The following is a 57,671-nucleotide window of genomic DNA, read 5'->3' as shown; positions in this document are numbered from 1 at the left end:
CGCGTAGAGAAGCTGCTCGGTGAGATGCTCGAGAGCGACAAGGTTTCTGAGGAATACAAGGAAGCTGCCCGCGAGTGGATTGCCGGCAAGGACGATGCTGAGGCTTCTAAGGCTGCTGCCGCTAAGCTGAAGCCACTAATTGCCGAGAATGCTGCCAAGGGTTGTCCTGTATGTCAGGAGCTCCAGACCCTCGACCACTATCTTGTAAAGCGCAGCCAGTGGATTATCGGTGGTGACGGTGCTTCTTACGACATCGGTTACGGTGGTCTCGACCACGTTATCGCAAGCGGTGAAGACGTAAATATCCTCGTTCTCGACACTGAGGTTTACTCTAACACTGGTGGTCAGGCTTCAAAGGCTACTCCTCTTGGCGCCATCGCTCAGTTCGCTGCTCAGGGTAAGCGCATCAAGAAGAAGGACATCGGTATGATTGCCACTACCTACGGTTATGTTTATGTAGCTCAGATTGCTATGGGTGCCGACCAGGCTCAGTGCTTGAAGGCTATCCGTGAGGCTGAGGCATATCCTGGACCATCACTCATCATCGCTTATGCTCCATGTATCAACCACGGTCTGAAGGCCAAGGGCGGCATGGGTAAGAGCCAGGCTGAGGAAGGTCGCGCCGTTGAGTGCGGTTACTGGCACTTGTGGCGTTACAACCCACAGCTCGCCGCTGAGGGCAAGAACCCATTCTCTCTCGACTCTAAGGAGCCAGACTGGAGCAAGTTCCACGACTTCCTCATGGGTGAGGTTCGTTACCTGTCAGTGAAGAAGGCTTATCCTAACGAGGCTGAGGAGCTGTTCGCTGAGGCTCAGAAGATGGCTCAGCAGCGCTACAAGACCTACGTTCGTCAGACAAAGATGGACTGGAGCGAGGAAGCATAATTCCGTAGCTATCGTTTCATAATATAAAATTCTGCGCGTTCCCCAAAAAAGGAACGCGCAGTTTTATTTTCCTCCTTCCTCTTCCCTTCATATTCCTCCTCACCACTTCCACTTCGCCTGTAATTCAACATCGCAGGCTGAGGATGCGTCAATCTGCTGAAGACTGCTGCCAATGGAAGAACGGTCGAAATAGTCAGTGACTCCTACTTTTCCAGTTAAAGTTAGTGAATCTGTAGGTTTCCATTTTGCCATAAAAGAATATCGCAGACCTTGACCATAATAAGCAGAATTGGAATAACAGTATAGAGGAGCACGTTCGTAAGAATACAAACGACTGTTGTAGTCATCGGTATAAAATAATTTCATAGTAGCACTGATAGACAGATGCGGCATGTTGTAACCAATAACCTGTGTAAGCATTATACCTTTCGAAAGATGGTCGTAGCTATATGTGCATGCGTCGGTCTGAAGGCCTGCCGTCCAGATGCTATTGTCCCATTGCACGCTAAGTCTCGCTCTGTGTGACTTTGTCCATACCAAAGGTGTAGACGACGATTTGTCATAGTTGTCTTTCTGCCTTAACCTATACCGATACCTCGCATTGAATATCCAGTTTCCCTTTTTCATTTTTGAAGAAACGCAAGCGTCGAGCGAGTGAGACGATTGTGACACTTGGTATCGCGGCCATGGAAAATAAGCATAGTCAATGTAGCAGTTCACATCTATATCGTATGCAGGTTTCCATTCGGTACCGAGATAGTAACCGCTTTCATTTTGGACCTTTCCACCGTCGTTTACAGCATTTGAATAGAACGAGTGATAGCGAGCGGAGTAATACCTCTGAAGGAAAGTCATCGACAACCATCTTGAGAGATTGAAGCTGATGGAATTCAATGTCGCAATATGCCCTTCGCGGTTTATTGCCGTTTCGCCGTTCACCATCAATGGGTAGCGTCTGTATCCGTAGTCAACGCTTGCATTGAAGAAATCATGACCTTCGGGGTAAATATCCCTGTAGACACTAGATTTGTTAGGAGCAAGAAGTCTGTCTATGTGTGTTGCCACAAAAGAAACACCGGCATGGTAGTCGTTTTTGTCTGCCGACAAGTTTGCTCCGGCAAGTGTCATGGAGGTATTGTTTTTTCGCAGGATCTCGTCTTTTGTGCGGTGGTAACTGGTTGAGAGCAGTGTCGATACCGTTCCGTTTTTGTTAAGCGTGGCATCAATTTTCCGATATGATGCAAAAGAAGTGAATTTCAGCCATTTGGCAATGTTTAAGGTGGTGGCTGCTCCTTGTAGCCAATTGTCGGATGAACGTGATGAATGTACTCTAATAGTAGGACCCTTTGGTGATGCAAACGACATAAGTGTAGACTGCTTGCCGAGAAAAAATCCCTGGTTGATGACAAGTCCCATGCCTAAAGACACCTTATATCTTCCTATGGCAATGGTTTCAAATATTCCTGTGTCTTTAATCATGAGGAATGGGGAGTAGTAGTCGTAGCCAGCCTTGTTGACATTGGCGAAGAAAGGTTCGCCGGCATCTTGTGACGCCACAATGCCAAGACGCAGTTTATTGCCGTAGCTGAAGTTGTATCTAAGCCAGTGTTTTACTGGATAACCGTAATAGGCTTCGTTGTCACCCCTCCTGGTATATGTTGGTATGGACATATATCCCATAATATCATGTTTTCCATATTTTCGTAATTTGCTAAGTGTGATTTTGCTGTCGGTTGTCTTGTCGCCTATTACAATGAAGCATGAAAGAAGTTTGCGGCGATGGTAGTCGAGAGACTCTATCGACAAGAGTTCGTTTTTTGATTTCAGAGGTCCGTATCTGTCAATGTATTCAACGATGTCCATCACTTGCTGGCTATTGAGAAACGGAATCGTTTGTAGTATCTCTCGTTTTGTGTCGTTAATGTTTATGGGATGTTCAGCTAACTCTTCCAATTGGTCATGCATTTCGTCCCATAGAATATCTTCGTCAGAGAAGTCAGCCAATGCCTCAAGCCATTTCTCCCAATTCTCGTTGTCGTTTTCCTGTCCATTAGCAGTGTAAGTGGCGAACAATAGAAGTAACGTGGTAATAACAAAGAAAGGCAGTAATGAAGTTTTCATATAATCAAAACACCCCGTAACCAACATGAGGTTACGGGGATTAGCTTTTTTTCGGCCAGTTTCTCAGAATGGAAGTCCGTCGGTGCTTGATTCTTCTGCAGGTTCTTGTGTGGGAGGGAACGGAGCAGTAGCTGCGGAATCTGCCACAGGAGCGGCCCCCATTGGTGCTGCGTTAGCTACAGGAGCCACGCCAACACCAGGTGCAGGTTGGATGTTACGGTTTATAGCCCAAGCGCGTATGTCATTGAACCATCGTCCCTGATACTCGTGGCTATCAATGTCAAATGAAACAGTCATTTCTTCTCCAAGCTGAATATTCATTTGATTGATTTTGTCTTCACCAAATATTTTGAAACAACACTTCTTTGGATAAGTCTCGTGGGTTTCTATCACGTACTCTTGAGATTTCCATGGGTTACCTGTGCGTTGAGACACACCACTTTGTGCCGGTAATACGGCAATGATTTTTCCTGTTATTTCCATATTAATTATTATATAATATTAGTTGTAATGTCGTTTTAACCACGCAAAATTACAAAATAGTTTTAATTTATGCAACTTTTTGGATAATATTTTTGCTATAAAGTCTTTTTTTTGTATTTTTGTAGTCGCTAAACGAAAAAAATTAATATAAAATACAATATAATTATGAGGTTTACACTTTCAAGCACAGCTCTTAGCTGCAAATTATTTGCTTTGGCTAAGGTTATAAGCAATAAAAATTCGTTGCCAATACTTGCAGATTTTATGTTCCGTACAGAAGGAAACACCTTGTTTATTACTGCATCTGACAGCGAGAACAGCATGACAACCACTATAGAATTGTCGGATAGCGATGTCGACGACTCTTTCGCAATAGAGAATCATAGCCTTCTTGAGGCTGTGAAAAGTTTTCCAGAGCAACCGCTTACTTTCGAGGCTGACAAAAATGATAAGATAGTGAAAATCATTTATCAGAATGGACAATTCTCGTTGCCTATAGAGAGTGCGGATGTTTATCCCGTTGCAGCAAAGATTGCTGACATTGCCGTGAGCATTCAATTGTCATCAGCACTACTGTCGGAAAACATTAGTCGCTGCTTGTGCGCTACTGCACAGGACGAACTCCGCCCAGTGATGAACGGAGTGTTTTTTGACATCACTCCAGAGTATCTCACCATCGTGTCTACCGACGGTCATAAACTCGTGAGAAACAGAATTTATGATATAAAGAACGATGTGGCTGCCTCACTCATCCTGGCAAAGAAACCAGCCACCATCCTGAAGAATATGCTTGCCAAGGATGACACTCTCGTTACCATCACTTTCGACAATCGCAATGCAGAGGTGACTTTCGGCGATACACGACTCTTGTGCCGACTCATTGACGGAAGGTATCCAAACTACAATTCAGTTATTCCGCAGAACAACCAGAATGTGCTTCATGTTGACCGCGAGACATTGCTGGGTGCCCTGAAACGCGTATTGCCTTTCGCCAGCGACTCAAGCAATCTTGTCAGATTCCGCATAGATGGTCATGTGCTACAGCTTGATGCAGAGGACTTTGACTTCTCGAAGACTGCAACCGAAAGACTGGCATGTGAATACAATGGAGCGCCAATGAGCATTGGCTTTAAGGGCAATGCCTTCATTGAAATACTCAACAGCTACGACTGTCAGGAGGTTGATATACAACTGGCTGACCCAAGTAGAGCCGGAATCGTTGTCCCATCGCAACAGAATGATAATCAGGATGTGCTCATGCTTCTTATGCCGATGCTACTTAACGAGTAGGATATATATATAATTTTATTTTTCATAAACATAATGAAACTCAATATTCAGAAACCATTAGTCATATTCGACCTCGAAACTACCGGACTTGACTTAATAAAAGACCGTGTAATACAACTTTCATATATAAAGGTGATGCCCGATGGTAAAGAAAAGAGGGAAAATCTTACAATAAACCCGCTTATTCCCATACCCTCATTCGTCACAGAACTAACAGGAATATCAAATGCCGATGTGGCCAACTGTCCATCGTTCAAGGAAATAGCTCCACGCCTTGCTGAGGAGTTAAAAGGTTGCGATTTGGCTGGATACAACTCCAACAACTTTGACATCCCTATGCTTTGTGAGGAATTTCTAAGGGCTGGCATCGATTTCGATTTCAGCAAGTGCAGACTTATAGACGCCATGGCAATCTTCCGCAAACAAGAGCGACGCAATCTCGCAGCTGCATACAAGTTCTATTGTGGTAGAAAAATGGAGGAAGACTTCGAGGCTCACAGGGCTGACCAAGATACCGAAGCCACTTATCGCGTGCTCATGGGACAACTTGACAAATACAGTGAGGAAAATGAACCTGAACCGGAAAGAAGACTCGTTAATGATATGCAGTTCCTTGCTGACTTCTCAAAGCAAAACGACAATGTAGACTTTGCGGGACGTATCATTTGGGCTGAGAAAAAAGATGCCAACGGCAATGTGGTGAAAAACTCAAATGGTGAGCCCGTAAAGGTGGAAACCTTCAACTTCGGAAAGTATAAGGGACAGGAAGTGGGTGTTGTGCTGCGACATGACCCTGGATATTTTAGCTGGATGCTTTCAAACGACTTCACCAACAATACCAAGCAAGTGCTTACAAGAATAAGACTTCGCGAAAGTAAACTGTTATAACAATATGCTTAAAGGTAAAAAGATAGTTCTTGGCATAACAGGATCCATAGCTGCATATAAAGCATGCTATATAATACGTGGACTGCAGAAGAAAGGCGCTGAGGTTCAAGTGGTAATCACACCTGCCGGAAAGGAGTTTATCACTCCTATCACACTCTCGGCACTTACACACAAGCCAGTTATCAGCGAATTCTTCTCGCAGCGCGACGGTACTTGGAATAGCCATGTAGACATCGGATTGTGGGCCGACGCTATGCTTATTGCACCTTGCACGGCTTCCACTCTCGGAAAAATGGCAAATGGGGTAGCCGACAATATGCTTGTCACCACATACCTTTCGATGAAAGCTCCTGTATTCATAGCTCCAGCCATGGACCTCGACATGTATGCACATCCGTCAACAAAACGAAACATCGACATACTTACTGGCTATGGCTGCCGTTTTATCGAGCCTGCCAGCGGATTCCTCGCCAGCGGACTCGAAGGCAAAGGCAGAATGCAGGAACCGGAAGTGATAGTAGATGCCATCGACCATTTCTTCAATGCTCCTTCTCAAGACTTGAGCGGAAGGAAAATACTCATCACGGCCGGACCTACTTACGAGAAGATTGACCCGGTGAGGTTCATTGGTAATTATTCAAGTGGAAAAATGGGATTCGCCATTGCTGAAGAATGTGCAAGACGTGGTGCTCAGGTTCAATTGGTGGCTGGTCCGGTCAGCATGACTGTTAACCATCATAACATCAACCGTGTCGACGTGGAAAGCTGTCAGCAGATGTACGAGGCTTGTATGGATATATTCCCAAATGTCGACGTAGCGATACTTTGTGCCGCAGTGGCTGACTTCAGACCGGAGACCGTGGCTGACACTAAGATAAAACGAAAAGGCGATGACCTTATGCTTCATCTTGCGCCAAACAAGGACATTGCTGCAGCCTTAGGTAATATTAAAAACAATAGGCAGGTGATGGTGGGATTCGCACTTGAGACAGACAACGAGGAAAATAATGCCGTGGAAAAACTGAAAAAGAAAAACCTCGACTTCATAGTGCTTAACTCGTTGAAGAACAAGGGCACCTGTTTCAAAAGTGACGAGAACCAGATAAAGATCATTTCTCAAGACGGAATGACTGAATTCGAACGGAAACCGAAGACCGAAGTGGCTGCAGATATAGTCAATTATCTCGCTCAAATCATGAAACCCATAACCCTGTCCTGAAAGAATCTGTATTATTAATGAAACTGGTTCATATCATATTGCCATTACTTTCAGCGCTGATTTTCCCTATACAGAAGATCAGCTCTCAAGAATTGTTGGCCAAGGTCGTAGTCAATAGCAGCAAAGTGGGAACAACAGATAAAAGCGTGTTCGAAAACCTGCAACAGACTCTCGAACAGTTTGTAAACGACAGGCAATGGACATCATTGCAGTTTCAGAATAACGAACGTATTGTTTGCAATTTCAATATTACAGTAGACAAATACGACAAGACAAACAACACTTTTGAGTGTACAGCAATGATTCAGGCCAACCGTCCTGTATACAACAGCCAGTATACTACAACACTTTATAATAATAAGGATGCCAACTTCAATTTTGAGTTTGCACAGTTTGACCAACTGAACTTTAACGACGAGACTGTCGACAACCAGTTGACAGCCCTCATTGCCTATTATGCCTACCTCATCATAGGCCTCGATCTCGACAGCTTTTCGCCTATGGGAGGAACCGACGTTCTCCAGCTATGCTATAATCTGGTGAATAATGCCCAAAACCTAAACTTCTCAGGATGGAAGGCATTTGACGACAGCCGTAACCGTTTTGCTATCATCAACGACTATATGGAAGAAGCCATGAAACCATTCCGCCAGCTTCAGTACGACTATTATCGCAAGGGACTCGACGAAATGGCAAACAATGCAGAGCGAGGCCGCACCAACGTGACCGAAGCCCTTGACAATGGTTTGAAGAAAGCGCACGAGAGCCGTCCGCTCAGTCTGCTACCACAGATATGGACAGACTATAAGAAAGACGAACTCGTAGGCATATATAAAGGAAAGGGCACACAGAAGGAGAAAGAACAAATATATGAACTTCTCATGGGCATCAACGCCTCGCAAGGCGATAGTTGGGAGAAAGTGAGACAATGACGTAATTTTTTTTGAAATATGCTGAAACAATTATACATTCGCAATTTTACTCTAATAGAACGACTGGATATGACGTTCAATGGAGGCTTTTCCGTCATCACTGGAGAGACAGGTGCAGGAAAGAGCATTATACTTGGCGCAATAGGCCTGTTAAAAGGTCAACGTGCTGATTCAAAGCTTATTAAACGAGGTTCGGAGAAGTGCGTCATTGAGGCTCATTTCAATCTTTCACGATATGGCATGGAGAATTTCTTCAACGACAATGATGTGGAGTATGATGCAGACGACTGTATTGTGAGACGAGAAATCACTGCCGCCGGAAAAAGCCGTGCATTTGTCAACGATACTCCCGTTCCCCTGTCAGTGTTGAAAGAGTTGGGCGAACAGCTCATTGATGTACATAGTCAGCATCAAAACCTCTTACTTGGGAAACAAGACTTCCAAATGGAAATCGTAGACATAATTGCCGATGACAAGGACTTGCTCGACAACTATCGAAAGGCTTATGGTGACTACCGTGAAAAACAATGTCAGCTTGACGACTTACAGGAAAGGCTAACATCAAACAAAGCCAATGCAGACTTCCTGCTCTTCCAATATGAAGAACTCGACAGGGCAAATCTTGTGGAAGGAGAACAGGAGACTCTGGAGGCGCAGGCCAACCAAATGAGTCATTACGAGGACATAAAGACCGCCCTCTATCAGGCAGACAAAGCCATGTCGGCTGAAGGCACTGGAGTGACGGAAAATCTGCGTACTGCCATCAATGCATTGCATTCCATTGAAGGCGTATTGCCTATGGCTGGCGAACTTGCAAGCCGCATGGATGCCGACTTTATCGACCTTAAGGATATTGCCGACGAACTCGAAGGACAACTCGACAAAGTTGATTTTGACCCTAAGGAACTCGATAGTATCAACGACAGACTGGACAGAATCTACAGTTTGCAGAAGAAATACCACTGCGACACTGTCTCTCAACTTATTGAGATACGAGACAACCTGAAGAAGCAGCTGGATGGAATAGAAAATGGCGACTACGACCTTCAACAGGTCAAAAATGAGGTTGACAAGTCAATGAAACTTGCCATACAAAAAGCCGATAGCATCACCAAGGTGAGGAAAACGGCAGCAAAGAAAATAGAAGAGGAAATAAAACAACGACTGGTAGCATTAGGCATGCCAAACATCCAGTTTACTATCAACCTCGAATCCTCAGAATTGTCGGCCGACGGAGCTGACAAGGTGGCTTATATGTTCAGTGCCAACCGAAACATGCCTATGCAACCAGTGGCACAGGTAGCTTCAGGAGGAGAGATAGCACGACTCATGCTTTCGCTAAAAGCTATGGTGAGCGGAGCCGTAAAGCTCCCTACCATCATTTTCGACGAGATAGACACTGGAGTGAGTGGGAAAATAGCAGAGAAGATGGCCGACATAATGTGTGAGATGGGAAATAACGAACGTCAGGTCATCAGCATCACTCACCTGCCGCAGATTGCCGCCAAGGGAGCAACACATTATAAAGTATATAAAGAGGATAGGGGAGATACTACAGTAAGCACCATGAAACTGCTCTGCGGAGAAGATCGTGTGAATGAAATTGCCCAAATGCTCAGTGGAAGCGACATTACCGAAGCTGCCATAAGCAACGCAAGGGAACTTCTGAAAATGAAGAGTGAAGAATGAAGAGTGAAGAATGAAGAGTGAAGAATGAAGAGTGAAGAATGAAAAAAGAATAAATCAACGAAATGAAAAGAATAATATATTTGATTATTGCCGTCTTCGTATGCGGCATTGCAATGGCTCAGCCTGAGAGTTGGGCAAAAAAGGCGCTTAAGTCGCTCTTTACCGTAAAGACCTTCGACGCCAATGGCGCCTTGATTGGAAGTGGAAACGGATTTTTTATCAGCGACAATGGATTGGCGGTCTGCAATTTCACTCCTTTCAACGGAGCGGCAAAGGCCATAGCCATCGACGCTTCTGGAAAAGAATATGAGGTTGACTATGTCGTAGGTGCCAATCGGGATTTCGACGTGATGAAGCTTCATGTAAACATAAAGAAAAGCATTCCGTTGACTATTGCAGACGGTGTGAATGCTGACACAAAACTATGGATGTTGCCATACGCACAGAAAAATCCCAATACTTCAGAAGGAACAGTGGAAAAGGTAGAGAAAGTGATGGCCGACTACAACTACTACACCATGGCAATGGAGGCACCGGAAAGTGCTGTCGGAAGTCCGGTGCTTGATGCCGCCGGATCTGTGGTGGCTATGTTACAGGCTGGTGCTTCGGGGGGAAAGCAATATGCTGTGGATGCAAAGATGGCTGCCGACATGAAAGCCTCGGGCTTGAGTGTAAACGATCCAGCCCTAAGGCTTACTACCATTAAGAAAGCATTGCCAGATGATGTACAAGAGGCTCTTGTTGCTCTATATCTCTGCTCTTCATCTGTCGACTCTCTGTCAATGAACACGCTTGTTGACGATTTCGTAGCAAAATTTCCTAACTCGGTAGACGGATACGTCTATCGCGCCAATCGTGCACTCAGTGGACTCGACTTCTCTTCAGCCGACCGCGATATGCAGGCAGCAGTGGCTAACGGCGACAAAAAAGACGAGGCTCACTATAGCTATGCCAAAATGATACTGGACAAAATGGTATACATGCCAGACAAACCATTCGAACCCTGGAACTATGACAAGGCTTGTTCAGAAATCAATCATGCCATAGACATACAGCCACTTCCTGTTTACCGCCAGCTCAAGGCGCAAATAGTGTTTGCACAGGAAAAATATGCCGAATCAGCAGACATATATCAAGCCTTGGTGGATGATGGAGAGAAAACCGCCGCAAACTATTTTGGACTTGCCCGCTGCAAGGAACTTCTGAAAGACACTACCGCATGTCTGGCAATGCTCGACAGTGCGGTGGCCACCTTCAGTCGCCCATATTTAAAGGAGGCTGCACCTTATATCCTTTCAAGGGCTCAGATGCTCATGAACTGTGGGAAATATCGTATGGCAGTCAATGACCTCAACGACTACGAACAGCTGATGGTCACTCAGGTGAACGAAAACTTCTATTATTTGCGTTCTCAGGCCGAGACAAAGGGAAGGCTGTTCAAACAGGCACTTGACGACCTTGCCAAGGCTTTACAACTCAATCCCTCCAACACTCTCTTGCTTGCTGAAAAATGCTCGCTAGAACTTAGAGTGGGACTTAACGACCAGGCTATAGCCACAGCCAACGAACTGATAACCCTTGACCCCACGTTGAGCGACGGTGTGCTGTTTCTTGGCATAGCACAATGTGCAAAGGGACTGAAAGAAGAGGGTTTAAAGAATTTGAACAAGGCGAAAGACATGGGCGATACCCAAGCCCAGACCTTTATAGACAAGTATTCAAAATAGCTTATGCCATTCGTCACATTTCATTGCTTTCTGTCCCATTTATTTTGAATATTGGTAACTTTCTGCTACCTTTGCAGCTGCAAAATAAAACGAATAGAGTATGAAAACAGAAGAACGACAGTTTGGTCAAAGTCTTGTAATGCAGACAAAAACATTATTGATAACCATTGTCCTCTCATTTTGTTCATTTGTATCTAATGGACAGACCATTTCTCCGAAAGCTCCGACACCAGAGCTGGAGTTTGTCATGCAGCTAAATGTCACCCTCGGCGAAGCCTATACCGTGGGTGAGACACAGGCAGGCAAGCGTCATGTGATTCCTATCACAGGCGGAACGTTTGAAGGACCGCTTCTTCGCGGAACTATCATTAATGGTGGTGCCGACTACCAACTTGTCAGTGCCGACGGCAAGAGGACAACGCTTGAGGCCATTTATTCAATAAAGACCTACGATGGGGTGAATATCCACGTGCGCAACCAAGGAATAGTATATTCCGGAAAGGATGCTTCTGGCAACGACACTTTCTATTTCAAGGCAGCACCAAGGTTTGAGGCTCCTGTTGACAGCAAGTATGCATGGCTCAATAATGCGATATATGTCTGTGCACCGTCATTCGGAGCGCCTGGCACAATCATACTTGATGTCTGGAGAGTAAAATAATAGCTTAAGATGCTATGAATTTAGTATTTACCATGTGAATAATCTAAAGATAAAGATATGGCAATAGCAATAGTGATTACCATCTTGGTCGCATTCTGTGCGTTGTTGTTTGGTGCATAATAGACTTATCAGATTCTGAATAAATCATTTTTTATATCCTTACTTTAATGTAATAGTTTATATGGAAATCATAAACCTAAACAACCATTATTCGGTTGTCAACAACTATATGGCTGAACTTCGCGACTGCGACTATCAGCGCAACCCCTTGTTGTTTCGCAACAATGTCAGACGTATAGGTCAGATGATGGCATACGAGATAAGCAAGAGACTCGACTACAAGGAAAATGAAGTGACAACACCGCTGGGCAATGCTAAATGCCAACTATGCTCCGACCGTTTGGTCTTGGCCACTGTACTGAGGGCAGGGCTACCAATGCACGAAGGTATGTTGAGTGTGTTTGACAAGGCAGAGTGTGCTTTTGCCAGTGCATATCGTGTTTACGAAGACGAAGCTCACACCAAGGTAGGCATACATGTGGAATACCTTGCAGCGCCACAACTCGACAACAAAGTGCTCATCATTGCTGACCCGATGCTTGCCACAGGAGGCTCTATGGATTTGGCTTACCAGGCCTTGCTCTCCCACGGCACTCCCAAACACATACATCTGGCCTCTGTCATTGCCGCACAAGAAGGCATCGACCATATATCCGAAACCTTCCCTAACGACAAGACCACGGTATGGTGTGGTGCCATCGACCCGTGTCTCAACGCACAAAAATATATTGTGCCAGGCCTGGGCGATGCAGGTGACCTTTGTTTTGGCGAAAAGCTATAAAAGTTGATGTCTTTATACAATAATAAGCAATCATTGACGTTTATTATTAAAAAGAACATCAAACAAAGGCAATAATGAACAACATTCAGGCAATAATAAAACGCACGTTCGACATACTGCTCTCTGTGGTATGTCTCGTCGTTTTTTCACCATTGTTCCTGTATTGTTATTTAAGAATTAAAAAAGACGACAAAGGCCCTGCCATATACAGCCAGGAGCGTATAGGACTGCATGGCAAGCCTTTCCGGATATTCAAATTCCGCAGCATGAGGACAGACGCAGAGAAACATGGCTCTGCTCTTTCCTGTGGCGACAGCGACAGCAGACTTACGAAATCAGGCAAATTCCTTCGTGAGCATCATCTTGACGAACTTCCCCAGTTGTGGAATGTCTTGATAGGCGACATGTCGTTTGTAGGTCCGCGTCCTGAGCGCAAGTTCTATATCGACCAGATAATGCTTCACAATCCCAAGTATGAACTGCTGTATCAGATACGTCCAGGAGTGACTTCTTACGCCACGCTTTACAATGGCTATACCGACACGATGGAAAAGATGCTCCGTCGTCTCGATTTCGACCTCGAATACCTTCACCATCACTCCTTTCTCTTCGACATGAAGATATTGTGGAGGACATTTATTAGCATCGTTTTCGGAAAGAAATTCTGAAATTAAAGAGTGATTATCAGTTTACGCTTTCTATTTTACATGTATGTTGCTTAGACTCCTTGTCGTAGTTTATCCCTACTAGTAGTATGTCGCCAGTATAGTCTGCCAACTTCGCAGGATAGTTCTTCTGCTTTATCTGACTGATGGCAGTGTTTGTTGAGTGGTTGTATTTCAGCTCAATGACGATTGCCGGCTTTGAAGCATTGCGGCGTGGAATCATCACAAGGTCGGCATAGCCCTTGCCTGTGGCAAACTCTCGGTGAATAATATAATCGTTCTTCGCCCAAATATAAGCAATGGAAAGCACGCAGGCAAGCGAGTTTTCGTCGTTATATGACAGGATGCTCGTATTCTCATCATTGGCAAGGTCGATGGCTTTAGCCACGGCTTGCTCGTTGCCGGAAATGGTGGCGGCAAGAAGGTTTTTCGAGTTTTGTATTGTTTTGGCTAATTCTTCCCAAGATGTAGCCTTTATTGCGTTATTCATTTCATTCCCCACCTCCTTGTTAGGTATAAAGCACTCTTGTTCATCCTCATCGTATGCCAGATATCCGAGATGAATCAACACGGTGAGGACGTCATTCTTGCTGCGCACGATGTGCATGTCGTTTGTAAACTCTGTTGTATCAACATACACGCGCTCTCCTGAAATCATACGGATTATGTCATCCTTCAGGCCTTCGAAGTTCATCTGGATATAGGTGACAACGGAGTCGTATGCCCCGGTGGTTGTCCAGTAGCTTTTATAACGGTCATTTTCTATTGCCCTCATGACTGAATATGGATTGAAAATACGTGATGCCTCTCCGATTCGATAGCCGTCATACCATTGTTCCATCTCATGAATGTCCATATTAAATGAACGACATAACTCCGTAACCTCATCGTGGGTAAATCCAAGAGCATTAGCCATTCTGCCCGGATTAATCATGGAATATTCACGGAAGTTGTTCAATGCCGACTCGGTGTTATACCTCTTAATTGGCAGGATTCCCGTGAGATATGCACCGGCAAAGACTTCGTCGGAATCCTGTGTCTTGAACAGGCGGCGGAGCAGCATGACATATTCGTCGAGGATGGTGGGAGCTATCCCCGACATGTCTCCCCTCATCTTCCGCCTGTCGGGGAACTCACGGCAGATGGCATCCCACTCGTCGATGATGAAGAAAAACTTTTCGCCTGTAGCATTGTGAATGGCTGAGAGAATTCTCATTAAGTCAGTTGTTTCTGAATAATCAACGTCTGGGTAACACTTTTTCACCTCAGAAGATATTTCGCTCTGTATGACCCTCACAATTCTGTCCCCAAGCTCAGGCCTGGCAGTGAAAGATGTCACATCGAGATAAATCACGGTGTATTTGTTTAGATACTCCTCGAACGTCTTGTCCTTCTCAACCTTCAACCCCATGAAAAGCTCCCGCGAGTCGCACGACTTGTCGTAATATGCGCACAGCATCTTTGCCGCCATAGACTTACCGAACCTCCGACTACGAGATACGCAGCTATAGCGACACTCGGTATTGAGCGTCTTGTTAATTATTGGAATCAGCGATGTCTTGTCAACATACTCGCTATTGACGATATCACGAAAAGCATTATTACCTTTGTTAATATATGTACCCATAATTATTTCACTTGTTATAGGAGAGATAAGCCTGCTTAGGAATGCAAAATTATAATTTATTTGTCTGTTATCCAAATATTCAGACCATTGCTTCCATTCATTTACGACTATTTAACAAATAAAAGCTATTTTCTCACCACGCGGAGAAGAGTGTAATTGCTAGTTTGCTATTCCATCCCGTCAAAAGCTATCTCGACAGTCTGCCGGAATGGGACGGACACGACCATATCGCCGACCTCCTAAGAATGAGCGAAGCTCAACACCCGCAACCGCGCCTATGAGACCCCAAACCTTGCACGCGAACTCATCGCCACCCGCTACCGCAAGCCCGGCGAAAACGAGAAGGCCGTCTATCTCACCGCCTCCGACATAGGCAACGTCTTGCCCGATGGTGAAGAACCACCCCAAAAGACATGCCATTTTAAGTCCAAAGGCGTGACAGGTGTGACACTTGTGACAGATAATATATACATATTACGCGTATATGAATTAAAGGGTTACTATATAGTAGGGCTTCAATAGAAATTATATAAATGTTGTAATAGCTACTGTCATATCTGTCACATCTGTCACCATGATGACATAAATGCCAGTGTAGGGTCTTTACTTTATGTAAGACCGCCCACTGTCCCTACCTCGTTGCCGCCTTGGAGGAAATAGGTCAGCCATACAAGAAGACCAAGACCCTGACAGCAAGGCAAGTCCGTCTCATCATGCACTACCTTGGTGATCCGTAAACTGACCACCGCATTCAGTTCCCAACTGAAAGCCCTATTCAGTACCCAACTGAATACCGCAATCAGTTACCAACTGACTACCCCATTCAGTTCCCATCTGAATCCCCCTTTCAGTTATCACCAGACAAGAGCCCTTTCATCTCTCCGCTCAATATGAGCAGACATGAGCAAACATGAGCATCCGTCAAATTAAAATGTAGTGCCTTTGCACTGTGAAAAGGAGAACGCCCCTTTACTGGCCAGAAGGAGTCAATTCCCGATCACACAGAGAACTTTAATTTTTTAATTCTTTAATTTTTTAATTTTTAAACAAATGTCTAAAGCTTACAAAGTAACCAAGCGCACGGTGATGTTCGACAAGGACAACCCAAAGACCGTGTACAGTGTGTCACCCGTCCTGACTTCGACAATGCGCCACCCTTTTCATGCACGCGTGTGCGCGAATCTCGATTTTCTGATGTTTAGCTCTGGCTTAGGATGCTCTGGATGTCGAAAAGCGGCTTGATCTTGCAGTGATCAGGAGTCAGCAGCAGTGTCTGTTGCATTACAGTTCCGTTGTTCGGTAGGTTTATCCGCACAGTGGCAATCGTCTTGGCAATCCTCAATACCGAGTCGACGCTGAGGTCAATTTTAGCAATACGTATTATGCGTTTAAGTTCTTTGTAAACCTTGTATGCCATGAAGCAGATGCAGATGTGAGCCTCAATACGCTTCTCCGTGAAGTGGAAGATAGGACGTGCCTCAAGATTTCCCTTGGTCACACGAAAGGCCCGTTCCACCACCCATAGGCCGTGACGGTCTCTGTCTCGTCCAGGATTTCCTGTTTCTTCCAATACTGGACGAGGTCATCCATTCTCTCGATGACTTTCTTCTTGGTATTGGGAGTGACGATGGCTACAAACCAGTATTGCTTGACATTATGGGGTTCCATTGAATAGTCGTGTTTGGATTAAAGACACGCCTACGGCGTCGGCATGTGTTTTCAACCTGTCGGGGTAAATCTCGTCAACCGAACATTTCCTATTCTTGTCGTTGAACTGAATTTTAATACTATTCATGCTGTTCTCCTCGTCTATCTGCGATGTCTGGATAGAGGCGAGGTATATCTGTGTGGTTACCTCCGAGTCGTGGCCCATGGCTCCGCTGATGGCGTGGATGGGCACGTGGCTGGACTGGGCGATGCTTGCCCAACTGTGGCGGGCGACATAGAGGGTGAGGGGAGATGAGAGGTAAGGAGGGAAGGAGTTAAGGAGGGAAGGAATTGTTTTCCGTACTTGGTTAAACTATATTAACCTGGTGCGGAAAAGTGGGGTAAATGCTTGGTGATATGTGTGGAAAAGTGTACCTTTGCAACCGAAATATATATGCAGAGTTATATATAGAATATGTTTTTAGGATATGAAAAAGACTGTGATTGTATTAATGGGTTTTATTGCGGCATCCATGGGTGTTGCCGCTTGTTCATCGGATGACGACAATGGCACTATACCACCCGAGAATGCCGGAAATGAGGAAATAATCGACTCTGTCCAGACAGGGACGGAGCTGACGGTTGACAGCGTCGAGGTGTGGAGCGAGCGCGATGGAAACAGGATTTTTGGCATGATGTATTATAATTCTACGGTGTCGGAAAAACAACCTGCCGTGATTCTCTCGCACAGCAGTTCTCTTACCCACGAGGCTATGAAGGGCTATGCTTCAGCTATTGCCAAAATGGGATTTGCTGCTTATTGCTTTGACTTCTGCGGTGGAAGCGCCAAGAGTAAAAGCGACGGGAAAACCGATGAAATGACTGTTTTCACCGAGGTGGAAGACCTTCGCGCTGTTGTTAAGACAGTAAAATCATTAGATTATGTCGATTCTTCTAATGTCTGTCTGCTTGGAAGCAGTCAGGGAGGATTGGTGTCGGCATTGCTTGCCGACGAGTGTCCTGATGACTTTGCTGGAATGATACTCTTCTATCCTGCTTTCAACATACCGGAGATGGTGAAGATGTTCAGTGGATTCGGTGGATTCGGCGATTTTGGCGGTATGATGTCGATGAGTGAGGCATATATCAATAGTATCAAGGACTTCGACGTATGGTCGCATATCGGTAAGTTCTCTAAGCCTGTCTGCATCATCCATGGCACAGCCGACATGATAGTTCCTATCTCAAATTCAGTGAAGGCAGTAGGTCTCTATCCTTCTGCCACTCTCAACAAGATAGAGGGAGCCAATCACGGATTCAATGCTGCCAACCTTGGCAGTATGGGCAGTATGATGGGAGCCTCCGCCGACTATGACTCTGTTGTCCTGCCAATAGTGGAAAGCTACCTGAAATCCGTCAGATGAAAGAAATAGTGAAAGAGGTGAGTGCATGGATGGCTTCACACTCATCTACATACGTAATAGCCGCAGCCGTATTGGCTTTTCTCGTGCCCGATGTGTTCGGGTGGGTGAGGGGAGACGTGTCGAGCGTCATTCTCGGAGTGATAATGCTGACAATGGGACTGACTCTCTCTACTGAAGACTTCCGCATATTGTTCAGTCGTCCCTGGGACATCTTCATCGGCGCTTGTGCTCAGTTTACGTTGATGCCATTGCTGGCCTATACGCTTACCCAAGTTTTCGGCCTTAATCCTTATCTCTCCATCGGTATCATTCTCGTAGGTTGTTGCCCCGGCGGAGTGTCGAGCAATATCATGTCGTTCCTGTGCAAGGGTGACGTGGCATTCTCGGTGGGTATGACCACTGCCTCCACCCTGTTGGCTCCATTCATGACTCCGCTGCTGGTGTGGTGGCTTGCCGATACAAGGATAGAGGTAGATACGCTCGGAATGTTTCGTGGCATATTGCTCATCACGATCATTCCCGTAGGTATTGGCTTCTTGGTTAACCAATACGCCAGTCGCCACAAGTGGTATGAGGATGTGAGGCAGATGATGCCGGGAGTAAGTGTCACGAGTCTTGCCTTGATAGTGGGAGGTGTGGTGTCGCAGGTGAAGCCCCAGTTGATGATTCACGGCATGGGACTCTTCTTGCTTATGCTTTCCCGTGGTGTTCTGCCATAACACCCTCGGATATATCCTCGGTTATAACGTAGGCCGCCTTTTCCGCTTCTCACTTGCCAAAAAGCGCACCATATCCATTGAGGTGGGAATGCAGAACGCGGGCATGGCAACAGTGCTTGCCACCGCATTCTTTGCCAACGATGATATACTTGCCCGCAATCCAGAGGCCATACTCTGCGTGGTGCCCTGTGCCATCAGTTGTGCCTATCACTCTATCTCGGGCACAGTGCTCGCGGGCTTATACGTGAAGTATGATGAGAAGAAGATAAAATAATTTATCTTCCTATTTTTCGTTAGTCTAAATCTTTTGTAAAAATGGGTAAAAAAAAGGCAAAAGTTTGGAGGATATGAAAAAAAGCATATCTTTTCCCACAAAAGAAATAGTATCTGATGACGAGAAGGGAAAAAAAGTTTATATGTGATGTATGCGGCCACAAGTTTTTGGCTCCGGATATCAAATGGCAGGGGACGCCTTATTCGCAGCCGATGCCATGCCCAAGGTGTGGTAGTCGTCCTGACTTCGACAATGCGCCACCCTTTTCATATACAGGCTCGTTGGCGGAACGTGGGAAGCAGAAGTCGGAATGCCAAGGGAAATGCCGAAAGTGACGAACAAGGCAGAAACGTACCGAAGTCCGCTTCTGTGGCGGATTGCCCCGTAGTAGCGTTGAAGTGTCTGTAATGGACATGGAGCGAAGGGGGTGACACACTCAAGCAACTGAAATTATGAAAATCTTAAACAAAGAGGAGTATATGATGAAAGAAGCATATGCACAAAGCATAGAGTGTGAAGAGCCGTGTGAGGGGAGACTTTCACGCACGGTTCTGTGAGAGGGTGAGGGTGAAACTCCCTTGCTCTACTCGACCTATGACCCGCGGAAAGAAATTCTAACGTTCGGTTACAATGACCTTAAACGTTTGGAATATAAGTTTCAGGTCATACATAAATGAAGCATTCTTGACATATTCCAAATAAAGCTTAATCTTCTCCTGCATAATTACGTGGATGTAATAATCCTCAGGATTGGATGCCTGCTCCATCAGTTCATTCTCATTACGGAACTTGATTGATGCTGGGTCGGTGATGCCTGGGCGCACATCCAGTACATGCATCTGTTCGGAAGTCCAGTAATCGACATAATGGCGCACCTCAGGACGGGGACCTACCAGACTCATGTCGCCCATAAGTACGTTAATGAGCTGTGGCAGTTCGTCGAGTTTGTATTTGCGAATGAAGTAGCCAGAACGAGTGACCCGGGGGTCACGACCGCCGATAGTGACCAAAGAACCCTTGTCGGCCCCTACACGCATGGAGCGAAACTTGAATATGCGGAAATCCTTATTGTGCAGGCCTACCCGCACTTGGCGATAGAAAACAGGACCTTTTGAATCCAATTTTACCCATAGGGCCACAAGCAAAAGCACGGGACTGAGAACCAACAGACCACAGCCCGATGCCACTATATCAAATAAACGTTTTATCATAACGACTTGACTATATCACAAAAATTTGAGACGACATACTCCACATCTTCCTCTGTCATCTTTGTATTCAGAGGAAGCGTGATTTCATTCTCATACATACGATAGGCATTAGGGAAGTTCTTGATGTCAAATCCAAGAGCCTTGTAGGCAGTCATCATAGGCAGTGGTTTGTAGTGGACATTGGTGGCAATGCCACGCTCTGCCATCAGTTCAATCACCCTGTTTACCTCCTCGCGAGTGCGTCCAAGCAGACGCAAGAGATAGAGGTGGTGAGAAGATCGGTGGTCAGCGTCCTCATGGTTGAGATAAACCACCTTGTGGTCAGGCGCAGAATCAAGGTTGAGGCAATCAATCGCCTTATTATACATAGAGACGTAATTTCTGCGCTTGGCCAATATCTCAGGATAGCGCTCAAACTGCACCAGTCCCATAGCAGCCATAATGTCGGTCATATTGCACTTATACCATGGTCCAATTATGTCATATTCCCAAGCCCCGAGCTTTGTCTTGGCCAAGGCATCCTTGTTCTGGCCGTGGAGCGAGAATAGCTGGCTTATGCGATACAACAGTTCATTCCAAGTCTCTCCTTCTTTTTTGGGGACTGTAGGTAAATAATCCACGTCTGTTGGTATTATTTCACCGCCAAAAGGCAAGTTCCAAGTCATGGCTCCTCCCTCTGCAGTAGTGAAGTTCTTTACGGCATGGAAAGAGAATGATGAGAAATCAGCAATTTCTCCCGCCATCTTTCCATTTCTGTTGGCACCAAAAGAATGTGCGCAATCAGCGCTCACAACAACACGTCCTATCTTGGCCTGCAGAGCATTGTCGGGGCGAAAAAGATGCCTCTTTTCCTCCACTATCCCATACACTCTGTCATAGTCAGCCACGATGCCGGCTATATCCACAGGAACAATCACCTTTGTATGCTCAGTGATGGCCTCAGCCAGCTTGTCGTAATCCATCTCGACACTATCCCTCTGACTATCCACCAACACCAATTTGCATCCAATGTGTTGAGTGACTGAAGCCGTTGCTGTATAAGTATAAGCAGGCACTATCACCTCGTCGTCTGGCTTAAGGTCAAGCAGACGTAACACCATCTCCATAGAAGCCGTGGCTGAATTGAGACAAACAGTCTTTGCTGTATGTAGATATTCGGATATCAGTTGTTCCAACTTCTTGGTACGCGGACCGGTAGTTATCCATCCGCTCATAATGGCATTCTTCACTTCTTCCGCCTCTCTCTCCGTCATGTCAGGAGGAGAGAATGGTATATTTCGCAATTTCATAGTCATAACCTTTTATTATTATTATATTCCACAAAATAAGTTTAGATATTCACTAAAAATCATCTGTTTGATTCAGCATTAAACGGTTTATGCAAAAGAATCTTGAATATGCCAAATAAATACCCCCATCCATAACTGAGATGGATAGTCAAATAAATAAATGGCTGATAGAGAATAAGTCCCATTATTCCTGTTTTCACGATAGACTTAAGCGTAAAACTGCATGCCAGAAATAGATACAAGACTAACACTGCCGCATATAATACAGCAACAATCCTACTAATGCAGCTTAAGCCCGCACCCAAAAAGAGACCTAACACAAATACAAGGGGAAAAAATTGTCTGACAGTGGCAGGCGATCCCAACTTCTTGTTAACCAAAGGCTTGTATAAACCATATTGGTAAAACATCTTCCTTACTTTGCGTATCTTGTCGCGAGCATAATATTTTGTCACTATGCTTGGTATGAGATAAATCTTTCCACCATTCTTGATGATACGTCCATTAAGCTCATCATCTTGGTTGCGAATCAACTCGTTGTCATACAAACCGACTTTGTCGAACACTTCGCGCTTGAAGCATCCGAATGGAACAGTATCCACCCGTCTCACTTCATTACACCCTATTCGAAAGTAGGAGTTTCCCATTCCAAACGAACTGCTCAGAGCTTCAGCAATGGCCAGCTCTTTCGAGGATGTACCGCATGGCAGAGTTTCACACAATGCTCCCACGTTATCGGCATCCAGTTCTTTAAGATTATGAACCAAGGCTGAGAAATAGTTTGTGGGATATTCCACATGCCCGTCTAAACGAATAATAATATCACCCTTGGAGGCTATAATCCCCGCATTCATGGCATAGGGCACTATTTTCTTTGGATTATCCAACATTTTGATAAAAGGATACCTTTTCGTGTATGAGGCAATGATTTCTCGTGTTTTATCATTGCTCATACCATCCACAAAAAGTATCTCCAAATCATCTTTTGGGTAATCCTGTTTCAATAGCGACTCTATACATTTTGCAATGTATTTCTCTTCGTTATATATGGGGCAAACAACTGATAACATGGTATATTTATATACATATTATATATGTTCCTCAAATCCGCGGAAGTGCACGTTCAGCTCATGCAGATGCTCTAGAAGCGTACCCAGGGGAGTGCCTTGGGTCATCTTGGCAAATGCATTGACATCCTTGGGGAAGCACTTGCCGCCATATCCAAACTTGCCGTCAGGTCCGGGAACGTATGTATGAGTGTCATTGATATAACCCGAAAGTAGCATACCTGTATGAACCTTGCGCCAGTCACCTCCCATCTGCTCACAATACTCCCTGCAAGCATTAAAGTAAGTCACCTTATATGCTCCAAACACATTGTGCATATACTTGGTGAGTTCGGCCTCTAGCGGACTCATCACCGTGAACTTCTTGCCTACAAAGATTTTGGTGAGCAGCTCATGTGCACCGGTAAATACCATGGTCTGCTTCTTGAAATCCTCAATATGTGTGCGCTCAGTCAGGAACTCCGGCATATAGCATACCTGGTGTCCGGTCTCACGTGAGAGCATGTCGCTTGTACCCGGCAGTATAGTGGTACGTACGAAAACTGGCACATCTGGAAGATTTGAAATAAGCTCTTTCATAAGACTCAGGTCTTGGGTGCCGTCGTCTTCTGTAGGTACATGGATCTGCAGGAAAGCTATGTCGATATTACTCAAGTCGTCATTATAACCCTTTGGCGGGTCGCTGATGAACAGTTTACACTCCGGATTGTTGTGCTCCAACCAATCCTTCAAGGCTCCTCCAACGAAGCCACATCCAATAATTCCAACGTTAATCATTGCGATTGTAAATTATATAAATTATTGATTTATTCTCTATGATTTTGCCTGTTTTTGGTCTAACACCTCATATACAGAATTTTTGCTGATATATTCAGGCACAATATGTTTCATTGTTCTTACGATTTCAAGATCTGACAGGGAGTCGCATTTCTTGCCCATGTCAGAAATAATACGGTTGATATTGTCATAATCATATTCTCTAACTTTGGCAATTCTGATTTTGTCGTGGAAAGAGGGTAGGGTGGTCTCTTCGGTACTTAACACTTCCTCATATAGTTTTTCTCCAGGTCTCAGACCTGTGTATTTTATCTCTATGTCCTTGGCTCCGCTAAGATTTATCATCCTTTTGGCCAGGTCAGAAATCTTTACAGGGTCACCCATGTCAAATACGAATATCTCGCCTCCATTGCCCTTTACACCAGCTTCGAGCACCAATCGGCAAGCCTCAGGAATAAGCATGAAGAACCTGATGATGTCGGGATGCGTGACAGTTACAGGACCTCCTTTCTTTATCTGCTCTCGGAACAATGGTATAACAGAACCGTTGGAACCAAGCACATTGCCAAATCTTGTGGTAACAAATTGTGTCACTCCTTGTACTTTACCATCTTTCAGCGCTTTGTCAAGACTCTGTACATAGATTTCACAAATGCGTTTTGAACATCCCATAACATTTGTGGGGTTAACTGCCTTGTCGGTCGAAATCATGACAAATTTTCCTGTGCCGTATTTCACTGCAAGGTCGGCTATGATTTTCGTGCCAATAACATTGTTTCTGATGCTTTCCGAAGGATTGTCTTCCATCATCGGAACATGCTTGTAAGCGGCAGCATGGAATACATATTCTGGATGGTATTCAGCGAATATTTTTTCCATATTTTTTTGGTTGCAAATACTTGTTACGATTGTATGACACTCTATGTTAGGCCATTTATCGGCCATCATCAATCGTATGTCATGTTGAGGAGTCTCTGCCTGGTCAATCAGAACAAGGCATTTTGGGGTAAACTTGGCAATCTGCCTTACCATTTCACTGCCAATGCTGCCAGCCGAGCCTGTGATGAGTATAGTCTTGCCATTGAGATCGTTGGCGATGGCGTCAGTGTCAACCATAATCTGCTTTCTTGGGAGCAGCTCCTCCACATCCACCTGGTGAAGCATGTTTCCGTTTGTGATGGGCGACACACCATTCCATTCAAATTCTTCGGGCATCATAAAGAGTTTGATGCCATTGTCTGTGAGTAAGTCGATAAATTCTTGGTCGGCACAAAAGTCTATAGTAGATATAGGCGACACAATAATCCCTTCAATATCGTCTCTTTTCATTCGTGAGATGAGGCTACCTGCCACATCGAATATCGGTAAACCTGCAAGATATTTCATATTTTGTCCAGTCTGTGGCGATACGAATCCCTTGACAATATACTTTGATGGATGTTGGCTTCTGACGCTCTTGGCAATACTGACACTTTGTGATTTTGTGCCGTAGATGTAAACCCTCTTGGCGTTAACATTTACGTCTACCACATCGAACAAAGTCTTCACAAGTACTCTGACTGCCCACATAGATAAAGTACCGAAGCAGAATGCAAATAATGTGATCCTTAATCCAGGGAATATCGTGTTATCATGATCAACAAATAGTATCCTTATGATAATGACACACAAAGTACCAATAACATTTGCGCAAGCCAACTGGTATAGGTCAACGAAAGAGGAATATCTTATTACATTTGAGTATGTGTGAAAAACTCGGAAGCCTATCATGTAGAATAGAAGGCATAGCGATATCACGCCAACCTTTTGCCAAAAATAATCCACTATACCGTCGCCACCTATGAAACAATAATAGCCAAAAAGGTAGAAACAGAATAGTAATAAGCAATCGGCTGCAAGAATGCACCAGTAAGGTAATGCATTGCGGCTGAAGTACCAATTGATGAACTTATGTATTTTTTGAATTATCATATTTTCAGATCTTCTCAGTCTATTTTTATATATAAACGAACAGATATTGAAAATATTGTACCCGATTTAACATAAATATCAATTAAAGTTTTTATGGCTTCAATTTCTTGCGTGAATGATTCTTTCTATTTTTCATGAAAGAAGTATTGACTCCTTGTCATAGTTTATTCCCACAAGCAGAATGTCGCCAGGATATCCAGCCAACTTCGCAGGGTAGTTCTTCTGCTTTATCTGACTGATGGCAGTCTCTGTTGAGTGGTTGTGTTTAAGTTCACTGACGATTGCCTGCTAATTAATGGAATCTGTGATGTCTTGTCAACATACTCGCTGTTCACAATGTCGCTAAACTCACAATTGCCTCTATTTATATATGTACCCATAAAGACTTCACTTGCCGCAGGAGAGATAAGCCCGCTTTGGAATGCAAAATCATGAAAAAATGTCCAAACCAACAAATATATCCGAATTTTTCTTGCATATACAATAAATAATTGCTAATTTTGCGGCGAATAAATAAAAGCCACAACAATGAAGACAAACAATAAACATATACTTTGTGTAATATCGGGATTGGTATGTCTTGCTACCATCTTGTCTTTCACTGCCATAACAGGAAATGACAACAGCCTCAACGATGAAGGATACAAACTTGTTTTTTCTGACGAGTTCAACCTTCCTAATGGTTCACAGCCCGACAGCACAAAGTGGAAAAGATGCCGCCGCAATCCAAGCCGATGGGCAAGATGGATATCCGACAGTAAAGATGTGGTATATATCAAGAACGGCAGACTCGTGTGTAGAGCCATACCTAACAAAGACTTGAAAGCTGACACAGCCAAAATGTTGACAGGGGCGGTGGAGACGATGGACTTGTTTGACTTTACCTATGGCAAGGTGGAAGTAAGGATGAGGACAAACGTCAAGAGTGGCAATTCACCCGCCGCGTGGATAAGAAATGACCCTAAGAAACACAAGTTATACTCTGAAATTGACATAATTGAATCGTTCGGAAAGAGGAAGGAGGTCATACAGACCATTCACTCCGGATATACCGTCAACACCAAGAAGCATGGTGAGAAAAACCAGTTCAGGAAGGATATTGATATCACCAAGTGGCATGTATATGGTATTGTATGGACCCCCACTGAGGTAGTCTGGACCATCGACGGAAAGGAGACTGGCAGATACATCAAATCCACGTCAGTGGCAATGCAGGCCAAAAATCAGTGGACATTCTTCCAACCAATGTTTCTGCGTCTTAACCAAAGCCTGTGCAATGGCAACATGGGGCTCTATCCCGACACTAAAGCTACCTATGTTACAGAGTTTGACTGGATTAGGGTGTATCAAAATATAACAAACATGTTCAAATAGTTCAGATTTCTATAAATTTAAAGACAGACGATTATAACTTCACTATAATAAAAAAATATGAAAACGATAATGCTTGTTTTCGGTACACGTCCCGAGGCTATAAAGATGTGTCCGTTGGTAAAGGAATTCCAAAAGCGCACAGATGTATTTAATACTATAGTATGCGTCACAGGTCAACACAGGGAAATGCTTGATCAAGTACTTAATATTTTTGATGTAAAGCCAGATTTCGATATGAATATTATGAGACAAGGGCAAGACTTGACAGATGTAACTGTACGTATTTTAACGGGTATGCGCGACATATTCAAGACTTGTAAACCTGATGTCGTTTTAGTACATGGTGATACCACAACTTCAACAGCAGCCTCTCTTGCCGCATTCTATGCACAAATACCAGTGGGGCACGTTGAGGCAGGTCTGCGTACTCACAACATCTATAGTCCTTGGCCTGAAGAGATGAACCGTCAAATAACAGGACGTATCGCTAAATATCATTTTTCGCCGACTCTTCTATCAAAGAAAAATCTTATTGAAGAAAGAGTTTATGGTGATATTTATATTACTGGCAATACTGTCATAGATGCACTTCATATGGTTGTTGATAAATTGAAGAATGACAAGAATCTATCTTTAGAAAAAGAAAAGAAGTTGTTTAATGCAGGTTATGACGTGTCAAGGCTAAATAATGATAAAAAACTTGTCCTTATAACAGGTCATCGCCGAGAAAACTTTGGCAGTGGATTTATTCGCATGGTAACAGCAATGAAGGATTTGTCTGAGAAATATAAGGATGTCGATTTTGTGTATCCCATGCACCTCAATCCTAACGTAAGAAAATCTATTCATGAAGTGTTTGGAGAGAATTTGAAACGGCCAAATTTCTTTTTTATCGAACCACTTCAGTATATCGAGTTTGTTTATTTGATGGAAAAGTCAACAATTGTACTGACAGATTCTGGAGGTATTCAGGAAGAAGCTCCTGCTTTAGGCAAACCTGTTCTTGTAATGCGTGATACGACAGAAAGACCAGAGGCTTTAGCTTATGGAACTGTTCATTTGGTTGGCACTGATTATGATAAAATAATTAGCGAAGTGTCAATGCTTTTAGAAGATATAGATGCTTATGACAAAATGTCAAAAGCTGTAAATCCATATGGTGACGGAAATGCTTGCAATCGCATTGTCCGTATATTAAATGATGAAAATGTTGATCAATACAAAGTTTAAGCAATATGCAAATAATATTTATAGTTCCATCAATATCCGACTCTCATTATAGGAATCGCATCGTAGAGTTTATAGATAAAGGATATACTGTCAATGTCTATGGATTTGAAAGGAAAAATTCAAACAAAAAACCTAATTTGCCTTATAATATAAGTATTTTAGGCTCTATATCTGATAAAAATTATGCTCAACGTATTAAACTATATATAAAAAAATTTAGAGAACTGGGCAAAAGACATAACCCACAAAAAGATGTCTTTTACTTATGTGGTTTAGACATTGCTATGTTCTTCCATTTTTTTAACCCTGGTTTTAAATACATTTATGAAGAATGTGACCTTACTCATACATATACGAGGTTAAAAGGAGTATTAGAATATATTGATCTGAAAATTATCAAATCTTCCATATTGACGATATTGACATCAGAGGGCTTTGTCAAATATCATTTTAATGGAAATAAACCTCACAATGTTTGTTTGGTGGAAAATAAACTTAATCCAAAAGTATTAGATTATAAAGTTCCTCCAAGAAAACAATTTGATAAGAATACCATTTCTATAGGGTTTGTTGGAGCCCCACGTTTCGATTCAATATATAATTTTATTGACGTGTATTGCAGAACTTTTCCACAACATGTATTTCATATTTTTGGAGGTCCTGTACCAACACAATTTGAAACTCTTAAGAAATACAAGAACTGCATATTCCACGGTTTTTTTCATAATCCTGACGATCTTCCAGAAATATATAGTAAGATTGATCTTGTTCTTTCTACTTATGACACAAAATATGAGAATGTACGTTTTGCAGAACCGAATAAAATATACGAGTGCATGTATTTTGAAACTCCCATAATCGTTAGTTCCCATACGTTTTTGGCTGAAAAAACTAATCGCTTAGGCATAGGTTATGATATAGATGCAATGGACGACAATGCTATTGTATCTTTAATAAATCGTGTATCTGAAAAAGAATTACGGCGTATGACGGATAATGCATATAATATAAATAAGAAAGATTTAATAAACAACAATATGACACTTTTTGAAAAACTTGATTCAAACTTGAAAATGCAGTAATGATTGTAGCTTTGTCATAACAATAATTGCCATGCCCAAAAGGAGTGGAGAAGGAAAAATCTTTGTTAAGACCAAGCTACAAAACAAAACTAACTACATCATTACTTTTTGTATTCTTCTAATCCTCTCATCCTGCATATCTCCGCGTAAAGAGAAGGAACAAACAGCCTTATCTTTCGTAGCACCCAACTGATGGGATATTTATGCGGAATATGGCGTTTGAGGAACAACAAGTAGTCATGGTCGCCATGCACCGGATTATTTACATATCGGTATCTTTCCCTGAGCGACATCTTTCTGAAGTCGGCTATCACCTCGCTACCTTTCTTATGGTCATATTCACATTGTCCGCACACCTTCTCGGTAATGAATGCCGAATAACCATGGCGAGCCACCATCATGGCATAGTCGTAGTCTGCGCCACCATGAATATATCCTTTATAAAATATGCCTACATGACATACAATCTCCTTGGGCACTAAGAGAATGTTGGCATTGGTGATATCCACCTTGAGCGGTTTCCCATCAGGCATGACCTTATGATACTGACTCTTCGACGTATCGACATATACCGACCCAGAATAGGTTATGCGTGTCACATCATTGACATCAGATATCATTCCGCTGTATATTCCCGGCTTGCCAGTATTTTTCATGACATAACGATGAGTGGCAAACAGCTCATCAAATACGTTGTCGCCAATGGTCGTGTCATCATTGAGCAAGAGGAAGAAGTCGAATTCTTCTTGATTTTTCAAGGCCTCGCCCCATGCCAGGCGCATTCCTCCAGCCCAATAGCAATGGCCGTCGCCTTGAAGTATATGCAACTCTCTGCCCTTACATACGCCTCTTACCGCATCGGCAGTGCCGTCGCTACAGGCATCGTCAGTAAGGTAAACAGTCACGCACAACTCTTCGCTATCGTGTGAATGGTTGTATTGATTCTCTGCCCTGAACAAACTATTCAGGCACTTCACCGTCTTTTCCCTGCGGTTGAAGCATGTTAGTATTGCTGCTATCTTTATTGCCATTATTATCTATTTTGCACAAAAGTATAAAATAAAAATCACTTATTGGCAAATGGAACATCGTTTTCCCCTTATTTTAATTTTTTTTATCTCTTTATTTGTCGTAATCATTGTCTTTTTTTATAATTTTGCAGAAAAATAATATATATGAAATCCATTGCATTAGTTGTAATTGCATATAACAGAAAAGACTCTCTACATAGACTTCTGCAGTCATTGGACAATGCCATATATGACGAAGTGAGCATACCATTATATATTAGCATTGACAAAAGCAATACTGATGAGGTGGAGCGTTTTGCCGATGATCATTCATGGCGTCACGGCAAGAAGACTGTGGTGAAACACGAGCGCAACCTTGGCCTGAGAGCCCATGTACTTGAACAGGGAAGGCTGCTGGATGAATACGACGCTATAGTCATCCTTGAGGATGACCTCGTAGTATCTCCATATTTCTGGACATATACCCAGCAAACTGTCGAGAAATATTTTTCTTGCGACAATGTGGCGGGCATCAGCCTCTATTCCTTTGCTGTCAACTACCACCTACGTTCTCCCTTTATTCCGCTGCACGACGGTCATGACGCATACTTTATGAACTGCGCCATGTCGTGGGGACAGGTATGGATGAAAAGACAGTGGAAGGAGTTTGAACAATGGTACAAACAGCACCTCGATTTTCCTTATATGCCCACCTTACCCAAGAGTATTTGTTCGTGGAGCGAAAAGTCATGGTTAAAATATCATACTCGTTACTGTATAGAGACCAACAAATTTTTTGTATTCCCATACGTCTCATACACTACAAACTTCAGCGAACCTGGTACGCATATACGTAAGACCGACACAATATTTCAAGTGCCCATACTAGCTGGCGACATGAAGAATCTCCGTTTACCGGATATCGATGACAATAGCATCAAATATGACGGATGGTTTGAGAACAAGGCATTATACGACTGTCTCCGGCTGAATGAATCGGAATGTTGTCTTGACCTCAACTCCACCAATGGCAATACGATGAACAAACGCTATTGGCTCACTACAAGGCGACTGCCGTATAAAGTGTTGGCTAACTTTGGATATACACGCCGTCCCATAGAGACGAATGTATTGGAAGGCTGCCAAGGTCTCGGTATCTACCTCTATGACACCACGGTCAAGAGCCACTATCCTCAGAACCTGGGCAATCCAAGCTACCTCGCCACCCATTTCATTCAAAATTCATTCCTGTTCATACGCGACTATGGATTTAGGAATTTCTTTAATGACTTCATCCAACTCTTCAAAGCAAAATATTTATGAATATTCTCTTACAGACAGCAAGATTTCTCTATACGTATCTTAAGCACCATAAGGCACTCAGATTCCAATACACAAGTGTCGTGGGCCGCCATGCCGTCTTCGAAGGCAATAACAGCATCGGGTCCCACACCAGCTACACGGGACACATGGGGCGTTGCAGCTATATAGCCCAAGGCTCCGACCTTTATGCCAAGATTGGCCGATACACGTCGATAGGAAGCAATGTCAAGAGCATTATGTATCGCCATCCCGTCAGCTATCCGTTTGCCACCACCTCTCCCGCATTCTATTCCACATTGGGGCAATGCGGCGGCATTAGTTATGCCACCGAAACAATATTTGACGAGAGGATAATGGCAGATTCTAAGAGCGACAGCGCCATCATTATCGGCAATGACTGCTGGATTAACTCCGACGTCAGAATAATATCCGGGGTGACCATAGGTGACGGAGCCGTGGTGCTTGCGGGAGCCGTCGTCACTCGCGATGTTCCCCCATACGCCATCGTGGCTGGTATTCCCGCCAAGGTCATAAAATACAGATATAATGAGGAGGACATCAAATGGCTTCTCGACACAAAATGGTGGGACAAGCCTGAGACTTGGTTCAAGGACAACTGGCGGTTGTTTGCCGATATCAATAAATTAAAACATGCGCTTAACCCTTGACGTTATATATCCCCGCTCTTTGGAATTGAGGCACACTATATACACTATCGCCAAAGCTAATAGCCCCTCAACAAGCAAGGCAAGCATACCATGAAGCGGTAGGCCTGTTATGCACAATGGCGCAAACAATGCCACAACAATCAAACTGGGTATATACACCCTTTTCCAAAGCACCCTAGTGTCAAAACCATATTCCAGTCTCATCACATACTGACGGGTCATGAGGATGAACACCGAGAAGATGATATACACTACCAATAGCCACCAAGCCTCGGCACCAAACGACAACACCACATAGGCTGCAGGTATGGAAAGCAGATAAAGTGTATTGACAAATATCTGATAGCGGCGTATTCGGCCGCCTGCCATCACATATTCAGATATACCGCTATTGAGCGAGTCAACAAGCATATTGACCACAAACAGGCGTGAAAACAACACGCTGTATGGAGGAACCTCGCCAAGCCACAGACCAAGGATATATTCCATCTCACAAAACAATGGTGCACCTACTACAAAAACGACAATAAATGACATCTTTGCCGACAACACCACAAGAGTGTTGCATCTCTCCATGTCACCACCTGCGTATGCCTTAGTTATCTGTGGGGAAATAGGCTTAGTGACGTTCTGAGCTATCAGCATCACCATCTGGAGAACATAGTTGGCTATGCCCAGAGCGGCATTCATTACAGTGTTGAAGAATGCATTGATGAGCATGGCGGCTGCCTGTGAACGGCCCACTATTGCCACAGCCCCGTAGCCTATCCATACCGAGAATGAGAGTATGTCTATATATGGCTTCCGATTCCTTACAATCCTCACCTTTGTTATTTCGCTGAAGTATTTGTGACAGTAGGCCATGAACAACAGTGTGGGAAATCCGGCCACAAAAGCCAGCAGATAGGTATATACAAGCAACTTGTCGGAAAAATGGCTTATGAGCATGTATGTCACCACAACCTTGACCAAGTTACATAATACATCGGTGAGACAAAACACAAAAAATCTCTCCTTGGCGATCAACAAACCGTTATACGGCACGCCAATGAATGCTATTATGGCTCCAATGATATTGATGTCGTAAATCTTTATCACCAGGTCAAGCTGGCCGTCGTATTGCAGTATGTAGTAAATATAGTAATGTCCCAAGGGATAGGAAAGAGCCAACGTGATCAGTGCTATTGCAATGTGAATGACAAGACATACATTGAACGTGCGGTTGATTTCTTCTATATTGCCCTTGCCTATGGCCACGGCAATAAAACGATTGGAGGCGGAAACCATCGTAGTGTTGACCACACTCATGAATGTTATAACACTCGCCACCACTGCTACCAGTCCGAAATCGCTCACTCCAAGAGCCTGGAGAGCATAACGGGTGGCAAATACGGAGCAAAGCGTCGTTATGCCCAGTCGGGCATAAAGCAGCATAGAATTGATTACTATTGTGCGGTTGGCGTTTTTTTCCATATAATGAATTTTGTTCCTCTCTTTTCCTTTTTTTTCTTAGATATTGCCTGTTGCGAAATGTCATTGTAGTTATACCCCAAACCCAATAGCAGCAAGATGAAGAAATAAGGCACCATCTCCATCAGCATCATCACCATCAGGGAGGCTATGCCGAATGCCAATATGACAGCCATACGATCATCCGACATCCATAGCCTGCGCAGCGACAAGTATGACAATGCTATATACAGGCCTAACAGTATTATTCCTCCATGGATTAATGAAGCGAGGACGATGTTGTGGGGTCCTGTGGCAAACGACTCCATGTGCTTGATATACCAGTCGGAATCAACCATACCATGGCCAATTATTGGCGAATCGGCTATGACTTTCAGCGCCTGGTCCCACATCAGCGTACGATGTGTAAAGGTTATGTCCTTCTCTAATACGTCAACCACTATATACACTGCAAGTGGATTGTTCTCAAGTCCTTTGCCGCTGAACACGACAAACGTCTGGAACAATATTACCACCGTCATCACCGACGCAAAGGCAAACCGCTGAAGCTTCTTCCAAGGTATGACGCAGAATACCAAGAACATAATAATACAGCTCAACGATGTCATGCTCCTGATAATGGCAAGCGGAATGATACTGCACAATATAACTGGTATCACATTCAGAAGCCACCACTTGGAATACTTCAGGCATAATATGGAACATACTACAGCCGAAATCAAGCGGCATCCCATCTGGTTATAGTTGTTGCCAAGCAGATAGCCTGTACCATACTTATCGTTTTCAAATGACCATAATTCCGGATGATTTAACATATGCAAGAAATTGGCATACACGCATATCGACAGTCCTATGGCTGAGCCTATCACAACTACTTTCAGACTTCCCCTGTAATATCTCAAAAACATATACATGCTGCCTATCTCCACCACATTATATGTCACAGGCTTTATTTCCTGAGCATTGATGACCGTGCTGCTCACCAGCATCACAAGAAACAAGAACCCAAGGAAGCCATACCTGCTCATCTCTTTCTCATATAGACACACCACCACGAGCGACGCAAAGGTTAGCAGTGTCACACCATAACAGAGATACGACAAGCTACTCATCCCCAACTCCGAAAGTGACATTGATGTAAGCATAATCACCGCCACCAGCATAAAAATGGGAATAAGAGTCAGCTTCTTCAGATGTATCACAAAATTCATCTTGCCCTTACTATTGCTTTTGTTTATTATGCCTGCGTTATCAATATCTTCCTCGACAGCCAAAGAGCCATCACGAATGTCGAGAAGAAGAGCATACCAACCACGAATATCATACGCTTCGGGCCGGCGGGCTTTATGGGCACTGTGGCCGTCTTCAGTGTTGTGAATGCCGGGGTGCGCTCCTGCATCTTGGCCTTGGAAGCCTCAACCTGTGTGCAGAGTGCAGTATAAGTGTTGTATTTTAGCTGCATGTCGGCCTCAAGTTTGTCTCGCTCCGATATGGAAGTCTGGAGGATAATGTCCTGGTTGGTGTCGCAGTAATCGCTGTATTTTGCTATTGATGCGTCATATTCCTTCTTAGCCTCTGCTGCCAGACCCTCATAATGGTTGAGGTCGAGCCGTGCCTTGCTTGTGCGATACTCAATAATGAAGTCCTGTAGCCGCTGCTTCACAGAGTCGGCAAGTATGGCACTTGCCAGACGATCCTGATCCTGTACGGTGATTGTCACCACGTCTGTCTTTTTGTCCACGTCACACGTGATGTTGGTCTTTACCTTTTCCACAAGTTTATAATCGCGCTCCGAAAGCCGGAATGCTTCTATTTTTTTTCCATTGCCTCTTGTTGTATTCTCTTCGCTTTTAAACAATTTAACAATGGCATTCTTTGCTTTATTGAACGGCTGTGTCAGCCAGTTTTTCTTCTGGTGCTTGGTGAGATATGTGTAATAGTCGGTATCCACTGTGCCATCGTCGGTTTTCACCTTGATATCAAACAGGCTGACGATAAACTTATTCGATCCCAAAAGATCGGGGTAGAGCAAGGGATAAATAGCATCGCTGCTGTTGCCCCCAAGATTAATGCCGAACGATGATGCCATTGAGGCGAGACCGCCTCCCATATCATCGCCATTCGTCTCCGGAGCCAGCGATACACTACATTTATAGTACCTTGGCTGTGGTATTATCCACAGAATTGACAGAATTGCCACAATTGGCCACATAATGAAAAACTTCTTTCGTTTCTCATATAATGTCTTGGCTATCAGACCAAGGTCTATTGTATCTTTTTCTTTCTTCTCTTCCATTTTATCAATGTTTAATTGGTTTCTTTTTATTGTCCATTATTTCATTCACCAATTCATTCACAATATATGTGTCGCCCATCGTAATAAGTGGATATGACTCATCAGTTAGAAGAGGGAACAGACGACTGTTGTAGAACAATCCTAATGCTTCCAACTGGGACACACCGAGCCGTTTGGATAGTTTCGTAACCACACGGGCATATTTGTTCCAAATAAGTACATCCAACATATTTCACTCTATTATTATAGATTCAACATATTTCAAACAATCATTAACAACATCTTGACTGACAATGCATAGCTGATTCCGGATCTTCTCGTTTTTCAAACGCCCGATAGCAACATCTTTGGGTATCATACCTGACATATATATCTCTATGGTGTCAAAGACCTTGTCGTTGGCAATGCCGCCTTCAATGATATCATAATTTCTCCAGTCCTCTCCACCAAGTCTGTTAGAGACAATAAAGTCAAGCCATTCGTCGTTGTAAGACTCAAACAAGCGATAGTTATATTTTTCAAACGCATCATCTGACAGTTCAAATGTATTGATTGTTCTAACTCCAGATGGTTCTCTCTTTACCAATATGTTAGTCCATCTCACAGCTTGCTCGTAATCACGGGTCATATAAAAACCACGGCCAAAGTCAAGAGAATCTCTACCTATGGTCACATCAGGATACTCCACCCTCACTAAACTCCCATGAAATAATTTCACGCATTACCTCCTTTCTCTTTTTCTTGCCTTTCCCAATTATTTAGGGTATCGATAACGTAGTCTGCAATGAAAGGTTTACCTTGAGTGTGTAGCATGTCATAACCTTCAACCAACACACTCTGAACCAAATTCAAACGTTGGAGACGGTTATAGAGTTCGGTAGAATCAATGCCTGTCTTTTGAGCAGCACTCTCTATGGCGAAAACCACAAACTGCATTACATCAGCCATATTATCTTTCTTCTCTTCCATAATTATTATTTCAATAGATTTGCGATGGTGGCTATCATGGCGGCTATGGAGGCGGTGCCGGAGATGAGCGAGATTGATTCGGCGGTGGACATCTTCGACATCGACTTCTGTGGCACTACTATCTCACAACCTGGCTTTACCTTTACGCCATGGCCTGCCTTGGCCACATCGCCATTCATATAGATGATGTAAGTGCGGCTCTTTTTGGCTTTACCGCTGAAGCCGCCGGCAAGGTCGATGTAGTAGTTTATGCCTTTGCCTTCCTTGTAAGCCACGGTATTGGGGTACATAACCTCACCGTTTATCTTCACTGTTCCGTTATATACTGGCACGGTAAGTCTGTCGCCTTCGCGCAGTACAATGTCAGCATCTGAACCTGGGTTGGCAATGGCTTTGTCGAGCTCGATGCCTACGGGGTAGAAGTCTGGTATCTCATAGTTATCAGTGCTTGCCAATTGTTTGAGGTCGGATATCGACTTGCCGGACTTTATTGCCTGTGACCTTATCTCGTCTTCACGTTGTTCGCGCTGAAGTTTCATGATTTCTGCCACGCGCTTGCGTTCAAGGTTGGTAAGGCGGCGTTCGAGACGGGCTCCTTGTGGATAGGCCATGTTGCTTAAGCCTCCGGCTTTCTTTATTATCTCACTCACCCGCTCGTTTTTCTTTGACAGGGTATATGTGCCAGCAAAGAGCACCTCGCCTTCTACATACACATTCTGCTGCTTGTAGAAACCTGGTGACTTGCGAACGTAAATCTCGTCGTAGGGTTTCAGGACAAAGCCAGGCTCGCCATCGATGACAAAGCCGTCTTTCAGGGCGAAGGAGAAGGTATGGGCAATGGTGTCGGAAGAGGTGGTAAGGCGCTGGTCGACTATGCGACGGGCCACGTCTACTTTCATGAGCGATGCAGTTTCCTTCAAACCGCCTGCTTGTAACACTAGGTCTTCAAGGGTTTCATTGTCTGCATATTTGTATATGCCGGGATACATCACTTCGCCATGTATGGTCAGAGTAAGATCTTCCTGAAGCTCTTTCTTGCTCGGGATGTATAGCACGTCTTCGTTCTTCAGCGGTATGTCTGCCACGCGTCCATTCATGATTCCGTCGACATCGACTTGTATTACCTCAAGGGTGCGGTCGGGTTTCAGACGGTGCATTACAGCATGTGCCGTGAAGGCGTCTTCGGTCACTCCTTCAGCTTGCTGGATGAGGGTGCGCACTGTTTCCACTTCACCTCCCATCTGGTACATGCCTGGACGGAATACGGCTCCTCGCACTTCTACCATGTTGGAATAGCGTGGAAGGATAGAGTCGACGCTTACGCTGTCTTCGTCTGACATACGGAACGAGCTCATGTCGAACTCTCCCACGTTGAACACGGAATATTGTGTTCCTGACTTGCGTACCACACGTACTGACTTCTTGTAGGCGTCGCCGGTAAAGCCTCCTGAATATTTCATGAGCGAGGCAAGGCTTTCGGTTTGCTTCATCTCGTAATACATTGGGCGCTTCACCTTGCCGGAGATGCTTACAAGACAATCGTAAGGGCCTACTACTATGACATCGCCTTCGGCAAGACGGATGTTGCCAGTCATTTTGCCGTTGAGTATATAGTCGTAGATATCGACAGTGGTTACCTGACGGTTGTTGCGGAATACCTTGATGTTACGGAGCGTACCGATGCTGTTTGTTCCGCCTGCCATATATAGTGCGTGGAACACGGTGGCGAAGGCGGATAGGGTATATGTGCCTGGGGTCATTACTTCGCCCATCACGTTTACTGATATGGTTTTGGTCTGTCCTACGGTGAGTTTTACCTTAGAGCTTTTGTAGCGTGCGCCGAGTGTGGCCTTCAGTTTGCTGTTGGCCTGGTTGACTGTAAGTCCCGAGAGTTCAATAGGGCCGTAGCCTTCAATGACTATTGTTCCGTCGGGTGTGATAGTGCTTTCGATGGTTTTTTGCGATGCGCCATATATGTCTACATACACTGCGTCGCCAGGTCCGAGACGATAGTTCTGCGGTGTGGCGATGTTCATGTTTGGCTCGAAGTTAAGTCGGGGATTGTTGAAGATGTCACGACCGAATACCTTGTTTCTGTTTGATATCTGGTCATCGGCAAGTCGGCGGTACATGGCTTGTTCTGCCATTGTGGTAGAGTCGGGCATGAAATCGTTCAGCTCGTTCTGCATGAGCATGTACTCCTGATCGTTGGTATCATAGGTATGTCTTGTGTAATTGCCGTCCTTTATGCGATATGGCGAAATGTTCTGGTTGCTTGTAGAAGTGTTGTTTTCGCGAAGGCGGTTGCTTTCGCCGGTGATATCTTGTGTTCCGAGTCCTTGGTTTTTCTTTTGTCTTTCCACTTTTTGTCTTACTTTCCTAATTTGCTCGATGGTCACGCCTTGTTGCATGAGCTTTGTGACTATCTGAGATTGTGATGTGCCTTTTTGTTGTTCTTTGACAACAAAAGATATCACTTGGTCGTCGGACATAGATTGTGCGATGGCATTTCCTGCCATCGCAACAATCATAGATATCATGATAAAGAGTCTTTTCATTCTTGTTTGCAATATTAATATATATACCTTTTTATTATATAAACTTATATAGTTTTATTTTATTGTACAAAGGTAGGCAAAAAAATGCAAACAAGGAAGAAAATAATGGGAAAAAGTATTTTGTCCCGCTTATTTTATACTTTTTGTTACTATTACGTTGCCGTTAGCACGCTTTTCAACTTTTATAGAGAAGCCTTTTGCATTATTGCGTCTCTCAACTCCGTCAATGCCGTAATGTCTTGTATCCACTATTCCGCAGTCGTCGTTCAATGTTTCGATAGCGGTGTCTTCGCCGTTGACTGCCTTTACCAGAGTGCCGTCGGCTTTATGGTATGCCGGGAAGTATTCTTTCACTGGAGTTTCGGCATCTGAATTGCCGTTTATTACGATTTCCTGTACCAAGGAATTGAGATAAACTTCAAGATTGGTGTACCATTCCTTGTAGCTGTCGAGGGTTTTGGCTGAGGCATCGGTACTGTTGTTGGGGTCGAGTCCGTTAGCCACTTCCCAGTCGTCGGGTATGCCGTCGACATCGGAGTCAAAGCCTGCGGCACGCTGTTCCTCGCGCAAGGTTGGGTAACTTGCAGTGGTGGGGTCTTCTGTTCCTTCAGGGTCATTGATGACATCAAGGATGCCGGCACGCTTCACAATGGCTCCCTTAAAGGTAGTTGTTCCGTTTTCTGCCTCCTCGGCATACCTTAAGTCGCACTCATCGCGTACATAAGAGGCACCGCAATATTTCAGCACCTTCTCGTATGCTGTCTGTGCATTGTGGGTTGTCACCTCGCCCGCGTCAATCGGTTCGTCGAGTTTGAGGCGGATGCAGTCAACGCCACTTGTATTCTTCAAATATGTCTGATCTTCTCCGTAGTAATGATTAGGATCGGCAATATATTTTTCACCATTAATGGTAAATAGGCCGGAGTCATAGATAACTCCATGCCAATCGTAGTTCTTAGGAGAAGAAGCTGCTGTCACGTAATTACCGTTGATATAGTATCGTGAGGCATAGCCGGGGAAGGGATTGTTGCCGCCATTTGAAGCGTCAGACACCGACACCTGGGTGACTCGAGTCTTGTTTTTTGTTCCAGGACCTGCCTTATAGTAGTTGTTTATCATATTGATATATCCACCGCCAGGACCACCGTAGCATCCGTTGCCATCACCCCAGTTGTACATCACACAGTTGCGGAAGTCAACGCGCTCTGCCTGAATAGAGTTCTCATAGAGTGTTTTGTCATATCCGTCCCAGTTGTATCGTGCACCATTGAATCTTGGAACACGATTCTGCATGTGGGCGAGGAAATTGTGATGGAATGAAGCATTCTTTCCACCCCAGATACCTCCAAAGCTGTGGGCACCCTTTGAGTGACCGGGATTGGCGAGAGCCTCGGTGACGTTACACCACTGCATGGTGAAGTTGAGGTTGTCGTAGAATGATGCCACCTCGTCGATGCTCCAAGAGAATGAGCAGTGGTCGAGGATGATGTTCTTGCGGTTGCGTCCCCATGTGGCATCGGCTCCGTCGTTGACATCTTTCACTTGTGAACGACGGCAACGGATGAATCGGACTATCACATTGTCGCTTTTGCCGAAGTAGAGGGTATAGTAGCGAAGTGTGATACCATCGCCGGGGGCTGTCTGTCCAGCAATAGTAGTGTTGGAGCTTACATTAAGCTGCGACTTCAAGTCGATATAACCACTCACGTCGAAGACGATGGTCTTAGTGCCCGACTGCGACAGAGCCCAGCGCAATGAACCTGTGCCACTGTCGTTAAGATTAGTAACATGAATCACCTTGCCGCCACGTCCTCCCGTGACATAGCGACCATGACCTTCAGCACCGGGGAAAGCCGGTGCGTCCTGCGCCTGTGCAGGCATTGGGCTGGCTATACCCAAAAATAAACTCATGGGGATGATTAGTCCCCATGAGTGAAATAATTTATTATTCATTTACTTTACTATTTTTTGTCCGTTGATGATATATACACCATTAGCGTTTGCTTCATTCAAGCGGATGCCTCCGATGGTGTGGATAATCTGCTTGCCTTCGGCTGTGTTGGCAATGTTGTTGATTGCGGTGTTTGTGCCAGTGGCAACAGCCTCACCGAAACCACCCATCTCGTTGGCTGCGCGAACAGCATAGGAAGCAGAAGCGTCGTTAACGGCATAGCTTGTGACAGAGGCGTCAACAATAGCCTCAATCTTGCCGTTGCAGATGATAGCGTATGCGAATGCGTCGTTTACGGCATCCCACTTCAGAGTGTTATCAGTGAGGGTCACGTTGGCAGTTGTCACCTGTGAGGCAAGTGCAGCGGGTGTCCATGTCGGGAATACCTTGTCAAGGGCGTAGGCTGCAGCCTGTTCTGCATTGATTACTGTTTCCATCTCGTTAACTTTGGAGTCCTTGGTGAATTTCACCACGTTGGTGGTTGGTGTAACCACGTTGCCGTCTGCATCCATAGAGTTAAACTCGACAAACTTGTCGGCAGGAACGTTCATGCCAGCTGCGGTGAAACGCTTTGCTGCAATCTCATTGGGCTGGTTGATGATGGTGTTGAGGAATGCCAGGCGAGGCACGCCACCCCATGCACGACCGAAGTTGAACGAAGCTGCGCGGTTCTCGATGGTACATCCGTCGAATACATATCCGAAGGTGTTGCTTGCGTCGGTATATGGAGCAGTCAGTGTCACCTCTCCGCTCTTGCCTGTAGCCGAACGGCTCTCGCCCACTAGCAGACACTTGTTGAAGAAGACGTCGCCACCGCCGCAGATAAAGTCAACAGTGCCGTGGATTTCGGATGTCTCCCAGTAGAAGGCGTTGTTGGCGTTGCTGTAGTAAGTGTCCTGATATGAAAGCATGCGCACGTTCTTGCATATTGTATTGGCACCCTTGTCCTGCAAACATACGGCACGTCCGGCAGCTCCTGAACCATAGTAGTCGAGGGCGTTCTGCAATGTGATGTCCTGCAAGTAGGTGTTCTTACCAGTGTTGAGGATGGTGGCAGTGGTGCCGATTCCCTCGTTGGCCACATCGGGAGCGTTCACGATGATTGTACCCTCCATGCTTTCGCCGATGAGCGAGATATTGTTACCGCTAATCTTAGTGAGGCAGGTTTTGCCGAGGTCGTATGTGCCGTTGGGTACGAAGATCTTGGTACGCACGTCGTCAGATGCCTGTGCATTGGCAATCTCAAGTGTTGCGAGTAGGTTGTCGGCGTCGCCGGCCTTCACGATGAAGTAGCCTGTGTCATTCTTCTTGATATCGGTGTTGATGTCGTTGATGATGGTGACATAGTGAAGGTAAGTTGTTCCAGTGAATGTGAGTGTGAGAGTGGTGGCCTCACCTGTGTATTCGAATGCTCCGCTCTGTCCGTCGGTGTCCACTTGTGCGGCTAAAGTGCCGAGCGCAACGCCTTCTGCGTCATAGAGTGTGATGTCACCAGCGCTGTATCTGCACAATCCGAGATTGATATATGCATGTCCGCCAACGAGCAGGTTGAGCTTGTCGCCTTGAGAGAATACCCATCCATGAGTGCCATCGTGGAATTTGCCATTGCCCTCAGGGTTGAATGCCTCGTGGTCTTCGGCATAGAAATATTGGTCGGCAAGGTTATAGCTATAACGCTCTGTGCCATTTGACAATGCCTCGTCCTTGGTCACGAGAGCATAGAGGCTGAGGTTGGATGTCACTACATCGTCGGTGGCGAAGCGGCGACCGCCATCGGGCTTGACATACCAGCCACGGAAGACGCTGCTTGTGGGTATGTCCTCGTTATAATTGCATGAGAATTCGCTGATGGCAGCGTCCTTCTCTACAGTCTGTGTGCCGAGTACATTTCCAGATACTCCGTAATAAGTGAGGGTGAAGTCGGGCTTAAATACTATGGTGAGTACATAGGTGCGGTCAGCGCCGTTGGCATTTACAACCAGTGTCACCACGCCGTTGCCGTTATTATCTTTAGAGTAGGTGGTAGATGTAATCTCGCCGTTATTGGTGGTGAGACCGGTGAGAGGGTTAGCCTCAGAAATCATTGTCTCCAACTTGGATATCTCGACAGTGGCAGCCATGGTGCCGTCGTTCTGCTCTGAGAAGATGTCGTCGGCAGCGTATGTCTTGCCGTTAACACTTAATTCACCGAGAGAAGGAGTCAGCGACATGTCAACCATACCGTAGATGTCGATTTGCATCATATATGCGTTCTGCGAAGCATTGAGGTTTTTCCAGCGCAGCTGAACATTGGTGCGGTTGACATCTACGTTAACATCACATCCTGTAGCGGGATTAGCTACCGACTCAGAAATTACCACCCAGTCCTGGTCGCCGTCGCCCTTGGCCTCGAGCTTCCATCCTCGGTTGCTTCCTGTGGCACCGTGCATAAAATGAACCTTTGTCACAGAAGCCAAAGTAGAGGTGAGGATATACGGGTCGGCGCTCTTGGCTGCCATCAGCATACCTCCTTCCCAGTTGGGGAATTTGCCTGTATTGAAGTTGGTAGCGCCAATCTGTGTGTTGAAGATAGAGAAGGTCAGGGTCTCATGGCTGTATTTGGTCTGCCATGTTACCTGTGTTTCCTCGGCAGCAGCCTTCTTCTCGTAATTTCCCCATTCGGAGAAGTTGGTAGAGTAGAGGCATTTTTCCTGAAGAGGAGACACCTGCAATACCTGAATGGAATAGAGGTAGCTGCTTCCGGTGCTTTCTATTTCCACGTAGCCCTGTGCCACTTCGGCTGTTGTTGCCTTGTGGTTAACCTCGTCAGCGTCGGCTGCTGTTCCGCCCACGTTGTAGTTGTGGTAGTTGGGATAGCTCACCACGGTGACGATGTCGCTTGTTGACTTTACCGGCACACGGATGATGGTGCCATTGTTAAACTGCGCGTCAGTGTCGCGTCCTTTTAGTTTGCCGTTGGTGGCATCAACAAACATAGTGATGCCCTCCACAGTTGACTGCACTTCTCCTGATGATTTCTCAAAAGCCGTTGCTGTTTTAATACCAGCCGGCAGGTCGTTTTGGAAGTCCCATACCGCCGTCACATCGCCTGCTTTTGCTGCAAGCGAGAGCACAAGCATAATGCATAGTGTTCCTAAAGTCTTTAATTGTATCATTTTTGATTGTTTAATTAAAATATAAGATTAGTGTTTATTTCTTTTCGTATTCGAGTGAAGCCCAGATGAACGGACCGACACCTTTGGCATCGTTGTCGCGCACTGGTTCGCTGAGATAATAGTCGTATGAACCATCGCGGCGCTTGTTCTCCTTAACATTTGGTGCTGCCTTCTTAACAGCCTCGCTCATACCCGGTCCAAGGCCTGCCACAGCACAGCAATTGGTGAGCGATATTGTCTTGTCGGCATTCACGCGGATAAAGTTCTTCAGTATTCCCAGATAAGCCTTCTTGCCTGCCAAGAAATACTTGTCGCCGAGATAGCCCTTGTTGGTGGCCTTCATCAACACGTAGGCAAACATCGAAGAGCAAGTTGATTCAAGATAGTTGCCCTTGCGTCCAGGTTGATCCATCACCTGATACCATAGTCCAGTTTCCTTGTCTTGCCATTTGATAACAGCATCGAGGTCCTTGCGTAGGAGTTCGATGACCTCACCACGGCGCTCATAATCCTCAGGCATGGCGTCGAGCAGTTCGATGAGAGCCATTGTGTACCATCCTTGAGCTCTTCCCCAGCAATGTTGTGAAAGTCCCGTTTCCTTGTCAGCCCAGAACATCTCGTGGGTTTCGTCCCAAGCATGGCGGTTGAGGCCAGTCTTCGGGTCGAGTGTGCGCTCGTAAGTCTTGCTTATTTGGTTTACCGCGTCGTCGTAAATCCTTTGGGCTTTCTTAGGTTTCAAGAGCATGCGTGCAGTGAGGCAGCGGTAGGGCAGTCCCATGAAGATGCCGTCGAGCCAAACTTGGTAGGCGTATATGGCTTTGTGCCAATATACGCCTTCCTTTGTTCTTGGTTGTTTGTCGAGCTGCTTCATCAGGGTTTTCATGGCTGCAAGGTTTTTGGCCTCAGGATATTTCTCATACATCCTTGCCACGAAATGCCCCGTACGTATTTGGTCGAGGTTATAGTCCTCGAGTTTATAAGTCCTTATCTCTCCCTTTGTATTTATCATTGTGTCTGTATAGAGCTGGCAATATTTTCGTATGTCGTCGCCACCATATTTAAGATATGTGTCGAGCATTGCTTCCAGTTCTATACCCATGACGTAGCTCCATCGTGGCTTCTTTGCGAAGTCGAGCATGTACGACTGTGGTACGCGCTTCATTTCTGAGAATGTGAGCCACTGGCTGTAGTTGTCAAAGGGCTTTTTTTTTAGAACGAGACTACCATTGATGAAAAGGTTGTCGAAGTTGATATTGCGTGTCTGGCCGCTTTCGAAGTTGCCATCCTTTACACCATTGAAACGGCAGTTCTTGACGTTGATGTCGTAAACGTTGCAAACAGAGTCGAGTGCAATGATCTGTACTCCGTACTTACTCTTTTGGCATGTGATGTTTTCGATATTAATATTTCTTACCGTAGGAGCATATCCACGACAGCAAATCTCTTTGGGCTCGTAGTCGAGATTGATTTTCAGTACCGATTCTCCACACTGTCCGACCTCGATGTTGCGTGCATAGAGGTTTTCGATAATGCCTCCGCGGCAGGTGTTTGTCTTTATGCGTATTACGCGGTCGAGGTCAGGGCTGTCCATCTTGCAGTTTTCTGCAAACACGTTACGGCATCCTCCGGATATCTCACTACCCAGAACCACACCGCCGTGTCCGTTTTGCATTTCGCAGTTGCGGATGATGATGTTCTCGCTTGGACGTCCCCAGAGTCGTCCGTCGTTGTTGCGTCCGCTCTTAATGGCTATACAGTCGTCTCCGGTGTTGAAGAAACAGTTTTCGATTAGTACTCCGTCACAAGACTCAGGGTCGCAGCCGTCACCATTTGGACCGTCATTGTTGATATGTACGCCGCGTACGGTGATATTCTTCGACAAAAGTGGGTGTATTACCCAGAATGGGGAGCGGAGCAGTGTTACGTCTTCGATGAGAATGCCGTCGCATTGGTTGAAGTTGATAAGCTGAGGGCGGAGTCCGTCCTGTGGGCCGAACTTTCTTTCGTTCATGTCCACTCCGTCTTCTGCCATCTTAAGCAGTCTTGCTCTACTTCCAGACTTTTGGCTGATAATGCCTTCTTTCCATCCGTAATGATCCTTACCACACCATTTCCACCAAGTGTCGTTTTCTCCGCCACCATCGATGGTACCCTGGCCGGTGATGGCAATGTCTGTTTGCTTATAGGCATAGACGCAAGGCTGCAGGTTCCAGCAGTCAATACCTTCCCAGCGTGTGGGGACGATGGGGTAGAGTTCGGGCTGGAAAGCGAACAGAAGGACACCGTTTTTCTCGATGTGAAGGTTTACCTTGCTGAGCATGGTGATGGCACCAGTAATAAAGGTGCCCTCAGGGATAACCACTCTTCCTCCACCGTTTTTGGAACAAGTGGCTATGGCCTTGTTGATGGCCTTCTGGTTGTCGGCAGCCTTTGCCTTGGTGCTGGCACCGAAGTCGGTGATGTTGTAAGACTTGTCTTTGAACTCAGGTTGTCTGATGTTCTTTTCGATTTGTTTGTACTGTGTATCCCAAGCATTAGCCATGGCTGCGCAAGGAATAAAAAGTAAGATGATTAGTAAGTGAATGTACTTCATAAATGTATAATTTGTTTTTTAGTTTTCAGTTTATGGTGCAAAGTTAATAAAAAAACATTAAATACCAAGTTTTTTAAGTATTTTTTTTCCCTTTTGTGGCAATTTAATGGTGTTTCAATGTTTATTTGCACACGATTTTGCTACTATATATGCCATTGTCCATGCTGCTTGCAAATTAAAACCGCCGGTGATGGCGTCTACATCCAGTACTTCTCCCGCAAAGAACAGTCCTTTGTGATTCTTGCATTCGAGAGTAGACGGATTTATGTTCGACAGTGCCACGCCTCCGCATGTGACAAACTCGTCTTTGAAGCGGTTTTTACCATTTACATTGAAAGTGTGGCTCGAAAGGCATGAGGCGAGTTTGTGGAGACCTTTCTTCCCTATTTCAGCCCAACGTATATGTTCCTTTATGCCACATTCATGGAGAATGAATTGCCAAAGCCGACTATTAAGTTGTTGTGGATAGATGCTTTGAATGTGTTTTTGTGGATGTCTTATTATAATATCGTTCAAGTAGTTGAGTATATTCTCTTCACGTTCTCCTCCAAACCAGTTTACAACGATTGTAGCCTTATACTCATGTTCGTAAAGATAGCGTGCGGCATAAGAAGAGAGTTTGAGAATGGCAGGTCCGCTAAGTCCCCAATGTGTGATGAGTATTGGACCTTCTGCTTTCATCTTTGTACCCGCAATGGCTGCCGTCACGTTTTCCACGACAGTGCCCATGAGATGTGTGATGGGGTGGGAGGGTAAGCATAGGCTGAAGAGTGAGGGAATGGGGGATATTGTTTCCAGGTTGAGTCGGTCAAATATTCTCAGACCTTCTTTTTTAGGGCTGCCGCCAGTGGTGACAACCACGTGAGTGGCATGATAGACGCTGGATCCTGTTGGAGTCTGGATGTCAAGGCTATATCTGTTTTCTTGTTCCTCTTCGTTATAAACAATGCCTGTTACCTTGTGTCCGGTTTTCAGTTTTACGTCATGTTTTCTCATCAGTGACGTTAGTGTGTTTACAATCTCCATTGCGTCTTGCGACACAGGGAATACACACTGGTCTGGCTGGGTGGTAAGACGTACCCCTTCATTCTCAAACCACAAGCATGTGTCTTGGTTGCCGAATTCCTTCAGCAGCCGTTTCATAAGCCTTGCCCCTCTTGGGTATACGGAGTCGATGCTGCTTACTTCCTTGAAGCTATTGGTGAGGTTGCATCGCCCGCCACCAGTGATTGCTACTTTGGCAAGAGGCTTTTTGCCACCTTCGAATACTGTGACTTTTGTGTGTGGCAAACGTCGTTTTATCTCTATTGCCGTAAAGCATCCGGCAGCTCCTGCTCCTATTATGGCTATGTTCATGCTATGGGTATAGAAAAATGCCGCAGGCGATCCTAATGCAGAAGCGCCTGCGGCAAAATGATAAGTTAATGTGGATTATTTCTCCAGCAGGATGTTCATCATCTCAACGGCTGCCTTGGCAACGGATGTGCCAGGACCGAAGATGGCGGCCACTCCTGCCTGATAAAGGAATTCGTAGTCCTGGGCAGGGATTACACCGCCAGCGATGACCATGATGTCCTCACGACCCAGTTTCTTTAGCTCATCGATTAGCTGCGGAACGAGTGTCTTGTGACCAGCAGCAAGAGAAGAGACACCCACTACGTGAACGTCGTTCTCAACAGCTTCGCGGGCAGCTTCGGCCGGAGTCTGGAACAATGGACCCATGTCGACGTCGAAACCGCAGTCGGCATATCCTGTTGCAACTACCTTTGCACCACGGTCGTGACCGTCCTGACCCATCTTAGCGATGAAGATACGTGGACGTCGGCCTTCCTTCTGTGCAAATTCTTCTGTGAGCTGACAAGCAACTTCGAAGTCCTTGTCGTTTTTGCTTTCTGATGAATACACGCCTGATATTGTTCTAATTACTGCCTTGTAACGTCCTACTATCTCTTCGCAGGCGTCACTGATTTCTCCCAATGTACAACGTAACTTTGCGCACTCTACAGCCTGGGCAAGCAAGTTGCCTTCGCCTGTGCGTACAATCTCGGTGAGAGCCTTGAGGGCTGCCTGGCAAGCCTCCTCGTCGCGGGCTGCGCGAACCTTGGCAAGACTCTCCTCCTGCTGCTTGCGCACTGCGGTGTTGTCAACCTCAAGGATGTCGATAGGATCCTCGTGGTCGAGACGATACTTGTTGGTGCCGACGATGGTCTGTACGCCAGAGTCGATACGAGCCTGTGTGCGGGCTGCCGCTTCCTCGATACGCATCTTGGGCACTCCTGTCTCGATAGCCTTTGCCATACCGCCGAGCTTCTCGATTTCCTGGATGTGTTCCCATGCCTTGTGAACGAGTTCGTTGGTAAGGGTCTCAACGTAGTAAGAACCTGCCCATGGGTCGATGTGTTTGCACACCTTGGTTTCGTTCTGGATGTAAATCTGGGTGTTACGTGCGATACGGGCTGAGAAGTCGGTAGGCAGGGCGATGGCCTCATCAAGAGCGTTGGTGTGGAGTGACTGGGTGTGACCCAACACTGCTGCCATAGCCTCGATACAGGTACGGCCAACGTTGTTGAACGGATCCTGCTCGGTGAGCGACCATCCTGATGTCTGTGAGTGTGTACGCAGTGCGAGTGACTTCGGGTTCTTTGCGCCGAAACTCTTTACAATCTTGGCCCATAACAGACGGCCTGCACGCATCTTGGCAATTTCCATGAAGTGATTTACACCGATAGCCCAGAAGAACGACAAGCGTGGAGCGAAGGCATCCACATCTATACCTGCATTTACACCGGCACGGAGGTATTCCATACCATCGGCAAGGGTATAAGCCAACTCGATGTCTGCTGTTGCACCAGCCTCCTGCATGTGATAGCCGGAGATTGAGATGGAGTTGAACTTAGGCATGTTCTGCGAAGTATATTCAAATATGTCGGCAATGATCTTCATTGAGAATGCAGGTGGATAGATATAGGTGTTGCGCACCATGAACTCCTTGAGGATGTCGTTTTGGATAGTACCAGCCATCTCCTCGAGCTTAGCACCCTGCTCCAGACCTGCCACGATATAGAAGGCAAGTATAGGAAGCACGGCACCGTTCATGGTCATCGACACCGACATCTTGTTCAGTGGAATACCATCGAAGAGCACCTTCATGTTCTCCTCGTTACAGATAGACACACCAGCCTTACCCACGTCGCCTACCACACGCTCGTTGTCTGGGTCGTAACCACGATGGGTGGGGAGGTCGAATGCCACCGAAAGACCCTTCTGTCCAGAGGCGAGGTTGCGGCGATAGAAAGCGTTAGATTCCTCAGCGGTAGAGAATCCAGCATATTGGCGGATGGTCCATGGGCGGAACGGGTACATCATGGAGTACGGACCACGGAGATAAGGCGGAATACCTGCCGTGAAGTCAAGGTGTTCCATGCCTTCAAGGTCTTCCTTAGTATAAACGGGCTTTACTTCGATATGCTCGGGAGTCTTCCAGTTGGGAGCGATACCGTTAGCCTTCTGCCAGTCGGCACCATTCTCGTTCTTGATGCCGGCGTAAATATTGATATCTTTAAAATTCTTTCTCATGACTATTCAAAACATTAGATTCCCAACTTCTGGTTATATTCCTTTAGAGTCTCGAGCACATTGCAACGCACATGGATGAAGTTCTCTATGCCGGCGGCCTTGAGATCGTCCATGCAGGCTGGGGCTCCTGCCACGATGAACATTGCACGACCATCGAGATACTTGAATGCGGGTACAGCATATTCAGCATACTCATCGTCGCTCGAGCAGAGGACAACGATATCTGCACCTGCTGCCAATGCAGCGTCAACACCTTCCTCGACAGTCTTGAAACCGAGGTTGTCGATAACCTTGTAGCCAGCACAAGCAAGGAAGTTGCAGCTGAACTGCGCACGGGCTTGGCGCATGGCGAGATTGCCAATGGTGAGCATGAATGCTTTTGGAGTCTTGCCGCTCTCCTCAACGGCAATACGGAGGTCTTCGAAGTCAGCAGCGAGACGTGTAGCAGAAATCTTCTTTAGCGGAGTCTCCTCTGCGTTAGAGCAAGAGCAGCAGCACTTCTTTGCGCGCTTGCCTTCGGAGAGTTCGGTGAAGTTGGGGAACTGGTTGGTGCCAAGCAGGAATTCCTTACGCTTAGCGGCGTCGCCGTGACGCTTTTGGTTGGTGGCGTTGATGTCATCCTGCACAGTTCCTGCCTTTGCGGCGGCGAGGAATCCTCCTTCGTCCTCCACCTTGAGGAAGATTTTCCAAGCGGCATCTGCAAGCGAGTTAGTGAGTTCCTCGATGAAGTAAGAACCGGCCGATGGGTCAACTACCTTATCGAAGTGGCTCTCTTCCTTGAGCAGAAGCTGCTGGTTGCGTGCTATGCGCTCAGAGAAGTCTGTAGGAGCTTGGTATGCGTCGTCAAATGGGCGTACCACGATAGAATAAACTCCGGCAAGGGCAGCCGACATAGTCTCGGTCTGGGTGCGGAGCAGGTTGACATAGCTGTCAAACACAGTCATATTATAAGATGAAGTGGTGGCATTGACCATCATCATGCAAGCGCAGTCGCACTTTGGCTCATACTGTTTAACGATTTCAGCCCAAAGCATGCGTGCGGCACGGAATTTGGCAATCTCCATGAAGTAGTTTTCTGAGATGCCCATATTGAACTTTATCTTGCTGGCAGCGAGAGTAGGCTCCACTCCAGCTTCAACCATCTGCTGCAGATACTCGTTACCCCATGCCAAGGCATATCCCAGTTCCTGTACGATATAAGCGCCAGAATTGTTGAGAGCCTCAGAGTTGACGGCGATGCAGCGGAAGAAACGATAGTCCTTCAGCAATTCAACGAGTTCCTTGGCCTTAGCTACCATCTTAGTGGTGTCCTTTCCCTTTATGAGAATTTTTTCAATGGGGTCGAAGGCGATAGAGCCATTGATCTTCTCTTTGTCATAGCCTTTTTTCTCAAAGTAAGCCACGAGAATCTGAGCCAGTTCGAGTGTGTGGCACTGGCATGTTGAGAAGTTGACGTCGATACACTCAAGGCAAATACCCTCAAGTAGCGTGTCGATGAACTCAGCGCTGACGTCGCTGCCCTTGATCTTGAATCCCAAGGAGTCGATGCCCTTGTTGAGGATGTCAAGAGCCTTGGTGTTGGCAGCCTTGGCGTCGTCGGCAACGATGTTTTGGCGCACGCGCCATACATTGTTGTCCTTTTTGTTACCACGTACGAATGGGAACTCTCCCGGAAGAGCGTTGGGGGTGGCAAGACCCTCAATGTCCTCTCTGCGGTAGAAGGGCTGCATGTCGAAGCCTTCATTTGTTCTCCATACCAACTTTTTGTTGAAGTCTGCACCTTTCAGGTCGACTTGAATTTTGTCAAGCCACTCCTGCTTAGTGGGTGCTGTAAACTCGGTAAAGAGTTTTTCCTTAATGTCTGACATAGTCGGTTGTTTTTAATTATTATATAAGTTTATTGTTGTCCTCATAGACGATTTTATCCGTTGAAGATCTCTTATAACTTTCATGGCACTTTTTAGGGCATAGTATCTCCCATGCTTTGAAAATGCGCTGCAAAGATAGCGAATAATTTTTGTATTTATATAAAAACTGAAAGAAAATTGTGTAAAATTGTGAAATATTCAAAAAGTTGGGCTTTCTTTTAAAAATTGTTGCACAAAAATTATAAAATGAGTAATATTTTGGCTAATTTTGCAGCGAAAAAAATACTATATAATATGGAATGGCTAATTAATCTTTTCACCTCAACGGAATCGGTAGCCCATATTGCGCTTTTGTATGCTTTGGTTATAGCTATAGGAGTGCTGTTGGGTAAAGTGAAGTTTGGAGGTATCGCTTTGGGCGTAACATTCGTCCTCTTTGCAGGTATCGTCGCCGGTCACTTCGGTTTGACTGCCCCAGTTAACATCATTACATTTATTCAGGACTTCGGTCTGATCCTATTTGTCTTTATGATAGGATTGCAGGTGGGACCGGGCTTTTTTGAAAGTTTTCGTAAGGGTGGCGTGACGTTGAATATGCTTGCCGCAAGCACGGTGCTGCTAAACATTGCAGTGATGTTTGCATGCTATTACATTTTCTTCGACACGAGCAATCCTCACAACCTTCCAATGATGGTCGGTACTCTTTATGGTGCAGTGACAAACACCCCTGGTCTTGGTGCCGCCAATGAAGCCCTCAATAGTGTGTTCAGCGACAATCTTCCCCAGATAGCCTCAGGTTACGCTTGTGCATATCCTCTTGGCGTAGTGGGAATAATCGGTGCGACCATCGCCATACGCTTTATTTGTCGTGTAAATCTTTCAAAGGAGGAGGACGAACTGAAGGCTGCCAATGCCGAAGACACTCACGTTAAGCCACACCAGATGCATATCCAGGTGTCAAACGCATATTTGGCTGGTCGTACGCTGATGCAGATCCACGACTTCCTTAATCGTGATTTCGTTTGTTCACGTCTTCTTCACGATGGTCATGTGACAATACCAAACCGTAATACGGTGTTAGAACTTGGCGATCAACTTTTCATCGTTTGTGCCCAAGCCGATGCTGAGGCAATCATCGCTTTCATTGGCCCGGAGATACAGGTAGAGTGGGAGAAAACCGACCAGCCAATGGTTTCACGTCGCATTCTTGTTACAAAGCCCTCCATTAACGGAAAGACTCTTGGCCAAATGCACTTCTCGCGTGCCTTTGGTGTGAATGTGACCCGTATCACCCGTCAGGGTATGGAACTGTTTGCATCGCCACGTCTGCCGCTTCAGGTGGGCGACCGTGTGATGGTTGTCGGTCCAGAAGACCTTGTCAACCGTGTGGCTGATGTGCTGGGCAATTCCATTAAGCGCCTTGAAGCTCCAAATATCGCCACTATCTTCCTTGGTATTGTGATTGGAATTATATTTGGTTCTCTTCCATTTGCCATTCCTGGTATGCCAGTACCAATGAAGCTCGGTATTGCAGGAGGTCCGCTCATCATTGCCATCCTCATTGGTCGTTACGGCTATAAGGTTCATCTCGTTACCTATACTACTACCAGTGCCAACATGATGTTGCGTGAGATAGGACTTGTGCTGTTTTTGGCGAGTGTCGGCATTAAGGCTGGAGCTGGCTTCCTGGAGACAGTGGTACAGGGCGATGGTCTGAAGTATGTCTATACAGGATTCCTCATCACCGTTATACCTATATTAATAATAGGTACAATAGCACGTCTGCGATATAAGTTCAATTACTTTACCATTATGGGTATGTTGGCCGGTACCTATACCGACCCTCCAGCATTAGCCTATGCTAACCAGTCGTGCTCCACTGAGGCTCCGGCCATTGGATATTCAACAGTGTATCCATTGAGCATGTTCCTCCGTATTTTCACAGCCCAGGTTATCATACTATTGTGTTGCGGAGCGTAAAGCAGAAAAGAATTTCTAACAATAAACAATAATAATAATCGTACACAAATGAACAAATTCGGATTACTGTTAGGCACATTGTTGCTTGCCGGCGCTTCCATGACTCATGCTCAGGTAGAGCAGAGCATCAAGATTAATGAAGTGATGACAAGCAACACGTCCAATCTGCAGGATGAATATGGTCAGCGTGAAGCGTGGATTGAAATTGCTAATGTATCGTTTACTACCTACAACGTACGTGGCATGTTTATAACCACCGACCGCTCTGTATTGGATCCTCAGATGAGTGTGCCTGAGCGCATGAAGCGCATGAGTGCAATTCCAAGTGGTGAGCCCCGCACCGCTCTTAGCGGACGGCAGCACTTGATTCTCTTTTGTAATAGTCTGCCTTCGAAAGGCTCGATGCACCTTTCAGTGCCTATCGACCCTTCAAAGCCGACATGGGTTGGTCTTTATAGCGGTAATGCTACACAGCTTATCGACTCTGTAACAGTACCTGTCATTGCTGATAATCTCTCGTATGCCCGTCACAAGGACGGTTCGGTAAACTGGGTTGTGAAATCTGCAGAACAGGTGACTCCAGGCATTTCCAACATGACAGACATTGTTGAGACCAAGACTGCAAAGCTTAAGCGTGAAGACCCTTACGGATTCGGTATTACTGTGCTGGCCATGGGCATCGTGTTCTTCTGTCTTGCCCTTCTTTTTGTATTCTTCACCCTTTTCGGCTTCTTTATGAAACATCGTTCGGCGGTGGCTAATATACAGCCAGTGAAGGCCGGTGTAAAGACGGTAGAGAAGACCATGGAGGTAGCATCTAAGACTAGTACCATTCTTCAGGATGGTCTGAAGACAAAGGGTATAGACAAGGAAGTCTACATGGCCGTGATAGCCATGGCTCTTAAGGAATATCAAGACAATGTTCATGATGTTGAGAGTGGTGTCATCACCATTAAACCTAAGAATACTGACTGGAATATGGAATTGCCGCTTATGACTCAATTCCATGAATAATTTGAAAGACTGAAAATAGAAAACAAATATAAAGAATTATTATGAACAAGTTTGAATATAAAGTACAAGGTGTTGATTACGAGGTAGAAATCGAAGAGATGGAAGGTAATATAGCCAAGGTATCTGTCAATGGCATTCCTTTCGAAGTAGAACTGAAGCAACCTATCAATCCAGCCAAGGCCATCACACGGCCAAAGGTAGTTGCTCCAGCACCTGCCGCAGCCGCCCCGGTCGCCCCGGTAGCACGTCCTGCCGCTCCTGCCGCTCCTGCCGGAGCAGGTTCTCCTGTCAAGGCTCCACTTCCCGGCACCATATCTTCGATAAATGTCAAGGTTGGCGACAAGGTAAACGTGGGCGATACCGTTGTAGTGCTTGAGGCTATGAAGATGCAGAATAACATCGAGGCTGAGAACAGTGGCACCGTCACCTCTATCTTAGTAAACCAGGGCGATTCTGTAATGGAAGGCGCCACATTGATCACCATTGGCTAAAGACAATAAATTATGGGATTTACAGAATTTATAGCAGAGAATTTCACTGAGTTTCTTACCTACACTGGTTTTGCCAATGCAACGGCAGGAAACCTCATTATGATTGTGGTGGGAGCCGTGCTCATCTACCTTGCAATCAAGAAAGACTTCGAGCCTCTGCTGCTCATTCCTATTGGTTTGGGCATCATTCTCGGAAACATTCCTTTCCGTGCTGATGCAGGTCTCGAAATTGGACTTTATGAAGACAATTCCGTCTTGAATATCTTCTATCAGGGAGTGCGCCAAGGTTGGTATCCTCCTCTTGTGTTCCTTGGCATCGGTGCCATGACCGATTTCTCGGCGCTTATTGCCAACCCGAAGCTAGTGCTTATTGGCGCTTCTGCACAGTTTGGTATCTTTGGCGCTTATATGGTGGCCTTGGCATTAGGCTTTGAACCTAACCAAGCAGCTGGTATTGCCATCATCGGTGGTGCCGACGGTCCTACCGCCATCTTCCTCTCGTCGAAGCTTTGTCCAAACTTGATGGGAGCCATTGCTGTGTGTGCATACTCTTACATGGCTCTTGTTCCGCTGATTCAGCCACCATTGATGCGTCTGCTTACCACAAAGAAGGAGCGCGTGATTAAGATGAAACCTAGTCGTCAAGTAAGTCAGACAGAGCGAATTCTCTTCCCGATTATCGGACTGTTGCTTACTACATTTATCGTGCCTTCAGGTCTTCCGCTGCTTGGTATGCTGTTCTTCGGTAACTTGCTGAAGGAGTCGGGCAAGACCACCCGCCTGGCCAAGACTGCAGGCTCTGCTCTCAACGATATCGTAGTGATGCTTCTTGGTCTTACCGTAGGTTGCTCTACTCAGGCCAGCGAGTTCCTGACCTTGAACACTCTGTTCATCTTCGTTGTAGGTGCTTGTGCTTTCATGGTTGCCACAGCAAGCGGTGTGTGCTTCGTGAAGGTGATGAACCTCTTCCTGCCCAAAGATAAGAAGATAAATCCGTTGATTGGTAATGCTGGTGTATCTGCCGTTCCAATGAGTGCCCGCATCAGTAATAATCTAGGATTGGAATACGACCGCCATAACTTCCTGCTCATGCATGCCATGGGTCCGAATGTTGCCGGTGTTATCGGCTCGGCTGTAGCAGCCGGAGCCCTGCTCGGATTCCTGTCTTAACAAAATAAGAGCCTCGCCCCTGCCCCTCTCCGAAAGAGAGGGGAGGTAATATGATTTTTTTTAGGCTGATTTAATGTCAGAAATAAGAATAAGATGATATCTGAGAACAATATTATGATGTCAGAAAATAACGACGAACAATACTATTCATCTCCCCACTCCCTTGGAAAGGGGGCGGGGGTGAGGCTTTCCATCATTGACCCCAATACTCTATCTGCTATTGGACTTAAGGCTTTACTGCAAGAGATAATGCCAATTATGCATATAGATATTTTTGGATCATTTGCCGAACTTCAGGCAAATAATCCTGAACAGTATTATCATTTTTTCGTGTCAATGAATATAGTATTGGAGAATAGGCAGTTCTTTCTTGAACACCGGGCAAAGACCATAGTACTTACTCTTGCACTTGATGATGCAGCATCAATGAGCAACTTTCATTCGCTCTCTGTTAATGTACCTGAAAAACAACTTGTCCGCTCTCTG

The 57,671-nt window shown here is 45.4% G+C and carries 49 protein-coding genes and 1 pseudogene (2 of these 50 cut by a window edge); 24 read left to right on the top strand and 26 right to left on the bottom strand.

The window, feature by feature from the left end:
* Positions 1-885 carry the 3' portion of a pyruvate:ferredoxin (flavodoxin) oxidoreductase gene (gene nifJ / locus CIK98_RS17445; protein WP_094386538.1) on the top strand. It extends 2,697 nt beyond the left edge of the window, so 885 of the gene's 3,582 nt are visible here — the last part of the coding sequence; its start codon lies beyond the left edge, outside the window; the stop codon is at positions 883-885.
* Between the two features lie 99 nt (positions 886-984).
* Here nifJ and CIK98_RS17440 read toward each other — a convergent pair whose 3' ends face one another.
* Positions 985-3,006 carry a helix-hairpin-helix domain-containing protein gene (locus CIK98_RS17440; RefSeq protein WP_172410020.1) on the bottom strand — a complete coding sequence of 674 codons (2,022 nt, stop codon included), beginning with the start codon at positions 3,004-3,006 and terminating at the stop codon, positions 985-987.
* Between the two features lie 63 nt (positions 3,007-3,069).
* A complete protein-coding gene (locus CIK98_RS17435; RefSeq protein ID WP_094386534.1) occupies positions 3,070-3,489 on the bottom strand; it encodes a DUF3127 domain-containing protein in 420 nt (139 codons plus the stop codon).
* A gap of 165 nt (positions 3,490-3,654) precedes the next feature.
* Here CIK98_RS17435 and dnaN point away from each other — a divergent pair, with 165 nt between their 5' ends.
* The 9 genes from dnaN (at position 3,655) to CIK98_RS17390 (ending at position 13,404) form a co-directional block, all read left to right on the top strand.
* Entirely contained in the window at positions 3,655-4,779 is a 1,125-nt protein-coding gene (gene dnaN / locus CIK98_RS17430; protein ID WP_094386532.1) for a DNA polymerase III subunit beta, read from the top strand.
* Positions 4,780-4,812: 33 nt separating this feature from the next.
* Complete coding sequence (locus tag CIK98_RS17425; protein WP_094386530.1) at positions 4,813-5,667, top strand: 3'-5' exonuclease; 855 nt, start codon at positions 4,813-4,815, stop codon at positions 5,665-5,667.
* 4 nt (positions 5,668-5,671) lie between these two features.
* Positions 5,672-6,886, top strand: a complete 1,215-nt coding sequence (coaBC, locus tag CIK98_RS17420; RefSeq protein ID WP_094386528.1) for a bifunctional phosphopantothenoylcysteine decarboxylase/phosphopantothenate--cysteine ligase CoaBC — start codon at positions 5,672-5,674, stop codon at positions 6,884-6,886.
* Between the two features lie 17 nt (positions 6,887-6,903).
* Positions 6,904-7,818: a DUF4835 family protein gene (locus tag CIK98_RS17415; protein WP_094386526.1), complete on the top strand. Its 915-nt coding sequence runs from the start codon at positions 6,904-6,906 to the stop codon at positions 7,816-7,818.
* 18 nt (positions 7,819-7,836) lie between these two features.
* Positions 7,837-9,507, top strand: a complete 1,671-nt coding sequence (gene recN / locus CIK98_RS17410; protein ID WP_094386524.1) for a DNA repair protein RecN — start codon at positions 7,837-7,839, stop codon at positions 9,505-9,507.
* Between the two features lie 62 nt (positions 9,508-9,569).
* Complete coding sequence (locus tag CIK98_RS17405) at positions 9,570-11,234, top strand: serine protease (protein ID WP_141210594.1); 1,665 nt, start codon at positions 9,570-9,572, stop codon at positions 11,232-11,234.
* 100 nt (positions 11,235-11,334) lie between these two features.
* The gene (locus tag CIK98_RS17400; RefSeq protein WP_253249780.1) at positions 11,335-11,895 is read left to right on the top strand and encodes a DUF3237 family protein; all 561 of its coding nucleotides are present in this window, start codon (positions 11,335-11,337) and stop codon (positions 11,893-11,895) included.
* A 181-nt stretch (positions 11,896-12,076) separates the two neighbouring features.
* Positions 12,077-12,736 (top strand): uracil phosphoribosyltransferase, encoded by a 660-nt coding sequence (upp, locus tag CIK98_RS17395; RefSeq protein WP_094386520.1) that lies wholly within the window; start codon positions 12,077-12,079, stop codon positions 12,734-12,736.
* Positions 12,737-12,810: 74 nt separating this feature from the next.
* Complete coding sequence (locus tag CIK98_RS17390; protein ID WP_094386518.1) at positions 12,811-13,404, top strand: sugar transferase; 594 nt, start codon at positions 12,811-12,813, stop codon at positions 13,402-13,404.
* A gap of 16 nt (positions 13,405-13,420) precedes the next feature.
* On the opposite strand, the gene CIK98_RS17385 is transcribed toward CIK98_RS17390, so the two are convergent.
* Positions 13,421-15,028 carry an AAA family ATPase gene (locus CIK98_RS17385; RefSeq protein WP_094386516.1) on the bottom strand — a complete coding sequence of 536 codons (1,608 nt, stop codon included), beginning with the start codon at positions 15,026-15,028 and terminating at the stop codon, positions 13,421-13,423.
* A gap of 647 nt (positions 15,029-15,675) precedes the next feature.
* On the opposite strand from CIK98_RS17385, the gene CIK98_RS19105 reads away from it, so the two are divergent.
* Positions 15,676-15,765: a DUF4248 domain-containing protein gene (locus CIK98_RS19105; RefSeq protein ID WP_141210593.1), complete on the top strand. Its 90-nt coding sequence runs from the start codon at positions 15,676-15,678 to the stop codon at positions 15,763-15,765.
* A gap of 461 nt (positions 15,766-16,226) precedes the next feature.
* On the opposite strand, the gene CIK98_RS17375 is transcribed toward CIK98_RS19105, so the two are convergent.
* The 3 genes and pseudogenes from CIK98_RS17375 to CIK98_RS17785 form a co-directional block, all read right to left on the bottom strand.
* Entirely contained in the window at positions 16,227-16,526 is a 300-nt protein-coding gene (locus CIK98_RS17375; protein ID WP_094386512.1) for a hypothetical protein, read from the bottom strand.
* Positions 16,523-16,696 carry a hypothetical protein gene (locus CIK98_RS18460; protein ID WP_172410019.1) on the bottom strand — a complete coding sequence of 58 codons (174 nt, stop codon included), beginning with the start codon at positions 16,694-16,696 and terminating at the stop codon, positions 16,523-16,525. Before CIK98_RS18460 ends, CIK98_RS17375 begins: the two co-directional genes overlap by 4 nt.
* Positions 16,697-16,823: 127 nt before the next feature.
* A pseudogene (locus tag CIK98_RS17785) lies at positions 16,824-16,994 on the bottom strand (site-specific integrase); the annotation flags it as partial.
* A gap of 169 nt (positions 16,995-17,163) precedes the next feature.
* On the opposite strand from CIK98_RS17785, the gene CIK98_RS17365 reads away from it, so the two are divergent.
* The 3 genes from CIK98_RS17365 to CIK98_RS18840 are packed head-to-tail and all read left to right on the top strand — an operon-like array spanning position 17,164 to position 19,092.
* Positions 17,164-18,099 carry a S9 family peptidase gene (locus CIK98_RS17365; RefSeq protein ID WP_094386509.1) on the top strand — a complete coding sequence of 312 codons (936 nt, stop codon included), beginning with the start codon at positions 17,164-17,166 and terminating at the stop codon, positions 18,097-18,099.
* Positions 18,096-18,818, top strand: coding sequence for a bile acid:sodium symporter family protein (locus tag CIK98_RS17360; RefSeq protein WP_253249778.1), 723 nt, complete (start codon positions 18,096-18,098; stop codon positions 18,816-18,818). The genes CIK98_RS17365 and CIK98_RS17360 overlap by 4 nt, the downstream gene beginning before the upstream one ends.
* The gene (locus tag CIK98_RS18840; RefSeq protein ID WP_253249777.1) at positions 18,805-19,092 is read left to right on the top strand and encodes a bile acid:sodium symporter family protein; all 288 of its coding nucleotides are present in this window, start codon (positions 18,805-18,807) and stop codon (positions 19,090-19,092) included. Before CIK98_RS17360 ends, CIK98_RS18840 begins: the two co-directional genes overlap by 14 nt.
* 199 nt (positions 19,093-19,291) lie before the next feature.
* Here the strand turns inward: CIK98_RS18840 and CIK98_RS17780 are convergent, their stop codons facing one another.
* The 6 genes from CIK98_RS17780 to CIK98_RS17335 all read right to left on the bottom strand — a co-directional run bounded on the left by CIK98_RS17780 (position 19,292) and on the right by CIK98_RS17335 (position 25,407).
* On the bottom strand, positions 19,292-19,507 hold the full coding sequence (locus tag CIK98_RS17780) for a hypothetical protein (RefSeq protein WP_141210592.1): 216 nt from the start codon (positions 19,505-19,507) through the stop codon (positions 19,292-19,294).
* 199 nt (positions 19,508-19,706) lie between these two features.
* Positions 19,707-20,300, bottom strand: coding sequence for a sugar transferase (locus CIK98_RS17355; protein WP_094386554.1), 594 nt, complete (start codon positions 20,298-20,300; stop codon positions 19,707-19,709).
* A complete protein-coding gene (locus CIK98_RS17350; RefSeq protein ID WP_094386507.1) occupies positions 20,300-21,598 on the bottom strand; it encodes a DegT/DnrJ/EryC1/StrS aminotransferase family protein in 1,299 nt (432 codons plus the stop codon). Before CIK98_RS17350 ends, CIK98_RS17355 begins: the two co-directional genes overlap by 1 nt.
* A gap of 53 nt (positions 21,599-21,651) precedes the next feature.
* Positions 21,652-22,662 carry a glycosyltransferase family 2 protein gene (locus tag CIK98_RS17345; RefSeq protein WP_094386505.1) on the bottom strand — a complete coding sequence of 337 codons (1,011 nt, stop codon included), beginning with the start codon at positions 22,660-22,662 and terminating at the stop codon, positions 21,652-21,654.
* A gap of 18 nt (positions 22,663-22,680) precedes the next feature.
* The gene (locus CIK98_RS17340; RefSeq protein WP_094386503.1) at positions 22,681-23,436 is read right to left on the bottom strand and encodes a UDP-glucose 6-dehydrogenase; all 756 of its coding nucleotides are present in this window, start codon (positions 23,434-23,436) and stop codon (positions 22,681-22,683) included.
* A gap of 36 nt (positions 23,437-23,472) precedes the next feature.
* Positions 23,473-25,407: a nucleoside-diphosphate sugar epimerase/dehydratase gene (locus tag CIK98_RS17335; protein ID WP_172410018.1), complete on the bottom strand. Its 1,935-nt coding sequence runs from the start codon at positions 25,405-25,407 to the stop codon at positions 23,473-23,475.
* 528 nt (positions 25,408-25,935) lie between these two features.
* On the opposite strand from CIK98_RS17335, the gene CIK98_RS17330 reads away from it, so the two are divergent.
* The 3 genes from CIK98_RS17330 to CIK98_RS17320 are packed head-to-tail and all read left to right on the top strand — an operon-like array spanning position 25,936 to position 29,093.
* Entirely contained in the window at positions 25,936-26,781 is an 846-nt protein-coding gene (locus CIK98_RS17330) for a family 16 glycosylhydrolase (RefSeq protein WP_094386501.1), read from the top strand.
* A 57-nt stretch (positions 26,782-26,838) separates the two neighbouring features.
* On the top strand, positions 26,839-28,011 hold the full coding sequence (gene wecB / locus CIK98_RS17325; protein WP_094386500.1) for a non-hydrolyzing UDP-N-acetylglucosamine 2-epimerase: 1,173 nt from the start codon (positions 26,839-26,841) through the stop codon (positions 28,009-28,011).
* A 5-nt stretch (positions 28,012-28,016) separates the two neighbouring features.
* A complete protein-coding gene (locus CIK98_RS17320) occupies positions 28,017-29,093 on the top strand; it encodes a glycosyltransferase (protein WP_094386498.1) in 1,077 nt (358 codons plus the stop codon).
* Positions 29,094-29,194: 101 nt separating this feature from the next.
* On the opposite strand, the gene CIK98_RS17315 is transcribed toward CIK98_RS17320, so the two are convergent.
* Positions 29,195-30,124, bottom strand: coding sequence for a glycosyltransferase family 2 protein (locus tag CIK98_RS17315; RefSeq protein ID WP_094386496.1), 930 nt, complete (start codon positions 30,122-30,124; stop codon positions 29,195-29,197).
* Between the two features lie 144 nt (positions 30,125-30,268).
* On the opposite strand from CIK98_RS17315, the gene CIK98_RS17310 reads away from it, so the two are divergent.
* Both CIK98_RS17310 and CIK98_RS19005 read left to right on the top strand, forming a co-directional pair.
* Positions 30,269-31,426, top strand: coding sequence for a glycosyltransferase (locus CIK98_RS17310; RefSeq protein WP_094386494.1), 1,158 nt, complete (start codon positions 30,269-30,271; stop codon positions 31,424-31,426).
* A complete protein-coding gene (locus tag CIK98_RS19005) occupies positions 31,423-32,094 on the top strand; it encodes a CatB-related O-acetyltransferase (protein ID WP_094386492.1) in 672 nt (223 codons plus the stop codon). Before CIK98_RS17310 ends, CIK98_RS19005 begins: the two co-directional genes overlap by 4 nt.
* Here CIK98_RS19005 and CIK98_RS17300 read toward each other — a convergent pair.
* The 13 genes from CIK98_RS17300 to mutA form a co-directional block, all read right to left on the bottom strand.
* The gene (locus tag CIK98_RS17300; RefSeq protein WP_094386490.1) at positions 32,071-33,567 is read right to left on the bottom strand and encodes an MATE family efflux transporter; all 1,497 of its coding nucleotides are present in this window, start codon (positions 33,565-33,567) and stop codon (positions 32,071-32,073) included. The two genes, CIK98_RS19005 and CIK98_RS17300, sit on opposite strands and share 24 nt — an antisense overlap.
* Positions 33,540-34,775, bottom strand: a complete 1,236-nt coding sequence (locus CIK98_RS17295; protein ID WP_141210591.1) for an O-antigen ligase — start codon at positions 34,773-34,775, stop codon at positions 33,540-33,542. Before CIK98_RS17295 ends, CIK98_RS17300 begins: the two co-directional genes overlap by 28 nt.
* A gap of 26 nt (positions 34,776-34,801) precedes the next feature.
* The gene (locus CIK98_RS17290) at positions 34,802-35,860 is read right to left on the bottom strand and encodes a hypothetical protein (protein ID WP_094386486.1); all 1,059 of its coding nucleotides are present in this window, start codon (positions 35,858-35,860) and stop codon (positions 34,802-34,804) included.
* A 4-nt stretch (positions 35,861-35,864) separates the two neighbouring features.
* Positions 35,865-36,089 (bottom strand): DUF3791 domain-containing protein, encoded by a 225-nt coding sequence (locus CIK98_RS17285; RefSeq protein WP_094386484.1) that lies wholly within the window; start codon positions 36,087-36,089, stop codon positions 35,865-35,867.
* A 3-nt stretch (positions 36,090-36,092) separates the two neighbouring features.
* Complete coding sequence (locus tag CIK98_RS17280; RefSeq protein WP_094386482.1) at positions 36,093-36,578, bottom strand: DUF3990 domain-containing protein; 486 nt, start codon at positions 36,576-36,578, stop codon at positions 36,093-36,095.
* Positions 36,575-36,829 carry a DUF3791 domain-containing protein gene (locus tag CIK98_RS17275; RefSeq protein WP_094386480.1) on the bottom strand — a complete coding sequence of 85 codons (255 nt, stop codon included), beginning with the start codon at positions 36,827-36,829 and terminating at the stop codon, positions 36,575-36,577. Before CIK98_RS17275 ends, CIK98_RS17280 begins: the two co-directional genes overlap by 4 nt.
* Positions 36,830-36,834: 5 nt before the next feature.
* The gene (locus CIK98_RS17270; protein WP_094386478.1) at positions 36,835-39,387 is read right to left on the bottom strand and encodes an SLBB domain-containing protein; all 2,553 of its coding nucleotides are present in this window, start codon (positions 39,385-39,387) and stop codon (positions 36,835-36,837) included.
* A 129-nt stretch (positions 39,388-39,516) separates the two neighbouring features.
* Positions 39,517-41,340 (bottom strand): pectate lyase, encoded by a 1,824-nt coding sequence (locus CIK98_RS17265; protein ID WP_141210590.1) that lies wholly within the window; start codon positions 41,338-41,340, stop codon positions 39,517-39,519.
* Positions 41,341-44,493, bottom strand: coding sequence for a pectinesterase family protein (locus CIK98_RS17260; RefSeq protein WP_094386474.1), 3,153 nt, complete (start codon positions 44,491-44,493; stop codon positions 41,341-41,343).
* 34 nt (positions 44,494-44,527) lie between these two features.
* Positions 44,528-47,086 (bottom strand): glycoside hydrolase family 88 protein, encoded by a 2,559-nt coding sequence (locus CIK98_RS17255; protein WP_094386472.1) that lies wholly within the window; start codon positions 47,084-47,086, stop codon positions 44,528-44,530.
* 114 nt (positions 47,087-47,200) lie between these two features.
* Positions 47,201-48,442, bottom strand: coding sequence for an aminoacetone oxidase family FAD-binding enzyme (locus tag CIK98_RS17250; RefSeq protein ID WP_094386470.1), 1,242 nt, complete (start codon positions 48,440-48,442; stop codon positions 47,201-47,203).
* A gap of 75 nt (positions 48,443-48,517) precedes the next feature.
* A complete protein-coding gene (scpA, locus tag CIK98_RS17245; protein WP_094386468.1) occupies positions 48,518-50,662 on the bottom strand; it encodes a methylmalonyl-CoA mutase in 2,145 nt (714 codons plus the stop codon).
* 14 nt (positions 50,663-50,676) lie between these two features.
* Positions 50,677-52,530, bottom strand: a complete 1,854-nt coding sequence (gene mutA, locus CIK98_RS17240; protein ID WP_094386466.1) for a methylmalonyl-CoA mutase small subunit — start codon at positions 52,528-52,530, stop codon at positions 50,677-50,679.
* Positions 52,531-52,824: 294 nt separating this feature from the next.
* Between mutA and CIK98_RS17235 the strand changes: the two genes are divergently transcribed.
* The 5 genes from CIK98_RS17235 to CIK98_RS17215 form a co-directional block, all read left to right on the top strand.
* Positions 52,825-54,510, top strand: a complete 1,686-nt coding sequence (locus tag CIK98_RS17235; protein ID WP_094386465.1) for a putative transporter — start codon at positions 52,825-52,827, stop codon at positions 54,508-54,510.
* A 48-nt stretch (positions 54,511-54,558) separates the two neighbouring features.
* A complete protein-coding gene (locus CIK98_RS17230; protein WP_094386463.1) occupies positions 54,559-55,524 on the top strand; it encodes an OadG family transporter subunit in 966 nt (321 codons plus the stop codon).
* 41 nt (positions 55,525-55,565) lie between these two features.
* Positions 55,566-56,015 (top strand): biotin/lipoyl-containing protein, encoded by a 450-nt coding sequence (locus tag CIK98_RS17225; RefSeq protein ID WP_094386461.1) that lies wholly within the window; start codon positions 55,566-55,568, stop codon positions 56,013-56,015.
* A gap of 12 nt (positions 56,016-56,027) precedes the next feature.
* Positions 56,028-57,185 (top strand): sodium ion-translocating decarboxylase subunit beta, encoded by a 1,158-nt coding sequence (locus CIK98_RS17220; RefSeq protein ID WP_094386459.1) that lies wholly within the window; start codon positions 56,028-56,030, stop codon positions 57,183-57,185.
* A 117-nt stretch (positions 57,186-57,302) separates the two neighbouring features.
* A protein-coding gene (locus CIK98_RS17215) for a helix-turn-helix transcriptional regulator (RefSeq protein WP_094386550.1) crosses the window boundary here: on the top strand, positions 57,303-57,671 show its 5' portion. 276 nt of this gene lie beyond the right edge of the window; the window shows 369 of its 645 coding nt (coding positions 1-369); its start codon is at positions 57,303-57,305; the stop codon falls past the right edge of the window.

The organism is Prevotella sp. P2-180, assembly GCF_002251435.1.
In the GTDB taxonomy this organism is placed as follows: Bacteria; Bacteroidota; Bacteroidia; order Bacteroidales; family Bacteroidaceae; genus Prevotella.
This window is presented reverse-complemented; position numbering and strand designations above follow the sequence as displayed.

Coding starts and splice junctions, on each gene's coding strand:
- CIK98_RS17275 (WP_094386480.1), bottom strand. CDS start 36,829: ATGGAAGAGAAGAAAGATAATATGGCTGATGTAATGCAGTTTGTGGTT.
- CIK98_RS17310 (WP_094386494.1), top strand. CDS start 30,269: ATGAAATCCATTGCATTAGTTGTAATTGCATATAACAGAAAAGACTCT.
- CIK98_RS17255 (WP_094386472.1), bottom strand. CDS start 47,086: ATGAAGTACATTCACTTACTAATCATCTTACTTTTTATTCCTTGCGCA.
- CIK98_RS17285 (WP_094386484.1), bottom strand. CDS start 36,089: ATGTTGGATGTACTTATTTGGAACAAATATGCCCGTGTGGTTACGAAA.
- CIK98_RS17270 (WP_094386478.1), bottom strand. CDS start 39,387: ATGAAAAGACTCTTTATCATGATATCTATGATTGTTGCGATGGCAGGA.
- CIK98_RS17220 (WP_094386459.1), top strand. CDS start 56,028: ATGGGATTTACAGAATTTATAGCAGAGAATTTCACTGAGTTTCTTACC.
- CIK98_RS17350 (WP_094386507.1), bottom strand. CDS start 21,598: ATGACTATGAAATTGCGAAATATACCATTCTCTCCTCCTGACATGACG.
- mutA (WP_094386466.1), bottom strand. CDS start 52,530: ATGTCAGACATTAAGGAAAAACTCTTTACCGAGTTTACAGCACCCACT.
- CIK98_RS17290 (WP_094386486.1), bottom strand. CDS start 35,860: ATGGAAGAGAAGAAAGAAAAAGATACAATAGACCTTGGTCTGATAGCC.
- CIK98_RS17330 (WP_094386501.1), top strand. CDS start 25,936: ATGAAGACAAACAATAAACATATACTTTGTGTAATATCGGGATTGGTA.
- CIK98_RS17315 (WP_094386496.1), bottom strand. CDS start 30,124: ATGGCAATAAAGATAGCAGCAATACTAACATGCTTCAACCGCAGGGAA.
- scpA (WP_094386468.1), bottom strand. CDS start 50,662: ATGAGAAAGAATTTTAAAGATATCAATATTTACGCCGGCATCAAGAAC.
- CIK98_RS17335 (WP_172410018.1), bottom strand. CDS start 25,407: ATGATAATTCAAAAAATACATAAGTTCATCAATTGGTACTTCAGCCGC.
- CIK98_RS17385 (WP_094386516.1), bottom strand. CDS start 15,028: ATGGGTACATATATTAACAAAGGTAATAATGCTTTTCGTGATATCGTC.
- CIK98_RS17435 (WP_094386534.1), bottom strand. CDS start 3,489: ATGGAAATAACAGGAAAAATCATTGCCGTATTACCGGCACAAAGTGGT.
- CIK98_RS17400 (WP_253249780.1), top strand. CDS start 11,335: ATGAAAACAGAAGAACGACAGTTTGGTCAAAGTCTTGTAATGCAGACA.
- CIK98_RS17425 (WP_094386530.1), top strand. CDS start 4,813: ATGAAACTCAATATTCAGAAACCATTAGTCATATTCGACCTCGAAACT.
- CIK98_RS17265 (WP_141210590.1), bottom strand. CDS start 41,340: ATGAATAATAAATTATTTCACTCATGGGGACTAATCATCCCCATGAGT.
- CIK98_RS17405 (WP_141210594.1), top strand. CDS start 9,570: ATGAAAAGAATAATATATTTGATTATTGCCGTCTTCGTATGCGGCATT.
- CIK98_RS18460 (WP_172410019.1), bottom strand. CDS start 16,696: ATGGAACCCCATAATGTCAAGCAATACTGGTTTGTAGCCATCGTCACT.
- CIK98_RS17360 (WP_253249778.1), top strand. CDS start 18,096: ATGAAAGAAATAGTGAAAGAGGTGAGTGCATGGATGGCTTCACACTCA.
- CIK98_RS17340 (WP_094386503.1), bottom strand. CDS start 23,436: ATGATTAACGTTGGAATTATTGGATGTGGCTTCGTTGGAGGAGCCTTG.
- CIK98_RS17390 (WP_094386518.1), top strand. CDS start 12,811: ATGAACAACATTCAGGCAATAATAAAACGCACGTTCGACATACTGCTC.
- CIK98_RS17780 (WP_141210592.1), bottom strand. CDS start 19,507: ATGTCCATTACAGACACTTCAACGCTACTACGGGGCAATCCGCCACAG.
- CIK98_RS17440 (WP_172410020.1), bottom strand. CDS start 3,006: ATGAAAACTTCATTACTGCCTTTCTTTGTTATTACCACGTTACTTCTA.
- upp (WP_094386520.1), top strand. CDS start 12,077: ATGGAAATCATAAACCTAAACAACCATTATTCGGTTGTCAACAACTAT.
- dnaN (WP_094386532.1), top strand. CDS start 3,655: ATGAGGTTTACACTTTCAAGCACAGCTCTTAGCTGCAAATTATTTGCT.
- CIK98_RS17250 (WP_094386470.1), bottom strand. CDS start 48,442: ATGAACATAGCCATAATAGGAGCAGGAGCTGCCGGATGCTTTACGGCA.
- CIK98_RS17345 (WP_094386505.1), bottom strand. CDS start 22,662: ATGTTATCAGTTGTTTGCCCCATATATAACGAAGAGAAATACATTGCA.
- recN (WP_094386524.1), top strand. CDS start 7,837: ATGCTGAAACAATTATACATTCGCAATTTTACTCTAATAGAACGACTG.
- CIK98_RS19005 (WP_094386492.1), top strand. CDS start 31,423: ATGAATATTCTCTTACAGACAGCAAGATTTCTCTATACGTATCTTAAG.
- CIK98_RS17320 (WP_094386498.1), top strand. CDS start 28,017: ATGCAAATAATATTTATAGTTCCATCAATATCCGACTCTCATTATAGG.
- CIK98_RS17230 (WP_094386463.1), top strand. CDS start 54,559: ATGAACAAATTCGGATTACTGTTAGGCACATTGTTGCTTGCCGGCGCT.
- CIK98_RS17300 (WP_094386490.1), bottom strand. CDS start 33,567: ATGGAAAAAAACGCCAACCGCACAATAGTAATCAATTCTATGCTGCTT.
- CIK98_RS17235 (WP_094386465.1), top strand. CDS start 52,825: ATGGAATGGCTAATTAATCTTTTCACCTCAACGGAATCGGTAGCCCAT.
- wecB (WP_094386500.1), top strand. CDS start 26,839: ATGAAAACGATAATGCTTGTTTTCGGTACACGTCCCGAGGCTATAAAG.
- CIK98_RS17225 (WP_094386461.1), top strand. CDS start 55,566: ATGAACAAGTTTGAATATAAAGTACAAGGTGTTGATTACGAGGTAGAA.
- CIK98_RS17295 (WP_141210591.1), bottom strand. CDS start 34,775: ATGAATTTTGTGATACATCTGAAGAAGCTGACTCTTATTCCCATTTTT.
- CIK98_RS17260 (WP_094386474.1), bottom strand. CDS start 44,493: ATGATACAATTAAAGACTTTAGGAACACTATGCATTATGCTTGTGCTC.
- CIK98_RS17415 (WP_094386526.1), top strand. CDS start 6,904: ATGAAACTGGTTCATATCATATTGCCATTACTTTCAGCGCTGATTTTC.
- CIK98_RS17365 (WP_094386509.1), top strand. CDS start 17,164: ATGAAAAAGACTGTGATTGTATTAATGGGTTTTATTGCGGCATCCATG.
- coaBC (WP_094386528.1), top strand. CDS start 5,672: ATGCTTAAAGGTAAAAAGATAGTTCTTGGCATAACAGGATCCATAGCT.